The sequence below is a fragment of the Corynebacterium lehmanniae genome (assembly GCF_043161975.1).
In the GTDB taxonomy this organism is placed as follows: Bacteria; Actinomycetota; Actinomycetes; order Mycobacteriales; family Mycobacteriaceae; genus Corynebacterium; species Corynebacterium lehmanniae.
The window spans coordinates 2,147,790-2,203,230 of record NZ_CP170998.1 but is presented as its reverse complement, the minus strand read 5'-3'; the positions used below and the strand labels follow the sequence as shown (position 1 = coordinate 2,203,230).

The window sequence follows — 55,441 nt, the reverse complement described above, 5'->3', positions numbered from 1 at the left end:
CACAGCCCCTCACGTGCTCATTTCAGTGGACATCCGCCTATCGACGCACCAAAGGTTTCCCCCAGAAACAGTTGGTGCGCACCCAGTTGTCCGCAATGCGGAGTCCGCAAGGGGCGACGCTCAAAATCGCCCCAACTCGTCAGCTCTATGCACGACGGGTTCAAGGTCGTACCCGAGCACGGCAAGAACGTCGATCACCTTGCCAAGCTCGGCCGTCGGCTTACCGTACTCCAGCTCCCGAAGGAACCGGTCCGACACGTCGGCAAGCTCGGCGACCTCCAGTCGGGTCAGCCTCCGCTCCTTACGCTGGGCGCGCACAAAGCTGCCGAGTGCCTCTATGTCCACGTGTCACGTCTCCTCGCTGACCGTATGCTGTTACGGAACGTTCGCACCGAATCTGTTCCTATAGGCCGTGAGGCTAGCGCAAAACAGCGCATTTCGGTGCGTTCGATCCGACTTGGAGGCACGCTCCTTCAATTTCAGATCGACACGTTCGTTCCGCCGAGGGCAAGCTGGCAGGGTGGTCTCGGCCGCATACACGCAGCGATCTGCCTATCTTCGCACCGGCTTAGCCCAGCGGCGCGTAGCCAAAGTCACCGCGCTGCACCTGACTGCGGGCATTCGGGTCGAAGGTTGCGCACAGGGCTGCCGCCACGTAGCGCACACCGCCTGCCGGCGAAGAGGAGCCGACGCGCTCGGCGCAGTTCTCCAGGGCTGGCAGGCCGATACTCTCCCCGGGCGAAGTCATGGAGAAGAAGGACGCGGCCATCATGGTGTTGCCATCGGCGCGCACGTATTCCGAAGAGCCCTTAATAGCTTGCCAAGCAATCGCCCCGACGGGATCGGTGCGGAACTGGTCCCGCTCAGTTGGGGTCAGCTCGGCGTTAGCAGCAGGCGCGGACAGTGTTGTGATGAGTAGTGCTGCTGTTGCAGCAAGGAGAGGAAACTTTTTCATAGGAACACTCTATCTCCCACGCCACAGTTTTCCTCGGCATTGCCGACCCCGGCTTAACTGATGGCGCTGCGCAACTGTCGAATCTCGGCAGGCCCCACACGGCGCAATGCGGAGTCGGCACGGGATGACGCATCGACGACCTCCACCACCTCAAGCTGAGTCAGCCTGAGTTTCGGATTACGCTCAACCGTATGGGTTCCCCGAAAACGCTGCAGCTTTTCATGATGGGACGGCACTGCCGCCGGGCCGATCAAGGCCTCGATTAGAAATTGGGTCGGCCGAGTCTATTCAATCCCGCGCACCGAGCTCAATTCGGAGGAGTTGCGCCGCCGCCCTGAGCTCAACCACCCGGCGGTGTACTTTCTGGTGGGCACAAACCCGGAGACGGATAAGCCACGGATCTACATTGGGCAGACCGCACCACGGCAGAACGGGGTAGCGTTCGCCCGCGCCGCCGAGCACGCGCGCAGTGAAGACAAGGACTTCTTCAACCGCATCATCTACGTAGTTGTTGTGGATGACTCCTGGGGTGCCACCGAGATCACCTTCCTGGAAAACGCGTTCCACCAGCGCGCTATCAGAGCAGACCGATATGAGGTAGCGAACGGCAACACCCCGTCCGCCGGCAGTGTCAGCGAGGAGACGCAGGCAGAGCTCGACGAGTTCATCGAGAACACCAACCTGATCATCAGCGCATTGGGCATCTCCGCGTTTCAACCGAAGGCGACCGCGGGGAAGTCGTCGGCTGTGCACTCCTCAGGCACAACCCTGAATCAACAAGCAAAAGAGGAAGAACCGACGTTTGAACTCACCGTTCCACGGCATGGAGTACAGGGCCTGGGCCAACGCACCGCAGACGGCTTTTTAGTGCTGGCAGGTTCGACGCTCCGGAAAGAGCTTCTGCCCAGCGCCGCGCGAGGTGTCCACGCAACCCGGGACCGCTATGCGGACCAGATTCAAAACGGCACGTTGCTCTCAGATCTCGAATTCACAAGCCCATCGGCTGCTGCATCGTTTCTCGTCGGCGGTGCTGCGAATGGGCGAAGGCTTTGGCACCTCCAAGAGGAGCCAACCACCACGCTGGCGGATTGGGAGGACCGCGAAGGCGACGAGGCAGACCACCAGGCAGCGCAGCCCGAAACGCCCTAACCCTCCGGCAGCAGCTCCGACCGCTCGCCGACTGTGGTCACTACCAGCGCGTCGCGGGCGCGGGAGGCCGCCACGTACAGCGCGAGCGCTCACGTTGCAGGGCGGCGCGGGCGTCTTCCTCGGACAGGTTCTTCAGGCGGAAGCGCAGCGGCATGATCTCCTTGCCCACGCCCATGAGGATCACGTGGGTGAACTCCATGCCTTTGGCGCCGTGCATGGTCATCACGCTGACCTGCTCGTGGGAGGCCAGCTCCGCATTCTTGGTCTGCACGGCGTCGATGCCGTGGTCGGCAAGACCGGAAACCACGCGGGAGAGCTGCCCGCGGGTGCGGCACATCACCCCGACTCGCGCTTCCTTGTTCACCCCCTCCGCGGCCGAACGCTCGGCCTCCCCAAGCCAGCCGTTGATCAACGCAGCCGCAACGGCGAATTCCTCGTCCTCGGACGCCGCGGTCACGATCATCGGCGCCGGGCCGGTACGCGCGGAGCGGTAGTGCTCAACCGAGCCGGTCTTACCTTCGCCGTCCAAGAACTCCATGTCGCCGCCGACCAGAATGCGCAGCGCGTAGTCCAGGTTCTCTTTGGTGGTTCGGTAATTCAGCGTGAGCCGTCGAGAAGCGCGGCCGCGAGTAGAAATGCCAAAGTGCGACAGCGTCAGCGGGTTGCCGTAGATGCGCTGGTGAGAGTCCTCGGCGATGAAAATGTCGTTCGGACCCGACGCAACGCATGCCCGCAAGAACCGCCAGTGCCCAGCGTTGAAGTCCTGTGCCTCGTCCACCACAACGTGGTTGAACTCGCGCTGGCCATCGCGCTCCACACGCACGTTGAGCATCTCCGCGCCCACGGCGGACATGGTGGGCCAGAACAGCTGGCCGTCGATGGCCTGGGTCTGCATGATCGCGGCAGGTGCGCGCGCTGCCCGAACTCCAGCACCGCGTCCAGTTCCAGGCGCTGCAGCTCCGCACGGGTGGCTTCGCTCCGGGCGTTCTCGTCCGCGTCCTTGGACCAGAACGGCACGAACGTGGGCGCGTCCGCGATCTTCGGCGGCAGCAGCTCGAAACGCGCGCGCGGCGGTGTCCTCGGCGGCGTCCGCGCGCTCCAGGATCCGCAGCGGCATCTGGGCGACCGCAACATCCTCGTCCCCGACGACGCTGCGCATGAGCGTACGAATCCCGAACCCCCTCGACCGCGACTGCACGAACCCCGCCCGGTGCGCCGCGTTCTGCACCGAGTCCGCGAACACGAGCGTTTTCTTCTCCTCCTGAGCCAGCTGCGGCATGCCGAAGAGGTTGGACAGCCCCACCGAGAGCAGCGTGGCCACGCGCGAACCGATGTAGCGCACCGCGTCCGACTCCCCGCAGTTCGGGCACACCTGCTCACGCGCGTAGTCCGCCGCGTTCAGCCCCGCGTACTGAGCACGGGCACCGAGCGCCCCTCTGCGCGATCCTCATCGCTCGGCTCGGTGGTGCTCAGCGTGCGCGTGGACGTGTGGAACCACATCAGCGCGCGTTTGCCGTCCTCGCCATCGAACGCGCCCGGCTCCATGCCTTCGGCCACGGCGCGCCGGTACTCGTTCGTTGCATCGATGAGTGGCCGCGGGAGCTCAGGCTTATCGACGCTCGCCTTCCGGATCTCCCCACCATTGAGCACCACCGCATCGGTGCCCGGCTCATGCGCCGTCATCCACCCAGCGCGGCCGCACTCGCGGCAGTAAATGGCGGGCAGCCACACCGCGGAGTCCTCCGCGCCGATGTGTCCGTCGTCGGCAAACCGGAACACCTGGCCGTCCTCGGTCGGGGTGACGGCGCGCTCGATACGGGAGACCTCGCGCACCCACAGGTGCGTCTCCACACCGGGCAGGCGCTTGCCACAAAACCCGTACGCCTCGCCGGCGAGCGCGCGCAGGTGCGCCACCGCGGTGAGCAGGTGGGTGACGAACTCCCGCGCGGTGTCCTCGCCCAAGCTGCGTAGCACGATCGGGTCGAACATCTCCTCCGGCAGCGTCTTCGCGTCCTCGCCCTCGTGCTTGATCAGGGGGTTGGCGTTCCCGGCGCCGCCCAGCAGCGCCTGCGTAATCGGGTGCACCGAGTACACCGCGATCGTTGCGTCGAGGTCCGCGCCCGCATCCACACCCCACAGCTGCGTGCGGAAGATGTCCAGCACCACGTCCGCGTGACCGCGTCCGGAGGTGTCGTCCACGACCGCGTCCACGATCCCGCGCAGCTCATCAATATCCGGCGGCAGGGGAGTGGTGCTACGCCCATAGGTCTGCGCGATCTCCTCAGTCCACTCGGTGTATGTGAGTGTCTTCTCGCTCACCATCGCGTCCGGCGTGAACGCTTCGCCGAAGATGGTGCCCGCGAACTCGAGCACCTTCGAGCGGTCGTCGTCACCGCCGAGCGTTGCGAACGTTGCCACCGGAGTGACGCGACCCAGCGGGTTCGACGCGTACTCGCCCAGGAACCCCTCGGGCTGGTGCTCCTTCAGCTTCAACCCGAGGCGGCACAGCAGCTGCGCGACGTCGGTGCCCTGCGCGCCGTCGTACGTGTGGAACTCATCCTACACCAGGTACTGCAGCGATGTCGCAGACTTGCGCCAGATCTCCCGGTCCTCCGGGCGAAGGAGCAGCTGGTCCAGCATCTTGTAGTTGGTGAGCAGGATGTCCGGAGGGTTGAGGCGAATCTCTTCGCGATCATTGATCAGCGACTGCGCCGTCACCTTCTTCACACTGCCCCTGGCTTCACCGGTGTAGATGCCGGCCGTGGCACCTGCCAACGCCGGTTCATTGGCGATCAGCTTGGCCAGACGATCCGCCTGATCATTGGCGAGCGCGTTCATCAGGTACAGCAACAGCGCCTTCACACCGGTATGGCCCTCCGCACGGGCACTCGCCGCATGGTCCAGGACCGGGTAGAGGAAGGATTCCGTCTTACCTGAGCCGGTACCCGTGATCACCAGCGTGGGATCCGGGCGACGCTCCCCGTGCTCGTCCCGGCTGCGCAACCTGCGGAACGCCTCCGCCTGGTGGTGGTACGGCGTGAACCACGACGGCATCCAGTCCAGGATCCCGTCCCACCCAATCGCCCGCGCGTAGGGGAGGCGCACCCGCACATACGGCCCGTGGAACATGCCGCGCTCCGTGTCATCCAGGAACGCCTTCAAGGCGTTGGACGTCTCCGGGTTCCTCAGCGAGAACGCGGAAGCCAGGTACTCGGAGACACCGCCTAAGACGTGCTCGGATGCGTGGACGGGGATAAGGGACGACACAGGGGAGAGCTTATCGGTGACAACGTCATCTGGTTGTGAGTTGGGCGCCAGGGCATTGCGGGATTTATACCGACCAAGAATGTGCTGCCGAGTCCGATGAAACGGGCTAATCTAGGGGCTGCCTTGCTGTAATCGTATCGAAGGAATCAAATGGATGCTCAGTCTCTTTACCGGGTGGACCGACGTACCAATCTAAGCGAAGAGGACTACGTCGACGCCGTAGACGCACTTGATCTCGATCCCGATACTTGGTCGCAACGGTACATGGAGGATCAAAACTCCGACACCGATTTTCCGACATGGGCCGCGATCATCTATGAACGCATTCGTAACTACGGCCCACGCCTGTCCTGGGACTACATCGACGAATGGTGGGAGCGATTCGCGGTGGACCGAAACACGGAAGTGTCGTTCCCGGAATGGCTCCTCGACATCTACGAACGAATCCGCAACTACGGCCCACGCCTGTCCTGGGACTACATCGACGAATGGTGGGAGCGATTCGCGGTGGACCGAAACACGGAAGTGTCGTTCCCGGAATGGCTCCTCGACATCTACGAACGAATCCGCAACTACGGCCCACGCCTGTCCTGGGACTACATCGACGAATGGTGGAGCCGATACACCGAAGAAACCAAAACGGAACTTTCGTTCCCGGAATGGCTCCTCGACATCTACGAACGAATCCGCAACTACGGCCCACGCCTGTCCTGGGACTACATCGACGAATGGTGGAGCCGATACACCGAAGAAACCAAAACGGAACTTTCGTTCCCAGAATGGCTCCTCGACATCTACGAACGAATCCGCAACTACGGCCCACGCCTGTCCTGGGACTACATCGACGAATGGTGGAGCCGATACCAGAGGGATCGATTTACCGATGACCCGTTCAACGAATGGCTCCTCGACATCTACAACCGCATCCGCGATTACGGACCAAGACTATCTTGGGACCAGATTGATGAAGTGTGGGAGCAGTATGTCAGCAGCTTCTCTGAAAACTCTTTTGTTGATTTCGCGTTAGATAGATAGCTCTGCAAGGCTTCCCGAATCAGGTCCATTTAGACTGGTCAATCCTGCCTGAGTGAGCAAACGCCCGTAGATCTTATATGCTCCAGGAAGGCCGGCGCGTGGACGCGCGAAGAGTGGCGAGATAGTCCCGCTTGGCCGGGGATTTCTCGTTGTTGGTGTCTGTGATTTTGACTGCCAAGTAGATCAGCTCAACTCGCTAGTAGAGGTTTGATATTTTGCTCCGCACGATGTCTTACGACGCGTCCGGAGCCCCCGCTGGCTCAGGGACAATACCCTAGATCGCTCTCGTCGTCACAGGTCCCAGCACTTCCGAAACGGACTCGTTTATCTCAACATTCTGACGCTCTGCCGAGTCGTAACGGGGACGAATACCAAGTCCTTCAAGGCGGTTGACGACACGTTGGATCTGTTCCTCCGGGTCAGGTAGAAATCGGATTCGACGATGCGAATAATCACCCAGCCGAGGCGCACCAACTCTCGCTGTCTCGCTTGGTCTGCAATCGCGAATTCTTCACTCGGTGTCTTGGAAAGCGAGGCATAGCTACTGCACCCAGGTAGCGTTCCGCATCTCTTTCCGTGATCTGCCCATGGCTCCAGGCGCGGGTAACCGTGCCATAGAATCGGCCGCCGACGCGCGAGCGTACCAATACGTGAAACGGAGGAGCGCCACCGTTTTCGCGCGGTTCAGAGCGGCTTGCTTTGACCAGTTCGATCACGCCTGAAGCCTCTTCGCGTGAGGTGAAGCCCAGCTCAACTAGCCGCCAGAGCATCGCTTCCCGGCTCAGACCGAAACGTTGCGAAAGCCGGTTAACGGAATCCAGCGAGTCTGCGTCGGTGAAAAATCGCTCCACTGCCTCCGCCGGAGTGTTTAGACCACGTGTTTAGTAACGGTGTGGTGAGTATCGGGTAACGCCCGGGTGAGTATCGAGTAACACCCGGGCGTTTTGGGGTTTGGCGGGGTTATTGGGTCAGTCGCATGTTGGTGCCTTCGAGTGTGATGATTTCGGCGCCGGCGACGAGTCGGTTGAGGATGGATTCGGCGATGACGGCATCGGGGATGGATTTGTACCACTCGTCGGGTGTGAACTGGGATGTCACGATGGTGGATCCGCGGGGTTCGCGTTCTGCGAGGATATTGAGCAGTTGGTGTGCGGTAGCGGCATCGATTGGGGTGGTCAGGAAGTCGTCGAGGACTAACACGTCTGTGTTGTGTAGGTCTTCGAGGAATGTGATGCGGGCTGGGTCGTCGTGTTTGAGCACGGCGAGGTGGTTGGCAAGTGTGTCGGTGCGGAAAAAGCGCGCGGAGTAGTCGTTTCGGCACGCCGCGGTAAGCAGTGCTTGGGCGAGGTAGGTTTTGCCGACGGAGGATTTGCCCAGGATGACAATGTTTTGTGCGCTTTGGCACCATTGGCAGTGAGCGAGTCGGGTGATTTGCTCTTTGTTGATGGTGCGGCCGGGCGTGTAGGTGATGTCTTCGATACAAGCATCGGGATTTGGCGATCGGGATGCTTTGAGCAGTTTGTTGACTCGCCTCTCACGCTTGGCCGCTACCTCTTTGTCGAGTGCGTAGAGCACCTTGTCGGAAAAGCTCCAATCGTCGAAGGCGGGATCGGCGGCGATGTCGATGACGCTTTGTCCGAAGGCGGTCATGCGCAGGTCGGTAAAGATCGGCAGGACTGATTCGTCGAGGAAGCGGGCAGATGCTGATGCTGGTTGTGGGTGGGGCATGGGTTATGCAGATCCCTTCTTGGTGAGGTTTTCGAGGCTGAACTGGGCAGCACCACCGAGGTAGGCGCCGCGGGTGTCACGCGCTGTCGGGGCAGGCGCACCGCCAGCGGGTCTGCCAGTTGGTTGACCGATTGGTACATCGGTGCCTGTGGGTCGTGTGGAGGTGTCTTTGCGCACGGCGGCCATCATGTTTTTCACCGCGGTATACGACACAGCACGCCTGGCGCCGTCGGTGGACACCAAACGTCTGCAGGCTTCTTCGAGGATTGGCTTGTTGGTGTGTTTGCCCATGTTGAGCACGTTGCGGCACGCTTGGTACGCCTGGGCAGGGATCGCTTTGGCTTCGATGAGCTCGGCAATCACCTGGCGTGTGGCCGGCCCGATCTTGGCGGCTTCGCGCAGGAAGTACTCGCTTGTCCATAACCCACGGGTGTCACCTATGTTCGCCGGGATGTGGTCGGTGTCGGTGACATACACCCCGCGGGCACGCGCGAGTTGGTGTCTGGCCACACGCTGCCCGGCGTCGAAGACGGCGAGACTGTCACCGGTGATACGCACATCCACGGTGCGGCCCACCAGCTGGTTGGGCACCGAGTAATGCGCGTTGTGCACTCTGATGTGGAAATTGGGCGCGACTTTGGCGCGTTTCCATTCGGTACGCTGCCACGGTGTTTCAGGCAGCGCGGTGAGCACGTCGCGTTCGAACTGATCAAACAATGCGCGTCTGCTCGTCGCATTGCCGCGAAACGGCGTGGCAGCGTTAATCCCATCGACTAGGACGGTAATTTTTGCGTTGAGCTCGTCTATCCCAACGCACTGGTGGCCATCGAGTGCGTGGATGACGTTTTGGGTGACGATCTTGACTGCGGCTTCGACGCTGGCCTTGTCTTTGGGTCGTTTCGCCCGAGCCGGCAACGCGGCGGTGTTGTAGTGCTCCAAAAACTCCTCGTAGGTGGAGTTGACCCGACGATTTTTGTCCGCGGCACTAATCGCGTTCGAGGCTGTCGAGGCATTATCCGGCACGATGACCTCGGCAACCCCGCCGAAGTACTCAAACGCGCGGATATGAGCTGCAAGCCACGCGTCCTGGCGCTCATCCGCGCACGCGCAGGCGAACACCATCCCCGAATACGGCAGCGAGGCGACAAAGATACTGACCTTCGATCCTTGTCCGCCGGTGGGGTCAAACAACCGCATCTTTGTGCCTGCCCAGTCCACCTGCATCGTATGGCCCGGGGCATGGGTGATCCTGGCGGTCAGCCCAGCTGCATCAACGTGTTGGGCCACAAGCTGGCGAAACCGCTCGTAGCTGTAATACCGCTGGCCTGGGTCCGCAGGCTGTGCGGTGTAGCGACCCCACAACACCTGCAGGGTCACTTTGTTGCGCCCGGTGCGTGCCTTGGCGACAGCGTCGAAATCGATCGGGACGAAATCGCCCTGAGCATGGCTGCGCCCGTCGACGAACCAGTCCACCAGCTCATGATCCGCAACCCCACGAAGTTGCTCACGGGTTGTGATGTTGTGTTCCACCAGCGCATCGCGTGCTTTTTGCACGGTGGTGTGCGAGCACCGCAAACTCGAACAGATTTGGCGGACAGACCAGCCTTTGAGCACTTGATCCATTACCGCCCGGTAGTCAGTCACAGTCAGACTCCTCTGGTAACGCCGCGTGCCCTGAAGTCACGCGGTCACCAGAATCCTCCCCCGGACTGTTACTGGATGCTCACCAATGCGTTACTCGATACTCACCACGGTGTTACTAGATACGACCGCGCAACAGCCGGAGCGATAACCGCAGCCGCGAACCTGTTGCACCAACGCCCGACGCCCGCATGTTCAGAGTGATCAGAAATACCGGTGCGCCCAACAACAACGTGGCCCAATTCGTGGGCCAAGCTGAACAACTGGGCAGTTTTGGCATCCGCGGTGTTAACAAACACCAAGACGTAACCGCCGTCTTCGATTGTGAAGCCTCGGAACTCGCCGACGCTGAGCCTTCTCGAAGTTGTGTTCCCGGCAATCGAGTTTCTCGCCACCAGGATTCCGTCTTCCTCCATGGCCGCAGCGAGTTCGGCTACGTTGTCGCTTCCCGGGAGTGCCTCTCTCGATACCAAGAAGTTCCCTGGTTCGCTCTGCCGTTTCAGCCGGATCCTGCTCGATCGTGGCCGAGGCATACATCTTCGGTGGGGCGATACCCTCTTCAGCAGCGAAATCGGCGTACCAAGCGAGCCTGCTCTGACTCGAACGGATAGTCTCCCGCAAGTTGGCACTCACGGTGCCCACCGCCTTGTTTCCGACGGTCCAAAAATCCGTCACACCTACTCGTTCGCCCGACGGCTCGTCCAATAGCAATCGGCCAAATGGAATGTGGGCGAGCTTCGCGAGTTCCCTCGCCTGCTTCAGCGTTGGGCGAGTCTCACCCGAGTGCCACTGTGGAAGCTTGGGGAATCGCTTCTCCAATTCAGCTTCCGGCAGGCCAGTGCTATCCAGCGCCCACGCAAGCATGTGAGGCTGGATATTGACCCGGACAACGCTCATCCCGAAGTTCCCGTTTACGCGTTCGCGAGCTTCTGCGTCACCCAAGCGTTCAAGGACACGCCCTCCCGCGCGGCATCCATGGCAAGACGGCGGTGGAGGGAGCTGCTGACACGCACGTTGAACCGTCCGGAAAAATCGCGCTGACCGAATGGTTGGGGGATAGGTTCCCCGGTTTGCTGCATGTCTGCGATTACCTCAGCGACAAGCTTCCGAAGTCCAGCACTTGACCGCTGGGCATCCTCATCGAGCCAGCTCAAGGACGGGAACTCGGCAACGGTGGACACGTACTCACCGTCCTCCTCAGACCAGAAGGTTTGGTAAGTGTACTTATCCGACAAGCGTTCAGTCATCGTCTACTCCTGCTCTTCTAGCTTCTTCACCGCTGCCAGCACCTGTTTGACCTGGTACGGCTTCGCCTTTCCGCGGCGGTTCTGGATATTGACGCGCGGATCGCCAACCCAGGGTGTCTTGTATGTGTCGTGATCTCCGCCGCTGTTGGGCCGCTTCTCAAAGAAGTGGTCGCACACCTTGCGGAGATCGGCGTAACGAATGTTGTTGCCGGAACGCTGCATCGCGTCCAGGATCTTTTGGATATCGTCCCCCATGGGAACCATCAGTACCACACATAGTACTACTCCGCAGTGGGAGCACAAGGCCCCCACACCGCCGCAAACTCCGGTATCGCCAACGCCCACTCCAAGGACACGCGCTCCTGCTCCAATCGCTTCGCACCGGAGGCGACCAGGAACCGGCGGGCGCGGTCCTCGTCGTCGGTGAGGTGGGGGAGCACCCGAGTTGTGTCGCCGGGGTCGGCCACGGCGAGGTGCAGGAAGCGCTCCACCGTCTCCACATCCATGGCCACGCTGACGACGGGGACGGGGGCGCCGTCGGCAGCCAGGCGGGTGCGCAGCGCGTTCAGGATGGCGTAGCCGTCCGCATCCGCGTCGCCCCAGTACAGCACCCGGCGCGCCCCGCGCACCCACGGCAGCTCTGGAAGCGCGCCTGCGGTGTACCCGGATCCCCACACCAGCACCGCGCCCGAGCCTTCGGGAGCCTGGGGCAGCGCCAGGAACGTCTCCTTGTTCTCCACCACGATCACCAACAGACCCTCCGGCAAATCCAACGACCCGAACGGCACGGCCACGTCAACCAACCCTGGCGCGGGCGCAAGCGCGCCGTCCAAGAACCGCACGCGCACCATCCTGTCGCCCTCAGCCAAGCCCAGGTCAGACACCCCGAGCAGGCGTTGCAGCAGCCCCCGGTGGGCGGCGATCCACTTGGTGTCCAGCCCTTCGATCGGTACGGCGCGGGCGCGCAGACCCGAGGAAGGTTTCACGTGAAACCATCGCAGAGCGAGGCACAGGCGGGTGAAGTCGTCGTCCGACAACGCCAGCCACGCCGACCACGAGCGCGCCGCCCGCTCCCGGAACTCCGGCCAATCCGGGAACAGCTCAACCAACACCGCAAACCGCTCGCGGGCCAGCGCAACCTCCCCGGCGCGCCCCGCCACCTCCGCCACCCGGTCCCACCCGGTCAGCGTCACGCGCACGGGCACGTCCTGTTTGCCCAGGCCCGCCCAGGACCGGGTGGCCCATTCCACCTCCTCGGCGGGCTCCCAGGCCTGCCAGGCGCGGACGAACTCGCGGGCACCGGCCTCGTCGGCAAGCACCTGCGCGCGTGTTGGGGGATGCAAAGGAACGGAGACGGCCGAAGGTTCGTCTAGAAGCAAAAGCTCCATGTTGAACTTCACGGGCAGCTGGTCAGGCAGGCGCATGGGTATCAATGAACTCGAAGGTGGAACGCGCGACGGGGTCTTCGGTGTAGTGGACCACGATGGTGCCGTCGACGTAAGGGGAGAGGGTCTTGATTAGCTTCATCGGCGTGGCCAGCACCATGTGGAAGCCGAAGCTTTCAAACACGTCCATCGCGGTGCGGGTGAACACGGGGTCGGCGCGGTCGAAGGCCTCGTCGAGCACCACGGTGGCGTAGCGGGGCACGTCCGCGTCCACGCCCGCCAGGCGGTAACGCAGCGCCGCGGCGAGGCAGAAGAACACGAGCTTCTGCGCCTGGCCGCCGGACAAGGACGCGGAATCCACGTGCGTGTTGTGCACCGTGCCGTCGGCGTCCACCTCGTTGCCCACGAACTTCACATGCCTGCGGGTGTCCAGCACGACGGTGCGCCAACTGCGGTCCGCGCGCTCGGAGGAGCCGAGGCGGTCCATGATCTTGGCCAGGCGGTGGTAGCGCTCGATGGCGGTCTTCTCGTCCGCCTCGCTCAGGCTGCCGGCGGTCGCCTCGCGCAAGTCCTGCAGGAAGTCGCGCACGACGCGGTCGCGGTTGTCGCGGACCTCAATCTGCAGGTAGCGCCCCTCGGTGTAGGGGGAGCGACGCAGCGACGCGTTGATGGGGCCCAAGTTGGTCTCAATGTCGCCCTTCGCGCGCTGCAGCTCCTTGTAAATCGTGTTCAGGTGCATCACGGACTGGCCGTTGAGCAGGTCCAGGAAGCGGCCGCGGAACTCCGGCAGGCGGTCCGAGCGCAGCATCTCCAGCCGCGCGATGGCCTCGCCGGCGAAATCGGCCGTGGCCTGCAGCTCCGCGGACTCCGCCGACCACTGGGACTTGTAGTTGGACAGGAGGTTCACGACGGCGTTGCTGGACTCCGTGATCGTCTTCGCCGCCTGCTTCGCCTGCGCATCCAGCTGCGCGGTGACCTTGAAGGCGCTGTCGCTTAAATTCTCCGGGGTCAGGCGGCGCGTGGTGGCCGCAAGCATCGCCTCGAGCTGCTCCGCCAACGAAGGCTCAACGTCCACGTGCTCCGACTCGATCCGCTTCAGCCGCGCCTGGTCGTCCTGCAGCGCCCGCTTGGCCACGGCGAGCTCGTCGCGCACCTCGCGCAACTCCTGCTCGGTGGCCTTCAGCGTTTCAGCCGCCTCACGCCACGCCCGCTCCAGCTCCTTGGCCTCGGGGGAGGAGGTCAGCCGCTCAAGCTCCGCGCGCAGGCCAGCCAACTGCTCTTCGACGCTCGCGGTGTCCACGCTGGCCCACTCCATGCCGGCAATATCCCGAGCCTTAGCAACGTCGCTGGCCAGCGCCTCTTGCTTGCGCTGCACCTCCGCCAGGCGGTTGCCCGCCGCCGTGGTTGCGCGTTTCGCCTCCGCCAGCTCCGCGCGCAGCGCCTCCACCTTTGCGTGGTTGGATGAGCCGAGGCGGTAGTTGCGCCGCTCGCCCAGACGCAGCCGGTCGTTCTTCACGTACCGGGCGGAGCCGGTCTTATCGGCCGGGTTGCGCTCCAACCCGTCGATGGTGGCCGCGCGCTGGTCTTGCCGCTCCAGCTCGTCCACGGTGCGTACCAGGGCGTAGTCGAAGGTGCTGGCCAGCATGCGCATCAGCCACGGGCGCATCGGGTGCTCCACCACGCGCACCTTATGAAACAGGCTGAGCGGGTTCCTCGGCCCGCGCGGCACTTCCACGCCCTCGGGCACGGTGCGGTACTCGAGCCGCATCCCGAGGTGCCGCCCGTTGACCCAGCTGCTCACCTCGCGCTCGCGCTCCGCCGGCACCAAAAGGGTCGCGGCAAACCCGCCGAGCAGGCGCTGGATCACGGGTTCCCACTCGGCCTGCTCGGGCAGCACGTCGATAAGCTCGCCCACATACGGCAGCTCGCGCACCGTCAGCCCGGTATCCGCGCACAGCTGCGCGCGCACCTCCACGTAGCGCTGGTCAATGTTGGAGGAGCGGTTGCCTAACGACGCCAACTCCGCCCCCACCGACGCCTCCGCGCCAGCAAGCCTCTCGTGTTCGCTTCGGGCCTTGAACCACTCTTCGCGCAGGCGTTCTTCCTGCTCCGGCGCGGCCGCCAGCTCCGCCGATGCCTGGGCCTTCAGCTCCGCGAAGCGCTCGGTATCCAACGCCCCGTCCAGCTGCACCAGGGCCGCCAGTTCGCGCAGCTTCGCGCTCCGTACAGAAAGTTGGTGTTCCTCGCGGGCGATGTTGCGCTCGATCTCGCCCAGGCTCTGCCCGGCCACCTGCTCCCGCTGCACCGCGGCGCGCTGCACCGCCTCCTGCTGGACTTCCTTCCTCGCAGAAAGGGATTGCGCCTGCACTTCGAGGGCGGCGAGTTGGGCGGAGCTGACGTCGATACGCTCGCGCAGCTGCTTCGCCTCAATCGCGCGCCGCACGTTGGGCAGGGCGGCAGACAGCGCCGCGGTGTTCTCCTGTGTCGCCTGCGCATTCTTGAGTTTGGTGTTCAGCCCCGGCAGGGGAGCGAGCGTCTCAATCTGCTGGTGCACGTCCTCGAGCCGCTCGTACGCCTGGCGCAGGTCCTCATGCGTGGCCACGGCGTCCTCCGCAACCTGGAACGTGCCCGGTACGTCCAGCATGTAGTTGCGGAACAGCTCGTCCATGCTGGACAGGGACTTCGCGGACTGCGTGCGGTGCAGCAGCATCTGCGCTTCCTCGCTGCCGATGCCCAGCTTGGAACGGAAGCGGTTGGCAAACACGGAGTACTGCTCCGTGAACGTCACGCCGGCGGTCTTGTACTTCGCCTCCAGCTTGCGTTTGTCCAGGGAGTTCTGCAGCAGCGGCACAAACCCGTCCACGTCCACCTCGCTGGGGAAGATGCCGTAGAGCGTTTTCACCTGCGCTTCCTGCTGCTGGCCCGCGTTTAAGCGGTAGATCGCGGCGAGCGTGAGCACCTCGCTGCCGGCGCGGTAGGTCAGCGCGACGATGCTGGCGGTCGCCCCGGAGCGCAGGTACTGGCTGCGGATCTCGCCGGTGGCCGGGTCCTCGCTGCGCCGCCACGCGCCGCGGATGTAGGACACGCGGCTGCGCCCCTTGTCGCGTCCCGTTTCCTGCTGCGCCGCGGCGTTGAAACGCAGTTTCCCGGGAGGGACGAGCACGGCGGAAAAGGCGTCGATAAGCGTTGACTTGCCCGAGCCGGACGCGCCGGTGATCAAAAACCCGCGCTCGCCGACCGGGATGTCGTAGTAGCCGTCGAACGTGCCCCAGTTGACCAGCTGCACGCGCGCCAGACGGAATTGTGCTGTCACTGCTTATCCCCTTCCTGGGCCAGGCGCAGGTACTCCTCGCGCAGCGCGTGGACGGTGTCCGCGTCGAAGATGTGGCGCAGCACGGGGGAGACCTCCCAGCGGCCCTCGGTCTCCGTGTCGGTGAGCAGGCTGTACTTGCGGATGGTGTTCACCGCCGCGGTGAACCGCTTCTTAAACCCGGACTCGTCCCGGTTGTCCACCGCGCGGACGTAACTGATGGCGCCGTACAGCTCGTCTTCGCCCACCACGACGCGCTCGCCCGGGGTGGACATGCCCAGCTCGTGGCGCAGCTGCAGCAAAATCGCGGTTTGCAGGTGCGTCAGCGCCTCCGTGCGCAGCACCGGCGGCACCTTCACGTCCTCGTTGTCCGGGCGGACGTGGCGCGTGAAAGCGATGCCGGCGTCCTCGTCCACCACCAGCTCCAAGAACACGTCGTGCAGCCGCGAGCGCAGCGCCTCCGTGTCGGTGGTGATGGCGTGCCACGTCTCCTTCTTCCGGTCAGCGGTGATCAGCGGGCCTTTGAGCAGGTCCACCAGTGCGCGCCGGGTTTCCTCGGACAGGGTGCCTGTGTCGCCCGTCCACAGCGGTTCCGTCATTGCATCTCCTTTACTGCTGCCGGGTCGAAGTGCCACCGCGGGACCGTCGCTAAGCGAATGCTCCCATCCTCTTCCTCAAAGCGCACCTCTTCGCTGCCGTCCTGGCGCACCCCGTGCTTGAGGGCCAGGTACACAAGGCCCACCACCGACCCCAGGCCCTGGGTGGCGGGGTGGCGCTCGAGCACCTTGCCTATCGACGCTCCTCCGGCCCGCCCAACCGTCTCACCCACCGCCGCAATCAGCTCCTCCAAATCGATCTCGCTTTCACGTACCGCCTGGTAGAGCGCCTCCGCGTCGCCCTTTCCGGGCTCGAACGCCTCCACCTCGGTGGTGATGACCTCCGCGCCGGGGTCTGCGAGCTTGATCTGCGCCACCGAGGCGATCTGCATGCCGATGCGCTGCAAGGGGGTGTCCATCTTGTGCGTGGCCGAAAGTTCCTCGCGCTCCGCGGCGTCGGCGGCGAGCTTGCGGGTGTCGCGCAACAGCTCGATCATGCGGCGGTCCTCGGCGAACTGCTCGCTGGCCACGTAGTTGCGCAGGTTGCGGGCCAGTCGCGTCATCATGCGGTTGACCTCGTAGCCGGCGTCCTCCATGTCGCGGAACAGGGTACGGAATTGCGCGCGCTCTTCTGCCGTCATCGCCGCGTTGTCGGCGCGCTCGAGCACCTGCCCGATCCACGTGTCCAGCCACGCGCCGCGCTCCGGGTCCACCACCAGCGAGTAAAACGCGTTGAAGCTCCTGCCCGCGTCGGATTCGCCGATCAGGTCCACGCCGGCGAAGATCTCGTCCAGCACGTCGCCTCTCGAGCCCTCCGGATCCAGCAGCTGCCGGCGCAACTGCGAATTCAGCGCTTCCAGCTCGTGGCGCACGCGCGCGAAGTCGCCGGGGATCGCGCTCGCCTGGCCCAGGATGTCGCCCACCCGTTCGCGCACGGTGGCGGGGGAGGGCAGCTCGAACTCACCGCGCTCCACCTGCGCAATCTCCGCCTCGATGCGCTCACGTTCAGCCTCGAGGTGCTTCAGGCGCGAGTCAATGTCCGGGTCGGTGTCCCGCGCGAGCGCTTGGAGGGCATTGCTTATCGACGCCACCCGGCTCGCCGTCACCGCCGACCTCGGCGCACTGACCCTGTCCATCATGTGCAGGGCGGTGAGCGCTTGCTCGCTGGGCTCGAGCGTCTCGCCCGTTTCCTTGGTGCCGGACTTGCGCACCAGCCACCCGGCCTTCACCCAGTCGTTGCAGTACGCCTGGGGTGTTTTCGGCAGCTCGAAGGTGCCGCGCAGCACGGCAAAGTCGTCCGCCATGAGCTGGTAGAGCTGCTCCGCCGGCCTCGCCTCAGCGCCGCGCGGGAAGTGCTCCGCCACGACCGCCAGCAGCACCGGGGCGTTGTCCGCGTGCAACAGGCGGATCGCCGCCGACTGCTCCTTCTCACGCTTGTACGTCAGCGCCCGGGCCTGAATGGTCATGCCGGCTATCATCCCATAACCCCCTCCCACCTGCACCGAGAAACTTTTTCGCTCTACATGTAGACACACTGGGGGCGATAGTCTATATTCGCTTTTGGGCCCCTCCGCCCACGGTCCATCCCCCCGAGACCGGTTGAGCACTCACCCACCCCCCCATTTAGAGTGCGAGCAGGCGGAGGGGTTTCCGCTTGCCCAAAAACTTTCGCACCCACACAAATGGAGTGGCCCGCCACCTCGTGTTCTTAGGTGGCGGGCCGCGCTTCGAATTTCTCCGTGTCTAAGTATAAACACGGATTGATTAAAGGAAAGTTCAAATTCAAAAAGTGTGTTAAATCACACCTTTAGAAGCTGGAGCTGCCGCCCCCGGCGCTGAATCCCGAGGAAGACACGGAGCTGCTGCTCGAGGATGCCGCCTGATCCGCCTTCACGTTGGACTCGTGCCAGGCTTGCATGTGCACGTACGGGACGTACCCGCCGTACCAGAACCCGGATTCGTAGACCGCCGGCGCGGTGAGCTTCTCGCGCTGCTTGACGTCGCTGAACTGCTTCTTCCTCACCTGGTCCAGGATCACGCGGTAATCGCCGAGCACGCGCACGAAGTCGTCCACGTAGGTGGGGGAGGAGGGGTTGGCGTCCAGCGCCTCGATGCGCTGCATGAGCAGGTCCAGCTCCTGGCGCAGCCCGCTATCTTTCACCTCGCTGCGGGCGCGAAGCACGTCCTCGCGGATTGTGCTCAGGTCCGCCCGGCGCGTGGCCGGATCGCCGTGCTCGACACCGAATAGGCGGTCGATGTTGTCCTCGGCGTTGGAGACGTGGTCCACGGACTCGGCGGCGTCCGCAAGCTGTTTGCGGTGCTTGTACACGTCCTTGTCGTCGTCCATGTTGATCGTGCTCAGCCCCTGCGCGCCGTGCACCAGCTCGTTCATGCCCAGGAAGCGGTCGCGCACCTCGGCCCACTGGCGGCGCAGCGTCTCGTCCGCAAACGCCGAGGACAGCGAGTTCGCCCGCACGTCCACCTCGTCCAGGCGGCCTGCGAGGCGGGTGTACTCGTGGGTGACAAGCTCGTAGTCCTCGCGGGCTTTCGCAATTGCCTTACGACGATTGCTCCGCACCGCCACCACACCCGCACCAACCGCGGTAGCAGCGCCGAACCCGCCCATGCCAGCGCCGACGATCGCTCCGCCTCGGTCATTTTTCGCGTCGTTGAACTTCCGGTCCGAAAGCCCGTCCGCGTCCATGGCCAAGTTCGCCGTGCGGAACAGGCCGGATGGGATGTTGCCTTCCTTCACGCCGGGTTTCATGGCATCCAGCAGGGATTCGCGATACGAGTCGTCGTCAAGCATGAGCTCTTGCGTGACATCGTCGCCTCCGTAGATGAACGCCTAGCGCGGATCCAGGCCAACGCCCACAATGAGCACGCCGTCGGCGGGGCGGCCGTTTTCACCCTTGGACTGGTCGATCAGCTCGGGGTACTGCGAGCGCAGCAGCTCCTCAACGTCGTCGAGGATGTTCTCGTGGTTGGTTTTGAACACCATGTAGTGGAAATCCGTGACCACGTCGGCCGCGTTGATGTTGGCGGTGTCGCGCTGCAGGCGCTGCTCGTCCTCGGGGGTGAGGACGTCCTGCGGGTCGTCGATAGTCGCGCTCGGCGCACCGGCTGCCTGGACGGTGTAGTGGTCGCGCTCCGGGACGTCGATGGCGTTGTAGACGGCACCCGCGCCACCAAGGCCCACAAGTGTGGCGACGCCAAAGATAGCGGCAATCTCTTTCATCATTCCCATGTGTTCAGGGTAACCCCGTGTAACGCAATGTGACTGGTGGGCGATACGCTCTTTACACGTGTCAGATCACTGGCAGGTACCCGATTTACTTAAGGAGATTGCCATGAAGCGCATCGCCACCGCTGCCGTCGCAGCAACCCTGTCCCTGTCCGCACTGTCCGCCACGGCATTCGCAGCCGACGCTGACACCACCCCGGCCAAGGAGAACCAGGGCAGCTCCGCCCAGGCTGAGGGCGACCAGGCTGGCGAGAAGGTCGGCTCCTCCGAGGTGTACAAGAAGTGCAAGGAGGAGAAGAAGGCCGAGTCCGAGAAGGGCAAGGAAGCCACCGCTGGTAAGGCCGCCACCGGCAAGGACGGCGACAAGGCCGAGCCGGGCAAGGAGAAAGGCTCCACCAACGCCACCGGTGAGTGCATCCAGCAGCTCATCGACAACCCGGACACCAAGCCCGGCATCCTGGGCCTGCTGATCGGCGTCCCGGTTGCCCTCATCGCCCTGATCGGCGCAGCAGCAGCGTTCTCCGGCGCTATCCCGGGCTTCTCCCTCCCGGCCCTGCCGGGCCTGCCGATGTAATTCGGCTCGCCTGAGCTTCTTACGGTCCGCTCCCATCGTGGGGCGGGCCGTTTGTCATATCTCGGTTTGGACACATTCTGCTGAGTTGCCCTGCAGCACTTCATGGATACGTGTTCTTCTTGCTCAAGGTAACCCAACCAACACAAGGAGAACCCCATGAAGCGCATCGCCATCGCGACTCTCGCAGCAACCATGCCCCTGTCTGTCCTGGCCTCGCCGGCACATGCGGCGGAGGACGAGAAGACGTCGTCTGAGGTCTACCAGCACTGCCGTGGTCTGGTGGGCTCCGCTAATGAGAAGGAGAAGGAAGAACTGCGACAGAACGGCGGCTCCTCCAATCCGGACGCCGTGTGCATCAAGAGCATGCTCAACAGCCCGAACTACCGCGGCGGTGTCATCGCTGTCTTGGTCGGTGTCCCGCTCGCCCTTGTGGCGCTACTTGGCGCAGCATCCGCGGCTTCAGGCATGGTCCCGGGCGTTTCCCTCCCGAATATGCCGAAGCTGCCGGTATAGGGGCCCTTCTGTCTGTCCCGTCCCTGCTGGGGTGGTGCCCCTTTTTGTCTCATTTTGAAAACGATTCGCCGAATCGGTTGAAAGCGTCTTTTAGACATGTGTTAACTCTTTGACAGGTAACCAAACCTACACAAGGAGAACACTATGAAGCGCATCACGTCCGCTGCTCTCGCAGCAACCATGTCCGTGTCCGTCCTCGCTGCACCGGCGTTCGCCGCTGAAGGCGACGAGAAGATGGGTTCCTCCGAGTGGTACCAGAAGTGCCTTAAGGAGCAGAAAGAGATCCAGCAGGAGATCGACAAAGCCCGAACTCCAGAAGAGAAGGAGCGTCTCGAGAAGGCTGTTAACAAAGTCTACGAAGAAGCGGGCATCGGCAGCTCCACCGATTCCGGTGTCTGCATCAAGGGCCTGACCCACGAGGACAGCGAGTATCGCTCCTCTGCCCTGGGCGTCCTGATCGGCGTGCCGCTCGCCCTCGTTGCTCTGCTCGGCGCGGCAGCGGCGTTCTCCGGCTCCATCCCGGGCGTTTCCCTCCCGGCGATCCCGGGCCTGCCGATGTAAATCGCGCCCCCAAATAACCCGGTTCCTGCAGCGCAGGGACCGGGTTATTGTTCTGCTACGAAGCAGTACGTCAGTTCCCCCTCCGCTCACAAGCGTTTCGCAGACAGGCTCCGTAGAAAGTTTGTGATCCGGGCGAGACACCCCGGGATAAATCCGACACGAGAAGGAGAATTATGTCTGCAAACACTCGTATTGCCGCATCGGCTACCGCACTCGTGCTGGCTGCCGCCGGCCTCACCGCCTGCAACGACAGCGACGGTGACACCGACACCACCAAGGAGGTCAGCTCCTCTAGCGCCGCCACCTCCGGCGGTTCTTCCTCCGGCAGCTCCAAGTCTGGCTCCTCTGCAGGCGGTTCCTCCGCGGGTGGCTCGGTTTCTGACGGTTCCGCGGGCGGCTCCATGTCCGGCGGCTCTTCCGCGGGCGGTTCGTCCGTTGGCGGCTCCGGCGACACCGGCCTAGGCGGCGCCGAGATGACCGATTCGCCGCTCGGCGGCGCCGAGGTCTCCGACTCCCCGTTGGGCGGGGCAGAGGCTCCGGAGCAGGTTGATCCGCTGAGCCCGCAGATGACGCCGTAAGCGCGGCACCCTAAAAGGCACCGGCCCGGAGTTTCCCTTCCTCCGCGCCGGTGCTTTTTCGTATCTAGAACGGCTCCTGCACCGCGCGAGTGATCACCACGGCGTCGGCGTCGATGCGCTCGTGCAACTGCCTATCGACGTCCTCCGGTCCATCCGACGTCAACAACCACCCCGCCCACGCCTCCTTGCCGGGGGAGAAGTACCCGTCGCCCTTGCCGATGATGTTCAGCGTGGCATCGCGAAGCCACAGGGGACCGACCAGCCCCGCGTGCTCCGTACCCTCCAACGGGGCCACGTATGGCTGGTAGGCGACGGCGTTGAGGTCGGCCACGGTGTCGTCGAAAAGCTTCTGCGCAAGCAGCATGTGCTCGGGTGAGCCGAGGTAGACGATGGTGGTGAGCGACAAGGTGCCGTGCGGCTCGTCGCGGAGCGTGAGGTCGGTCAGGCCGCCGAGGCTGGCGGGGAGGTGCGTCGGCGCGTCGTGGTCCTCGAAGAAGAATTTCTCGAAGGCGTTGTCGCGGTTGGTGGTGGCGAAGTCCACGAGCGCGTTGAGCTCGTACAGCCGCATCTGGTCCGGGGCGGGCAAGTTGTCGTAGGCCGCCTGGCAGCGCAGGTCCCAGAGGGTGAACTCGTCCTCGATGGGGTGCGGGCGAGGGGAGACCGCCGAAATGACAGCGCCGCTCGTTTCGATGCGCTCGCGGTAGAGCTCGTACGCCTCCTCGAGGTCGCGCTCGTGGGCCACGAAGTGGGTGGTGACGATCTCGAAGGGCATGCGCAAGAGGGTAGTCGATTGCGCCGGGAGCGGGGTGGTGCGGGAGCCGACGATGTTTCACGTGAAACCTAGTCGGGAAGGCGGTACTTTCGGTTCCTGCTCGTCGGTGGCGCGGTAGGGACAATTTCCTCGGCGTCAACCAGGTTTCGGAGCCTGGGGCGCAAGGAATTTACACTCACTCCGAGATGGTCCGCGATATCGCGTGCTGCAGCTTCCCCAACTTCCGTGAGATAGGAAATCAGCTTTCGATCGGCTTCGTCGACTTCAGGTTCGCCAACCGCAAGGACGAAAGTGTCGCTGGAACTACCCGCCCTGAGCAGATTGCGATCGGCCAAGTCACCCAGCAGATCACGTGCATCATCACTGTCGAGCCCGATATGTTCCCGCAACTCCTTGACCGACACACCACCGAGCCCTTGAGCGATAGCCAGGGCGATCTGCTCCTGTCGCGTACTTCCTGGCGCCACGGAGGCCAGCCATTGCGAAACCTCCGGATTGAGAATTCCGAAGCGATACAAGGTGACGGTGAACTCACCAATCCTCGCATCGAATTGTGGCTGAGGCAGGCCGTAGCGTTCCATGCCCTTACGCATTCGTTGGATGCCGCTCCCTTGATTCTCCGCCACACGCATCGACCCTGAAGGAGTGGGCAGGTTGCTAAGAAGATTGGCGAGCGATGGGTTACGGCTGACCGAACGATTTTCATCGATGTTGTCCACCGTCCGGTCACTCCATAAACCACCCGGACTGTTTACCTCAACTCGATCGGGGTACACATCCACCTGGACTTGGCGACCTTGAACTTGGGGGCTGTAGTCCCTGTGCATCACCGCATTCACAATCGCCTCGCGTAACGCGATCTCGGGAATCTCGGGCTCGTCGACCATGGTCGATCCCACTTCCACTGAACGTGTTCGAAGGTTGCGCATTACCGCCTTAATTGCGTCCTCCACCGCGAGCGGCAGGGGACCGTCGCAATGGGCTCGATCCACAAACCTGGTTTCCGAGACGGACTTCTCTGGTGAAGGGTGCACAGCCACGTCGATAAACAGCTGCGGGAAAAATTGTTGAGGGTAGCGTCCGAGAGCTAAGGCGCCAGCCAGAGTTGGGAGGCCAGCCCCGTCAAGTACGTGGAGACGTTCCAAGACTTCAGCGTCACTGGTCGTCCCAAGACGGATACGAGAACCGCGTTTCTCCAGCGATTCAATTAGGCCCCTCCATGCCTGCCCATCTAAGTCGTCGAGGCCAGCCTCACTGATGGGTGAGAGTTCCGAGAGGTCTGGCGTGTACAGCGTCGTGAGCTGAAACACCTCGTAGCTAGACAGTCTCTGGTCCCCATCCAAAACCCTCTTGTACGCGCCATCCCGCAGGCCTTGAGCTGTGACATAGCAGGGCATCTGCTGGCCCAATTGTGCGTCACCCCGCATCGGATGGACCCAAACTAGGATCACCGGAGAACCATCGACCTCGTCAGTCTCAATGTCGAAACGGGGGATGGGTGTCACAGGAGGCTTCTCTTGCCCCTGGCGCAGCGCACTTATGAGTTGGTCGTTCATGCGGGCAGGATCAAACCCCGGCGCCGGACTGAAGCTACCGTCACGTTGATTTTCCTGGATACCGAGAAGAATTACTCCGCCTTTGGTGTTGGCAAAAGAGCTCACCGCTTTCCAAAACGCGGTATCGAGTTTCCCCGTTCCAGACTTCGCCTCGATACAGTGATCATCGTTCCGTTGCCGTCGCAACCGGGCCATGATGTCATCCATGCGCTGACTCATACCCTCACTTTAGCCCTACCCTTACAGTGAGGCCCCGGTTCTCCGTCTCTTTTTACAGTGAGGGCCCATTTTCCCCTCACTTTTTACAGTGACGCCGTCTCTTTTTACAGTGAGGACCCTCCCAATACAGTGACAGCCCATAGTTTCACGTGAAACACGGGCAGAAGAAAACCGCCCCGGAGGGCGGTTCAGCGCGGCAGCAGGGGACTGCTACACGGCGGTGGAGCCGGATGCGGGGGCGACCGAAGGCTCGTCGATAGGCGACTGCTTGTGCAGCTTGCCCGACGCGAACTTATTCACGATCAGCGCGACCGCGCCGTCGCCCGTGACGTTGGCGGCGGTGCCGAAGGAATCGACGACGATGTAGGACGCGATCATGAGCGAGAGCATCGAATCGTCGAAGCCGAGGTTGGACTGCAGCAGGCCCGCGGCCGCCATGATGGCGCCGCCCGGCACACCCGGGGCCGCGATCATCATGATGCCCAGCAGGAGGATGAAGCCGAAGATCTGACCGCCCGAGATGTCCAGGCTGGCCATGTAGACGATGGACAGGGCGTAGAGCATGATCTTCATCATCGAGCCGGACAGCTGGATCGTCGCGCACAGCGGGACCACGAAGCCGGCGACGTCCTCGTCCACGTTGTTCTTCAGCGTGGACTCGTAGGTGACCGGGATGGTCGCCGCCGACGATGAGGTGCCAAGCGCGGTGAAGTACGCCGGCAGCATGTTCTTCAGTGCCTTGAACGGGTTCACGCCCGCAACCACACCGGCCACGAGGTACTGCAGCAGCACGACGACCAGGGTCATAACCACGGACAGCAGCAGCACCACACCCATGGCGGCCATGGTGTCGCCGAAGTTCTCGTTCATGCCCAGGCCCAGGAAGGTGCCGAAGATGTACAGCGGAAGCAGCGGGATCACGAAGGTGACCACGACCTTGAGCACGACGTCGTTGAGCTCCTCCAGCACGTTGTAGAGGTTGTCGGACTTCACTGCGGTCATGGCCAGGCCCACCACGAACGCGAGCAGCAGCGAGGACATAATCGCCAGCGGCGGCGGCATCTCCACGGTGAAGTAGGGGGTCAGGCCGCCCTCGTCGGGGTCAGCCACGTTGGTGATCAGGTCCTTGCCCGACAACAGCTTCGGGTACAGCGCGCTACCGGTGCCCCAGGCGATCAGGCCGGAGATGACGGTGGAGCTGAACGCCACGCCCGCGGTGATGCCCAGCCACTTGCCGGCGCCGCGGCCCAGGCCCGCAATCGCGGGCGCGATGAGCGCGAAGATCAGCACCGGCACGAAGAAGCCGAGGAAGTTGGAGAACAGGCCGTTGAAGGTGATGAAGACACGGGCGAGCCAGTCCGGGAAGAACAGGCTGCACAGGAACCCGAGAATGATGGCGACAACTACCCAGAAGAGTAGCGACCCTAAGAGCTTACTTTTCATGTGTCCAGAGTAGCCGGTAATTATACAGCACAGTGCATTTTTGGGCGCTTTTCTTTCGCTTCTGCCACCGCCGTATGCTTGGAAGCCATGAGCCCGTTTGAAAATATGAGCACTCTCAACGTCGTTGTCGGCATCATCTTCATCCTGCTGACCCTGCTTCTGCTCATCCCCGGCGCGCTCGCCGCCGGAGGCAAGCTGCCGGGCAACAAGTGGTTCGGCCTCCACGTCCCGGCGGTGCGCAAAGACCGCGCGATCTGGGACCAGGCGCACAAGGTCGCTGGCCCGTTTTGGGTGCTGGCGGGCGTGGCGCTGGCGTTCGGCGCCGCGTTTTCCTTCATCGCGTCCGGCTGGATGTGGCTGCTGCCGGCGGTGGCGCTGGTGGCGGCCGTCGTCGCGGCGTCGCTCGGCGGCAACTTCGGCGCGCGTGCGGCCGCGGCCGTGGAGCAGGCGCGGGAGCAGCAGGCGGAGGAGCCCAAGCCCGCGGTGAGCATTGATGCTTTACGACGAGCCGCCGGCCACGCCGACGACCAGAAGTAGGTGCCCATGACTTGGCAAGAAGCGATCCTGGATGTGTTGCGCGAGGCGGGGGAGCCGATGGCGTACAAAGACATCGCCGCCGAGATCGTCCGCCGCGCCCTGGTGGACGCCCCGCACACGAACCCGGAGGTTGCCACCCACGCCGCCATTACCGGCCTGAAAGTGGACGGCCTAGTCGCCGCCGCCCCGCGCGGCCAATATCGCTTGCCTGAATAAATATCCCGGCGGAATTTCGGTTCCGCTATAGTTGTCCCTTGTGACGTACACGACTTCTTTCAACTGGTGGTGGCTCGCCTAACTGGCGCGCCACCTACGAAGTCACGGCCCGCCAGCTTGCACCCCAAGCGCCGCGGGCCTTTTTTCACCCTCGGTGCGACGAATACGACAGAACCGAGGACCACATGCACTACACCCACCGCGAGGTGCGCTACCACGAGGACGTGGCCAGCCTCTTCGCCCACATCGGCGGACTCGACGCGGACGATTCCGTGCTGCTCGAGTCCGCCGACATCACCACCCGCAACGGCCTGCAGTCCGTGGCGGTGCTGCGCGCGTCGGTGCGCGTGACCTGCACCGGCAACCGCGTTGAGGTTCAGCCACTCACCCCGTCGGGCAAGGTCATCGCCGCGGATCTGGGCCTGGAGGACTACCGGGTGGGGGAGGGCGTCTACGAGTTCCCCGCCTCCCACGCCGCGGACGAGCGCGAGCGCCTCACCGCCCCGTCCACCGCCGACGTGCTCCGCGCGCTGACCACCCGCGCAGGCTACGGCAACGAGGACTTCCCCTTCCTCGCCGGCGGCTTCGCCTACGACTACCTGGGCACGTTCGAGGAGCTGCCCGCCGTGGAGGCAGGCCCGAACACCTACCCGGACTTCCAGTTCGTCCTCGCCGAGGTGCTCCTGCGCGTCAACCACGAGACGTCCACGGCCTACCTCGCGGGTGTGGACGCCGCGGGTGAAGGCATCGACCTCGAGCCGCTCGCATCGCTTATCGACGGCCCCGTGCCCGCCTATCAGCCTTCCACTGGGGCGGCGGAGCGTGCCGTCGTCAAGGCGACTGTGTCCGACGCCGAGTTCCGCGCGCACGTGGAGGGGCTCAAAGAGCACATCGCGGACGGGGACATCTACCAGGTGGTGCCGGCGCGCGCGTTCACCGCGGAGTGCGCGGACGCGTTCGGGGCGTACCGCAGGCTGCGCGAGTCCAACCCTTCGCCGTACATGTTTTACCTGCGCGGACCCGGCTACGAGCTGTTCGGCGCCTCGCCGGAATCCAACCTGAAGTTCGACCACACCACCCGCCAGGTGGAGCTGTACCCGATCGCCGGCACCCGCCCGCGCGGGCTCAACCCGGACGGGACGGTCAACCACGAACTGGACACCCGCATGGAGCTTGAGCTGCGCACCGACGCCAAGGAGGTCGCCGAGCACACCATGCTGGTGGACCTGGCCCGCAACGACATGGCCCGCGTGGCCGAGCCGCGCACCCGGCGTGTGCGGGAGCTGCTGCAGGTGGACCGCTACTCCCGCGTGATGCACCTGGTCAGCCGTGTCACCGCGACGCTAGCTGAAGACCTGGACGCGCTGGACGCGTACCGCGCCTGCATGAACATGGGCACGCTCACCGGTGCCCCGAAGCTGCGCGCCACCGAGCTGCTGCGCGGGGTGGAGGGCACGCGCCGCGGCTCCTACGGCGGGGCGGTGGGCTACCTGCACGGAAGCGGCGACTTCGACACCTGCATTGTCATCCGCTCCGCGTTCGTGGCCGACGGCGTGGCCACGGTGCAGGCTGGCGCGGGCGTAGTGCGCGATTCCATCCCGCAGACGGAGGCGGACGAGACCCTGCACAAGGCCTACGCGGTGCTCCAGGCACTCGCCGCGGGCCGCGAACTGGAGGTGCACAAATGATCGTTTTGCTGGATAACCAGGACTCTTTCGTTTACAACCTCGTCGACGCGCTCGCCGGCTTCGACACCGTGGTCTACCGCAACACCGTTTCCGCCGACACGGTGCTGGGCGCGGACCCGGAGCTCATAGTGCTCTCGCCCGGCCCCGGCTACCCCGCGGACTCCGGCTGCATGATGGAGGTCATCGAGCGCGCGCAAGGCCGCATCCCCATCCTCGGCATTTGCCTGGGTTACCAGGCGCTCATCGAGCACTTCGGCGGCCGCGTCCAACCATGCGGCCCCGAGCACGGCACCTCGGTGCCCATGCGACTCACCGCTTCGCACTCGCTTTTCGACGGTCTCACGGTCGGCGGCGCCCCCGGCCAACCCGGCCTGGACGTGCCGGTTGCCCGCTACCACTCCCTGGGCGCCACAGACGCGCCTGCAGGGATCACGCCGCTGGCCTGGACGGACAACCAGATCGGCGAGGTGATCATGGCCGCCGAGACTGACGACGGCTACTCCATCGGCTTCCAGTTCCACCCCGAATCCATCCTCACCCCCGCGGGCCCGCAGCTGCTGGAGCGCTGCGTTGCCCAACTCGTACAGAAAGGACGCGACAATGGCTGAGCACGTAGAGATTTTCCGACGCTTCATCAACAACCCCGAGCCCACCCTGGAGGAGGCTGTTGAGGCGTTCACCCCGCTGACCGTCGGCGACTACGACGACGTCCACATCGCGGCGCTTCTGGCCACCATCCGTACCCGCGGCGAGACCTTCGCCGACATCGCGGGCGCGGCCAAGGCGTTCCTTGCCGCGGGCCGCCCGTTCCCGGTGACGGGGGAGGGGATCATGGACACCGCGGGCACCGGCGGCGACGGCGCGAACACCATCAACATCACCACCGCCGCCTCCCTCGTCGCGGCCGCCGGCGGGGTGAAGATGATCAAGTGCGGCAATCGCTCGGTGTCCTCCAAGTCCGGCTCGGCCGACGTGCTGGAGGCGCTGAACATCCCGCTGGATCTGGATCCTGATCGCGCGGTGCGCCAGTTCGAGTCCTCGAACTTCACCTTCCTGTTCGCCCCGGCGTACAATCCTGCTATCGCCTTCGTGCAGCCGGTGCGTAAAAAACTCGGCGTGAGCACGCTTTTTAACACGATGGGCCCATTATTGAGTCCCGCACGACCGGAGTTCCAAATTATGGGTATCGCAAACCCTGGGTTGGGACCAACTATTGCGGAGACCATGAAAACGCTCGGGCGATCCCGCGCGCTCGTCGTCCACGGCGCCGGCACCGACGAGATCGCGGTCCACGGCAACACCCTCGTCTGGGAGCTCAAGGACGGCGAGATCTCGCACTATACGGTGGCGCCGGCGGAGCTTGGCGTCGATAAGCATACGCTCGAGGACCTCCGCGGGGGCGACGGCGAGGAGAACGCCGCGGCCATGCGCGCGACGTTTGCGGGGGAGGGGCCGGCCGCGCACCGCGACGCCGTGGCCGTGAACGCCGGCGCGATGTTCTACCTCTACGGCATGGCGGACTCGCTCGCCGAGGGCACCGCGCATGCGAAGCAATTGCTTGCCGACGGCTCCGTGTCCCAGTGGCTGCGCACTCACGAGGAGGCGGACTACAGTGGCTAGAATTTTGACTGAAATTGTGGCGAACCGTAAACGTCACATTGACGGAATACGTGAGCGTGTGGGTCACGTTAGTTTCGACACGTTACGGTATTCCGAGCGGTCGCTATACGATGCCCTGGCCGCCCCCGGCACCTCCTACATCATGGAGTGCAAGTCCGCCTCGCCCTCGCTCGGCACCATCCGCGAGGACTACAAGCCGGGGGAGATCGCGAGCGTGTACTCGCGCTACGCCTCGGCGATCTCCGTGCTGTGCGAGCCCGACTACTTCGGCGGGGACTACGACCACCTCGCCACCGTCGCCGCCACCACGCACCTGCCGGTGCTGTGCAAGGACTTCATCGTCGACGAGGTGCAGATCTACGCCGCCCGCTACTTCGGAGCGGACGCGGTGCTGCTGATGCTGTCGGTGCTGTCCGACGAGGAGTACGCGCACCTCGCGTCCGTTGCGGAGTCTTTGCGCATGGACGTGCTCACTGAGGTCATCGACGAGGACGAGGCGGCACGGGCCTCGCGGTTGGGCGCGAAGATCTTCGGCGTGAACCACCGCAACCTGCACGACCTATCCATCGACCTCGACCGCTCCGCGCGCCTGGCCGCGCTCGCGCCGGACGGGGCAGTGGTGGTTGCCGAGTCCGGCATCCGCGACGCCGCGACCGTCCGTAGGCTCGGCGGGCACTCCGACGGATTCCTCGTCGGCTCGCAGCTGACCTCCCAGCCGGACATCGACCGCGCCTGCCGCGAACTGGTCTACGGGCCGAACAAGGTCTGCGGCCTGCGCTCGGCATCCGCGGCCCAGACAGCGAAGGCGGCGGGCGCGGTGTACGGCGGCCTAATCTTCGAGGAGGCCTCTCCGCGCAATGTTTCACGTGAAACGGCCGCAGAGATCATCGCCGCGGAGCCGGGCCTGGACTACGTTGCGGTGTCGCGCCGCACCGAAGGCTACGACGAACTGGTCCAGCCCGGCATCACCGCCGTACAGGTCCACGCCCCGTACCAGGGCTCGCTCGAGGCGGAGCGCGCGTTGATCGAGCGCGTCCGCGGCGAGCTCGACGTCCAGGTGTGGCGCGCTGTCGACATGACGGGGCCAAACGATGCGGCGGGGGTGGCGGAGCTCGTCGACAAGCTAGTGCTCGATTCCGGCGCCGGCGGGACGGGGGAGCGGTTCGACTGGTCCCGCATCCCCACCACCGGTGCGCTGCTCGCCGGTGGGCTGACGCCCGACAACCTCGCCGACGCGCTGCGCACCGGCTGCACCGGCCTCGACCTCAACTCCGGCTTCGAAGACCCCCGCGGACACAAGGACGCCGCCGCATTGCGACGCGGCTTCGCCACCATCCGCGACTTCCACAATTAAGGACTGACACAATGACCCTGCTCCCTGCCTACTACGGCGAGTTCGGCGGACAGTTCGTCCCCGAATCGCTCATCCCGGCGCTCGACCAGCTCGAGCAAGCCTTCGTCGACGCGTTCAACGACGACGCGTTCATGGACGAGTACCGTAGCCTGCTCCGCGATTACCTCGGCCGGCCCACCCCGCTGACCGAGTGCCGCAACCTGCCCCTCGAGGGCAACGCGCGCATCTTCCTCAAGCGCGAGGACCTCGTCCACGGCGGCGCGCACAAAACCAACCAGGTGATCGGCCAGGCGCTCCTTGCGAAACAGATGGGGAAGACCCGCATCATCGCGGAGACCGGCGCGGGCCAGCACGGCACCGCCACCGCGCTCGCCTGCGCGCTACTCGGCCTGAACTGCGTGATCTACATGGGCAAAACCGACATGGAACGCCAAGCGCCGAACGTGTACCGCATGCGCCTGATGGGCGCCGAGGTCGTCGGTGTGGAATCCGGCGCGGGCACTCTGAAGGACGCGGTGAACGAGGCGCTGCGCGACTGGACCGCCACCTTCCACGAGTCCCACTATCTCCTCGGCACCGCCGCCGGGCCGCACCCGTTCCCGAAGATTGTCAAGGAGTTCCACCGCGTCATCTCCACCGAGGCCCGCGCCCAGATCCTCGAGCGAACCGGGCGCCTGCCGGACGTGGTGGTCGCCTGCGTCGGCGGCGGCTCCAACGCGATCGGCACCTTCGCGGACTTCATCGACGACACCAGCGTCGAGCTCGTCGGCGCCGAGCCCGGGGGAAAGGGGTTCGGCCTCGGCGCCCACGGCGCGGCCATCGCCCAGGGCACGACCGGACTGCTCCACGGCACGTACTCGTACCTGATGTGCGACGGCGACGGCCAGGTGGAGGAGTCCTACTCCATCTCCGCCGGCCTGGACTACCCCGGCGTGGGCCCGGAGCACGCCCACCTGGCCAAGTCCGGCCGCGCTTCCTACGTGCCCGTCACCGACGACGAGGCCCTCGACGCCTTCCAGGCCCTGTCCCGCCACGAGGGCATCATCCCCGCGCTCGAGTCCTCCCACGCGCTCGCGTACGCGCTCAAGCGCGCCGCCGAGCACCCGTCCGACGCCGAGCCGCTGCACATCCTGGTCACCCTGTCCGGCCGCGGCGACAAAGACATCGCCCACGTGCGAGCAACGCTCGAAGATAGAGAGGAGAAGTAAATGAGCCGCTACGAGAAACTCTTCGCCACCGGCAAAGGCGCGTTCGTGCCCTTCATCATGCTCTCGGACCCGAACCCGGAGGACGCGGTGGAGATCGTTTCCGCCGTCGTCGACGCCGGCGCCGACGCCGTCGAGCTCGGCGTGCCGTTCTCCGACCCCGTCGCGGACGGCCCAGCTATTCAGGGAGCGCATGTGAGGGCGTTGGAGGGCGGAGCGACCGTCGATAAGGCGCTCGCGCAAATCCGCACCATCCGCGAGCGCTACCCGGACCTGCCCATCGGCATGCTGGTGTACGGCAACGTCGCGCACGCGCGCGGCCTCGAACGCTTCTACCGCGAGTTCAAGGAGGCGGGTGCAGACAGCGTTTTGCTTCCCGACGTCCCCGTGCGCGAGTCCGCCCCCTTCAGCGCAGCCGCCACCGCGGCCGGCATCGACCCGATCTACATCGCCCCGGCAAAGGCGTCGGAAGCCACGCTCGAGGCGGTGGCCGCGAACTCGCGCGGCTACATCTACGCCATCTCCCGCGACGGGGTGACCGGCGCGGACAAGGAGGCGACGGTGGAGGGCCTGCGCGAGGTCGTCGATAATGTGCGCAAGTTCGGCGGGCCGCCGGTGCTGCTGGGCTTCGGCATCTCGAAGACGGAGCACGTGCGCGACGCGATCGCCGCGGGGGCCGCGGGCGCAATCACCGGCTCGTCGATCACCAACATCATCTACAAGTACATCGACGGCAACCGCGTGACCGATATGGACGCGCTGAAAACCGAGCTGACCGAGTACGTCCGGGCCATGAAGGGCGCTACGATCACACCATGACCTGTTCACGACGCATGTTCCTGCTCGGCACCGCAACCACGTTTGCCGGTGCGTTCCTCGCCGCCTGCGGAGAAGCGGCCCCCGAAGAAGTTGCCAAGACCGACGTGCCCGTCGGCTCCGCGGTGATCCTGGACAAGTTCATCATCGCCCAGCCCACCGCCGGCACCTACGTCGCCTACTCCAGCGTGTGCCCGCACCAGCAGAAGAAGATCACCAAGGTTGAGGGCGACACCGTCAAGTGCACCGCCCACGGTTCGGTGTTCAGCATCGCCGACGGCGCCCGCGTCTCCGGCCCGGCCGTCACCGGCATGCGCGAAGTACCCGTGACCGACGCCGGCGACAAAGTCTCGGTTGCCGAGTAGATGAAGAAGCTCGACCCGCTTCTCATCGGCATCGTTCTCGCGGCGGCGCTCGCGTTCGTCCTGCCCGCCCAGGGCGCGTTCGCGGACGGGTTCGCCGTCGCGGTGAAGCTGGGGATCGCGCTGCTGTTCTTCCTCTACGGCGCGCGCCTGTCCACCCAGGAGGCGCTGAAGGGCCTGACCAACTGGCGCCTGCACGCGCTGATCCTGGCGTTCACGTTTGTCATCTATCCAGTGATCGGCCTCCTCGCCCGCCCGACGGTGGCGTTCATGTCCGAGGACCTGTACCAGGGCCTGCTGTTCATGTCGCTGGTGCCGTCCACCGTGCAGTCCTCGGTGGCGCTCACCGGCGTGGCACGGGGCAACGTCTCGGGCGCGGTGGTGGCGGCGTCGGTGTCCTCGCTCATCGGCGTGGTGGCCACGCCGCTTTTGGTGATGTGGCTAATGGGCGCCGGCGACGGGGTGTCCGTGGACGCGTCCGTGTTCGGCGACATCGCGCTGCAGCTGTTACTGCCGTTCATCCTGGGCCAGCTCGCGCACAACTTCGTCCCGCGGGTGGGGGAGCTGGCGAAGTCGAAGGCGACCAAGCTCGTGGACCACGGCTCCATCTGGATGGTGGTCTACTCCGCGTTCTCCCGCGGCGTCGTTTCCGGCGTCTGGTCGAACGTCTCCGCGTGGGAGATCGTGTTCCTCACCGTGTTTTCGTGCGTGCTGGTCGTCGCTATGCTGTGGCTTACCCGCGTCCTCCCGGAGGCGCTGCGCTTCCCGCGCGAAGACCGCGTCGCCATCCAAATGTGCGGCACCCAGAAATCACTCGCGACCGGCCTGCCCATGGCCACCGTCATCTTCGGCGGCGCTTCGCTCGGCGTGCTGATCATCCCGCTGATGATCTACCACATGTGCCAACTGGTCATCTGCTCCGCGTACGCCTCCCGAATTTCCTAGGAGTTTCACGTGAAACATTTCGTCCGCATCCACTACAACGTCCCCGAACTCGGCGGCGAGCTGCTCAACATCGCCGAGCTCGAGGAGATCTCAGCCCACGAGTGCACCATGGTCCGTATGATCGAACTCGACCCCGCCGAGACCATCACCGGCATCTACGTCGACGGCCGCGTCATCGGCCAGGCCAACCAGCCCATGGGCACCGTCCCACACCCGCGCACCTACGATTCCATGGAGGGCATCACGGCCACCCACCTCAGCGAGGAGGAGTTCGAGGGCCTCTGGTCCGAGGCGCAAGCAAAGTTGCAATAGCCTATCGACGTACCTCCGGCCCGCCCCGCCACCGGCGCGGGCCTTTTTCGTTGGTGGATCCCTATAGTTGGCGGGGCCGGGGTTGTCCGCAATGCGGAGTTGCACGTCAACGTCCGAGCCAACCAGCCCATGGGCACCGTGGCGCACCCGCACACCCTAGCTCGATCTGTCAGCGGCGCGGGCCCTTTTCGTTGGTGGGCCCCAATAGTTGGTGGTGTCGGAGTTGTACGCAATGCGGAGTTGCGGAGTGGCCTGAGGGGCGGGCATGGGCGGAGCTGACGTCGATAAGCAATAGCCAATAGTTGGTGAGCCCCCAGTTGTCCGCAATGCGGAGTTGCGGACAAGTTATAGCGGTCACTATAAAACGCATTTCCGCAGGTCAAAGGAGTGTCGGGAGCGAGTTTTATAATGTCCGCAATCGAACTCGTATTCGCCTCAAGGGGGCCCGAAATGACCGCCGCAGTTGCCACGGAATCCAACCCAATCGCCGTCGCATTAAGCCAGCAAATCGAAGACACGCACCGCGCAATGACGCAGAGCAAAGCGGAGCTGTTGTCCGCAATCCAAACGTTTGATGAACTCGCACTTGCTATCGAATGTGGCTCATCGACCACCGCGCACTTCCTCATGCGCCGCCTGGGCGTGTCATCCTCAACCGCCCACGAGTACGTCAGCGTCGCGCACCGCCTGCGGCCCTTTCAGTACCTGCACACACACTTCACCGAGGGTGCGCTGAGCTACTCAGTGGTGCGGCTGCTGCTGAAGTACATGACCCCGGAAAACGAGCGTGAGCTGGTCGATCTCGCCCTCGGGATGGGCTTCCACGAGCTCGAATGCGCGCTGGCGGGGAAGAAGCCGCAGGACGGGGAGGGCGAGGATAGCCCGCAGTACTACCTGAGCCTGCACAAGCGCGACAACGGCGACATCGCGTTCCACGGCAATATGAATGCAGCGGACGGCGCCGCGTTCGTCGCAGCGTTGAAGATCGGCGAAATCGCGTACTGCAACCTCGACGAGGTGCTCGAAGATCTGGACCCCGAGGTCAACGAGGAAATCAACATTGCCCTCGAGCGCGCCGAAGAGGCGGAGGAGAACCGACCCGCGCGGAAGACAGTTTCCGGCTACGGGTTGCCGATCGGGCGGATGCTGCTGCGGGCGCTCATGGGCATCGTCCACATGGCGCGCACGACGCCGCGCAACACACTGACCACGCCGGGCGCGCACGTGAACATTCTGGCGACACCGGACGGTCGCGGGTACATGCCCAACAACGTGGGCGCGCCGTCGAAAGCCATCGCAAGCTTGCTGGCTAATGCGGACATACGCCTATCGACGGTCAACTCCGACGGCCTAATTCTCAACACCGGACGTAAACAGCGCCTGGCAACGAATGGCCAGGTCAACGCGCTGCTGGCTATGTGGGGCGGGCAGTGCGCGGCACCGGGGTGCACGCACACGCGCTTCATCGAGATCCACCACATCGAGGATTGGGCCACCGGGGGCTTGACCGACCTGGAGAACCTCCTGCCGCTGTGCTCCGCCTGCCACTCCCTGGTTACGGAGGGGTATCTGCAGACGCTGAAGGAACACTCAGACATCCACTTCGTCTACCGCGACGGGACGCGTTTCGTCTCCACGAACTACTCCCTGCCGCGGCGCGACGACATCAGGCGAACCATGGAGGAGTGCAACTGGTCCTTCAACGACTAGTGAGGCTTAGAAGAACTGCTCAACGGCCGGCACACCCGGGACACCCGGGATCTTGCCCGCTGCGGCCGCGGCGGCGCCGACCAGTGCCAGGACGCCTGCGGCGATGCCGGTGCCAACGAGGATGTCGTAGGTGGTGCCGAGCTTGTAGCCACGTGCGACGTCGTTCTTCAGGGAGGAGGTGGCGCTCTTCGGCACCAGGTTCTTCTCGGAGGAGCTCTTGTACGGGCCGGAGTAGCCAGTACCAGGGTTCAGACGCTCACGGGCCTCGGCCTTCACCTTGGCGCCAGCGAGGTGCTTATCGGTGACGTCGGAGGGGCGATTCGGGCTCACGATTTCGGAAAGGTCCTTCTGGTTACCTTCCTCAGCCTGTGCCGGGACGGCCGCCAGGGACAATGCGGTGGTTGCGGCGAGGGCAGCTGCGGTGATGCGCTTCATTGGAAACTCCTTTGTGCGAATCTGACGTTAAATCACCCGGGATCGGGGTGGCGCAAGTAAAACACACGTTTCCGCAGGTATTCAAGCTCGTCTGGCGGTGTAACGCAGAGGCGTCCAGTGACGATATACAAGGCCCCGAGACGCAAAAACTCCCCTCCCTAGCAGGGGCTAGAAAACGACGTTGACCAACAGCATGTACAGCGCGGTGCCGGCGAAGATCGACAGGTCGGCGCGGCGCTTCCACCAGTGCAGAAGCAGGGTGGCCGCGAGGGCGATGAGCGCGGAGGCGAGGTTGGTGGGGGAGCCGGCGTAGCCGACGAGGGTGTAGGCGACCAGCACTGTCATCACGCCGATGGGCATGAGCACGGCGAGGAAGTCGATGAACGGGCTGCCTTTGAGCACACGCAGCATGGAGAAGGGGAGTGCGCGCAGCAGCACGGTGACGATGCCGACGGGGATAAGCACCGCGGCCACCATGCCGAGGGTGACGCCGTCGGGAAGTCCGTAGTTACTCATGGCAGCTGCCAGGTAAGCCGGTCGTCGACGCGCGGGGCCCAGAAGCGCAGCACGAGGACGAGGAAGTAGGACACGAGCGCCACGAGGATCACCTGGCCGGGCAGCACGACGGCCGCCGCCAAAGCGAGGCCGCCGGCGATCAGGGGCGCGGACAGGTCGCGGCTGGCCTGGAACGCCTCGAACGCCAGCACGGCGAACAGCGCGGTCAAGGCGAAGTCGAAGCCTTCCACGCCCGCGGGGATCACCGCGCCGGTCAAAGCACCCACGATGCCGGAGGCGATCCACGCGATCTGGCAGACCACGGAAATCGTCATCAGGCGAGTGCCCGAGGAGCGGTCGCGCAGGGTGGAGGTGATGGCGTAGACCTCGTCGGTGAGCGCGTAGGTGGCGTACGCGGATGGCACACCGCGGCGGATCTCCGAACGCGGGTACGTCAGCCCGTAGAACAGGTGGCGGAAGCTCACCATGAAGCCGGTGATCGCGCTGGTCACGGGGCCGACGCCGGTGAGGACCATGTCGATGGCCAGAAACTCCATGGACCCCGCGTAGATCACGGTGGAGAAGATCGGGGTCCACCACCACGCGAAGCCGGATTGAGTCATGAGCAGGCCGAACGCCAGCCCGAGCGGCACCAACCCGAGGGCGACCAGCCAGGTGTCGCGAAGCCCCAGCCGAATCTCCGTCGATGTTTCACGTGAAACGGCCACTAGTTGTCCTCGACGTTCGCGGGGAAGGTAGCGAACAGGGGCAAAGGCATTGCTTGCCGACGCATCACGTCACCCCACAGATCCGCACCCGCGGGAGCGACGACGTCGCTGGGCAGGGCGGGGGTGACAAACCAGTCGCCGCGCAGGATCTCGTCGTCGAGCTGGCCCGGCGCCCACTCGGCGTAGCCGGCGAAGATGCGGATGCCGTCGAGAAGCTCGCTCACCTCGGCGGGAGAGGCGTTCAGGTCCACGAGCACGAGGCGGTTGGCCAGGCGGTTGAGGTAGGGGTTCTCGGGCGCGCCGGCCGCGGTCACGCCCAGGCCCACCGCGGACTCGGGGCTGACCGGCCCGCCGATGTGCACGGCCTGCGGCTTGGCGGCCAGCTCGGCCCAGCCCGCGTCCATCACGTTGGCGACGGCAACTTCGCTGCGGCGGTTGAGCACCACGCCGAGGGTGTGGTCCGCGTCGTGCTCGAGCACCAGCACCACGGTGCGGGCGAACTCGGGGGAGAACATGCCGGGGGCGGAAACGAGCAGCATGCCCGGCTCAGGCTCCACGCGTTCGAGCGCGTTGAACAGGCGGTCTGCGTAGAAATACTCAGGCATTTTCCCTCTCCCACCAGGCTTTCAGCTCGGCGACGGCTTCGTCGTGGTCCAGCTCGCCGCGCTCGAGGCGCAGCTCCTTGAGATACTTCCACGCCTTGCCCACCTCCGGGCCGGGTTTGAGCCCGAGGATCTGCATGATCTCGTTGCCGTCCAGGTCCGGGCGCACGCGCGCGAGGTCCTCCTTGGCGGCGATGTCGGCGATGCGCTCCTCCAGGTGGTCGTAGGTGCGCTGCAGGCGCGCGGCTTTCTTGGCGTTGCGGGTGGTGGAGTCGGCGCGGACGAGTTTGTGCAGCTTGGGCAGCAGTTCGCCGGCGTCGGTGACGTAGCGGCGCACGGCGGAGTCTGTCCACTGGCCCTCGCCGAAGCCGTGGAAGCGCATGTGCAGGAACACCAGCTGGCCCACGTCCGAAATGACGTGCTTCGGGTACTTCAGGGCCTTCAGGCGCTTGCGGGTCATCTTCGCGCCGACCACCTCGTGGTGGTGGAAGGTCACGCCGCCGCCCTCCTTGGGCGCGCGGGTGGCGGGTTTGCCGATGTCGTGCATCAGCGCCGCCCAGCGCAGCTTCAGGTCCGGGCCCTCGTCCTCCAGTTCGGTGGCCTGGCGCAGCACGGTCAGGGAGTGGCGGTAGACGTCCTTGTGCTGCATGTGCTCGTCGGTCTCCAGCTGCAGCGCGGGAATCTCGGGCAAAATATACGAAGCCACGCCGGTGGACACCAGCAGGTCGATGCCCTCCCAGGGACGGGCGCCGAGCATGAGTTTGTCCAGCTCAGCCTGCACGCGCTCGGCGGTAATCCGCCCGATCTCGCCGGCCATGTCGCACATCGCGTCGAATACCCGGTCCGCCACGGTAAAGCCCAGCTGGGAGACGAAACGGGCGGCGCGAAGCATGCGCAAGGGATCGTCGCGGAACGACACCTCGGGTTCCTGCGGGGTGTCTAGGACCTGCTCCACAAGGTCGCTCAACCCGTCGACGGGGTCGTGGAAGGTGGGGGAGAGGCGGAGCTCGTCGTTAAGCGAAAGCTCAATGGCCATGGCGTTGCAGGCGAAGTCGCGGCGCACGAGGTCGCCCTCGAGTGTGTCGCCGAAGGTGACCTCGGGGTTGCGCGTCACGCCGTCGTAGAGGTCGGAGCGGAACGTGGTGATTTCGACGGTTTCGCCGTGGCGGATGGCGGAGACGGTGCCGAACTCGATGCCGGTGTCCCACACTTTTTCGCCCCACTCGTCCAGGATCTCCTGGATCACCTCGGGGCGCGCGGAGGTGGTGAAGTCGAGGTCGTGCACCCCGCGGCCGAGCATCGCGTCGCGCACCGAGCCGCCGACCATATATAAGGTCTCGCCGCGGCCGGAAAACAGTTGCGCGAGGGGCTCAAGCAGAGCAGCATGCTTGGCGACGACATCCTGCGCCCGCGCCATCAGCGCAGGGGCGGCCAAGGGGTCGGTCGGGTCTGGCATATCGAAGAGCTTCTGCGTCACCCGGGACACGATACCCGCCACCCCCGCGCGGGAAGTACCACAACCGGCCGAAAGACCGATAGCATGACACGAATGAGTGACAACCAGCGCCCGGTTCCGGGGCCCTCCAACGGCAAGGGGGGCTCCGGCGGCGGTAAGCGCCGGCCGCGGCGCCGGCGCGGGGGCAAACCCGCCGAGCAGCAACAGCAGCAGGGAGACAAGCCGAAGCGGAAGCGGAATAACCGCCGCGGGAAGAACTCCCGCGGCGGGCGCAAGCAGCACAATCGTCGCAGGTCGCAGTACCAGCAGCACGACTCGTCGATAGAGACGCGCGACGAGACCTCGGCCGGCGGCCTGGTGGTCTCCGGCATGGCGGAGGCCGTGAGCAAGGACGGCAAGGTGGACATGAGCCGCATCTACGTCGCGCTCATCGGCCGCCTGGACCGCCGCGGGCGGCTGCTGTGGTCCATGCCGAAAGGCCACGTGGAAAACGGCGAGCACCAGTGGGTCACCGCCGAGCGCGAGGTGTGGGAGGAAACCGGGATCACCGGCGAAGCCTTCGACACCCTGGGCACGATCGACTACTGGTTCGTCTCCGACGGCGTGCGCATCCACAAGACGGTGCACCACAACCTGCTGCGCTACGTCGACGGCGTGTTCAACGACGAGGACCCGGAGGTCACCGAGGTGGCGTGGGTACCCATGAGCGACCTGATGGAGCACCTCGCCTACGCCGATGAGCGCAAGCTCGCCCGCATCGCGTACGACCGGATGCCGGATCTGGCCAGGAAGGAAAAGAAGGCCGGAAGGGCAACTCCGAGATGAACCGGTACGCCGCGCTGGCTGCCGTCGTGCTCGCCGCCCCCGCCGTGCCGCTGGCGCCGGACAACCTGGAAGTGTCGGAGCAGTGGGCGAACCTGACCGTGCGCCCGTCCGAGGGCGAGCAGGCGAGCGTCGAGGTCGTCGAGGCCCCGCACGCCATCTCCGCCCACGATCCGTTTCACGTGAAACTTCGCGTGACCAACCGCTCCGACGACACGCTCGAGGGCCTCAGCCTGGTCCCGCGCCGCGCGTCCGCAGTGGCCACCGTGATGGAGCAGCGCTACGCCACCATCGCTGGCCCGCAGGAGTATCAGGTGGTGGGGGACGCGCGTGACGTCGATAGGCAATTGGCCCCCGGCGACTCGCTGGAAATCGAGATGGACTTGGGCCTCGACCTGCCGGATGTGGGCACGTACCCCATCATGCTGCAGCTTCTCGACGCCTCCGGTGCCCCCCTCGACACCGACCGCTTCCATCTGGGTGTCAGAGGCGTGCGCGATGACATCCGGGCCGCGGAGCTGACCGCGCTGTACCCGGTGACCGCCGACGTGGACATCCTGCCCGGCGAAACCGGCGAGGCGCCCGAGACGCAGCCGCTGGTGCTGGCGAACGACTCCCTGGCGGGCCAGCTCGCGCCCGAGGGGCGGCTGAGCCAGCTAGTGGACCAGTACATTGAGGCAGCGCAAACACCCGAGGTCGGCTACGCCACCTGCGTGGCGCTGGACCCCGCGCTGCTAGACACCGTGGACCGCATGCAGCACGGCTACACCGTCGACGACGAACGCCCCGCCGTGGTGGAAGAGCCGAAGCGCCTGCGCGACTCCTGGGGAGGTGAAGTCGCCCCCGACGGCGAACCCGGCGCCGGCGCGGACGACGCGAAGGTGTGGCTGGACAAGGTGCGCCACATCGCCGCCACCGGCTGCGTGGTGTCCCTGCCGTGGGCGAACGCGGACCTGAACGCCGTGGCGCGCACCGGCGATAAGTGGCTCATGCGCGAGGCCGTGGAGCGCGGGCCGTTCGTGCTGCAGCGCGTGCTGGGCACCGCCGGCACGCTCAACACCGTGGTCACCGGCACGGGCTACGTCGAGGACGGCACCGCGCCCGCGTTGGGTTGGGCGGACCACTCGCGCTCCACCGTCAGGGACGAAGGCATGCAGGCCGCATGGGAGCGCGCGGAGGCGGCGGGCGTGCAGGAGGAGCACGACGGGTCCGAAAGCGCCCTCGAGCGCGCCGACATGGCGGACCTCGCCGGGGCCGCCGCACCCGCCCCGCAGCAGCCCGTGCGCGTGCTCAGCGCCGCCCCGGGCAGAGACACCGGCTGGATCGCGCCGGGCGTGATGACGGTGGGCTACCAGTCCTCCCTGGCCACCGTGCTGGCCGCCACCGGCGTGGACCCCGAAACCACCGGCTTTTCAGAGGAGAACCTGCGCTACAACTACGCCGTGGACTCCAAGGCCGCCCGCGACACCAACGCCGCCGCCGCGGTGCGCCTGGCCGCCCAGTCCGCCTGGGTGGCGGGGGATGCCGAGGAGCACCCGGATCCGATCCTGGTCAACCCGCCGGCGAACTGGGACGCGGACACCGCCGCCGCCGTGCTGGGCACCGTGGCGGAGCTGGTCACCGGCGCGGGCGCGCACCCCATGGCGTTCGGTGCCTACCTGGACGCGCCGGTGGATGCCGCGCCGGCGGGCGAGCCGGCGGAGCACACGGACCCCACCGCGTTCACCGACGCGGAGGTGCTGCAGGTGACGCAGCAGGCCGGGTTCATCAACGACCTGACCGGGCTGATGGTGCCGGATTCCAGCATCGCGCTCACGCGCTACGGGTTTACCCTGCCGCTGCGCCGGGACCTGCTGCAGGCGCTGTCCATCGGCCAGCGCCGTGCAATGTCGCGCTACAGCGACGCGGTCCAGGCCACCAGCGAGCGCCTCGGCGCCTCGCGCGCCGCGTTGGGCGACCTTCGCTCGGCAGTGGACCTGATCCCGCCCGGCAACGTCTACACACGCACCTCAAACTCCAGCCCGCTTCTCATCGTGGCCCGCAACGGGCTGCCGCTGCCGGTGGAGACCTCCATCAACTTCTCCGGGCCAGCGGACGCCCGCCTGCACGTGCCAGACGTGCTGCGCATCCCGGCTCGCGGGTCGGTCACCGTGCAGATGACTGCGGATTTGCCCGAAACCTCCCGCAGCACCGACCTGAACCTGTACCTGGCCAGCACAAACGGGCAGCCGATCTCCCAGCCGGTGGACATCGCCGTGCGCACCACCCGGTTCACGGTGGGCCGCTGGCTCGCCGTGGCGGCGCTGATGCTGGCCGCGATGCTGGTGGTGATCGCGGTGCGCGGCGCGCGGGGCAGCCCGCCTTCCGGACGCGAACGGGAACGAGCCACACAACGTAAGAATCGGAGAACCAAGTGACGGAACAGGGACTGCGCCGGCGCATTGTCGCCCCAGCGCCGCCAGCGCCGGTGCCGGCACCGCGCGAAACCAAGCCGGCGCGCGAAGAGCTCGAGGACGGCGCGCCGGATAAGTCGCTGCTGACCACCAGCCCCAAGGGCGAGACCATCGCGCCGCCGGAGACCGCCGACACGGTAGCGGCTGGCGCGGCGGGCACGGCGGCGGTCGCTGTCGCCGAGCCCCAGGCAGCCGAGGAGGAGCAGCCCGCCGAGGGCGGGGAGAAGGTCGTGCGCGCCACCGGCTCCATGGCCGTGGCCACCCTGATCTCGCGCATCACCGGGTTCATCCGCACCGTGCTCATCGGCGCGGCCCTCGGCGAGGTTGTGGCGGCGTCCTTCAACACCGCCAACACCCTTCCCAACCTGATCACGGAGATCGTGCTCGGCTCCGTGCTCACCGCCCTGGTGGTGCCGGTGCTGGTGCGCGCGGAGAAGGAAGACGCCGACAACGGCGCGGCGTTCATCCGCCGCCTGTTCACGCTCACCCTGACGCTGATGACGGTGGTCACGGTCGTCGCCGTGGCGGCCGCGCCGCTGTTGACCAGGATGATGATGGACGAGGACTCGCAGGGCAACCTCGTCCAAACCACCTCGTTCGCGTTCTTGGTGCTGCCGCAGATCTTTTTCTACGGCATGTTCTCCCTGTTCATGGCCATCCTGAACACGAAGGAGCACTTCCGGCCCGGCGCCTGGGCCCCGGTGGCGAACAACATCGTCTCCATCGCCGTGCTCGTGGCGTATATGGCGCTGCCGGGGCAGCTGAACCCGGCCGCGCCGACGTCGATAAGCAATCCGCACGTGCTGCTGCTGGGCCTTGGCACCACGGCTGGTGTGGTGGTGCAGTGCCTGATCATGCTGCCCGCGCTGCGCAAGCTGGGCATTGACCTGCGGCCGCTGTGGGGCATCGACGAGCGCCTGAAGCAGTTCGGCGGCATGGCGCTGGCGATCATCACCTACGTGGCGATCAGCCAGTTCGGCTACGTCATTACCTCCCGCATCGCGTTCAACGCGGACGCGGCGGCGCAGTTTATCTACCAGCAGCACTGGATGCTGCTGCAGATGCCGTACGGCATCATCGGCGTCACCCTGCTCACCGCGATCATGCCGCGCATGTCCCGCAACGCCGCGGACGGCGACGACGCAGCCGTGGTGGCGGACCTGACCATGGGCACGAAGCTGACATTCATCGCGCTGATCCCCATCATCATCTTCATGACGGCGCTGGGCCCCGACATCGCCCACGCCCTGTTCGCCTACGGCTCGTTCAGCCCCGAGGCGGCGCACCTGCTCGGCCAAACCATCTCCGCGTCCTCGTTCACGCTGATTCCGTACGCGCTGGTGATGCTGCACCTGCGCGTGTTCTACGCCCGCGAGGAAGCGTGGACGCCCACGTTCATCATCGCCGGCATCACCGGCACGAAGATCCTGCTGTCCGCCCTCGCGCCGTACATCGCGCAGGACCCCAGCCACGTGGTGGTGCTGCTCGGCGCGGCCAACGGCTTCGGCTTCGTCGCCGGCGCGCTCATCGGCGCGCTGCTTCTGCGCCGCAAGCTGGGCACCCTGCGCGCCGGCGACGTGCTGCGCACCTCCATCTGGGCGGTGGCCGCGGCGCTTGTCGGCGTTGCGGTGATCTTCGGTGTGCGCTGGCTGCTTCGCGACGTCGCCGGCCTGCACCTGCCCGAGGCCCTCGGACGCTTAATCGGTGCCCCCAGCTTGGGCAACCTCATCGAGGTCGTCATGCTCGGCGTGCTGTTTTTGGTGGTCACCGGCCTGGTGTTGTCGCGCTCCAAGCTGCCCGAGGTGCAGAACCTGGGCCGCGCGCTGCAGCGCATCCCGGGCATGAGCCGCATCATCCGCCCGGACGAGGACCGCGCGCTCGAGGTGGGCGAGGCGGACCCGCGGGACGTGTCCAACCAGTTCCTCGCCGCCGACACCTTCAACGCCTCCCCGGTACCGCCACCGATGTCCGCCGGTGTGGTCCGCGGTCCGCGCCTGGTGCCGGGTGCGGGCGTGTCCGACGGGCGCTTCCGCCTGATCCGCGACCACGGCGCCAGCACCGGCGCGCGCTTCTGGCAGGCGCGCGAGGTGGCCACCGGCAGAGATGTGGCGCTGACGTTCGTGGACACCACGGGCGCCGCGCCGATGGCCCCGGCCACCCCGCGCGAGGCTGCGCTGAAGGCCGCCGGCGTGGCGCGGCGCACCCGCAAGATGGCCAAGCTGCACCTGCCCGCGGTGGCCGAGAATATTGAGATCCTGTCCTACCGCTCCGGCGCCCTGGTGGTGGCGGACTGGGTGGAGGGCTCCTCGGTCAAGGCCGTGGCGGAATCCGGCCAGACACTGCACACCGAAGCCGTGGCAAACGCGCTGGCACCGCTAGCCGGCGCGATGGCGGCGGCGCACGAGGCGGACGTGCCGCTGGGCCTGGACAACCGCCAGCAGCTGCGCATCGACCACGAGGGGCACGTCCGCCTGGCGTTCCCGGTGGTGCTGCCGGACGCCAGCCCGGCCACGGACGCGGAGTCCTTCGCCTCCGCGCTGACGCTTCTGACCAGCAACGTCAGCTCCGACGACCTGGACGACGTCACCGCCCGCACCCGCGCGCTCGTGGACGCGGACGCGGTGGACCAGGCCGCCTTCCGCGACATCGAGCGCGCGCTCTACGAGGCGGCGAACCTGCCGGTGCCCAACGAGGACGCGCCAACGGACGAGATCCCGGTGGTGGAAATCTACGAGCCGGTCGAGCCGGTGGCCGAGCACGTGGAGGACCCGGACGAGCTGCGCGGCGGCTTCGGCGGACGCACCATGGGCCCGGCGACGATTGGCCTGCTCACCTTCGCCGCCGTCATCGCGGCGGTGCTGGTGGGCGTGCTGACCACCTACCTGGTGGACTTCGTCTCCGGCGAAAACGTGGTGGACCGTCCATCCGCCGCGCCCACAACCACCACGCGCGACCCCGGCATGCCGGTGGTCATCGGCCCGCTGAACATGGAGGTCCTAGACGACAGCTCCGTGCAATTCACGCCCGAGGACGGCTCGGCGTTCACATTGGAGCAGGTGCTTATCGACGCCTCCGGTTCCGCCAACTACACCCTCTACGGCGTGCCAGCAGAGCAGGAGACCGCGCACCCGCCTGTGATCGCGGAGGGCAAGCTGCGCGGCGGCCAGATCAGCGCCGACGTGGAAACCAACGAACCGCTGTTGCGCGTGGTGCTGAAGGTGGACGGCGAGACGGATGTGAAGAACATCTCGTTGGTGGGCCACATGGTTGTCCACTGAAATGCGCACCCGGCTCTAGCCAGGGGGTCTTGGGCCGGGGCATAGTGGGGGCAACTGAATTTTTGAGGGGACAATGGACTACATCAACGACCGGCAGCTGGTGGCGAACTACCTGGGAGGGGACCGGCAGGCCTTCACACTCATCGTGCGGCGCCACCGCAAGCGCATGTACTTCGCCGCCCGCAACTTCGCCCGCAACGAGCAGGACGCCCAGGACATCGTCCAAGACGCCCTGTTCAAGGCGGCGCGCAGCATGCACACCTACCGCGGGGAGGCAAAGCTGTCCACGTGGCTGCACCGCATGACCATCAACGCGGCAATAGACCACCAGCGCAAGGACGGCCGCGCCGGCGCCCAGTACAGCCTGGACGACAACGACCACGTGGACATCGACGCGAACAAGTACCTCGCCTACAACCCCATGGAGAACATGGAGCGCACCATGGCCATGCGGCAGGCCCTGGCGGTGCTGCCGCAGGCGCAGCGCAAGGCCCTGTGGCTCATCGACGTCGCGGGCATGAGCGTCGGCGACGCCGCGGCCGAACTCGGGGTGCAACCCGGCACCGTGAAGTCGCGCCGCTACCGGGCGCGCGAGGCCGTCGCCGCGGCGATAGGGGAGGCGGCGCCGGCGCGCTAAGATCTGCAACCATGACTTCCCCCGGCTTCAACTTTGTTACCCCGCAAACCGATGCGGCCCCGGCGCCCAAAGCCGCCACCACCAGCACCGACGAGGTGCACGACCTGATCATCGTCGGCTCCGGCCCCTCCGGCTACACCGCCGCCCTTTACGCCGCACGCGCGGAGCTGAAGCCGCTCGTGTTCGAGGGCTACGAGTACGGCGGCGAGCTGATGAACACCACCGAGGTGGAGAACTTCCCCGGCTTCGAAGACGGCATCATGGGCCCGGACCTCATGGCCAACATGCGCGCCCAGGCGGAGAAGTTCGGCGCGGATCTGCGCCAGGAGCTGGTGGACTCCGTGGACTTCTCCGGCGACATCAAGAAGGTCGTGGTCGACGGCGAGGTCTTCCAAGCCCGCGCCGTCATCCTCGCCACCGGCGCCGCCCCGCGCCACCTGGGCATCCCGGGGGAAACGGAGCTGACCGGCCGCGGCGTGTCCACCTGCGCCACCTGCGACGGCTTCTTCTTCAAGGACCAGCACATCGCCGTCGTCGGCGGCGGCGACTCCGCCATGGAGGAGGCCACCTTCCTGACCAAGTTCGGCTCCAAGGTCACCCTGATCCACCGCTCGGAGAACTTCCGCGCCTCCAAGATCATGCTCGAGCGCGCCCGCGAGAACGACAAGATCGAGTTCCTCACCGACACCGTGGTGGACTCCGTGGTGGAGGCGGACGGCAAGGTCGGCGGGCTGAACATCCGCAACGTTGTCACCGGCGAGGAGAGCGTGCTGGACGCCACCGCGCTGTTCGTCGCCATCGGCCACGACCCGCGCTCCGCGTTCCTGGACGGCCAGGTCGCCGTTGACGAGGGGGGCTACGTTGAGGTGGCGGAGCCGTCGACAAGCACGAGCGTTCAAGGCGTGTTCGCATGCGGCGACCTGGTGGACAAGACCTACCGCCAAGCCATCACCGCCGCTGGCGCCGGCTGCCGCGCCGCGCTGGACGCACAGCACTACCTGGCGGCGCTGTAGACTGTCCGCATGAACGCACCAGTTGATGTGACCCAAGCAACCTTCAAAAACGAGGTCATCGAGGCGGACACCCCGGTGCTCGTGGACTTCTGGGCTGAGTGGTGCGGGCCGTGCCGCAAGCTCTCCCCGCTGCTCGACGAGATCGCCCAGGAAATGGACGGCCAAGTCAAGGTAGCCAAGGTCAACGTGGACAACGAGCGCGCGCTCGGCGCCATGTTCCAGGTCATGTCCATCCCCGCCGTCATGCTGTTCAAAGACGGCAAGAAGGTCGACGAGTTCGTGGGCGTGCGCCCGAAATCCGAGATCGTTTCCAAGATTCAGGCGCAGCTCTAGCGGCGCGTAGACTGACCCTGTCCATCCAACTAGAAAGGCCCGCATGCAAGACATTTTGCGCGTTGGCGACTCCAGCACACGGGTCGCCGAGGTCCGGATGTCCTTAGCCCGCCTGGGCCTGATAGACGGCTACGAGGGCGACATCGACTCCACCCGGCGCTTCTCCGAGAGCGAGATGCTTTACGACGACATCCTGTGCGAAGCCGTCAAAGCCTTCCAACAATCCCGCGGCATCGTGCCCACCGGGACCATCGACGCGGCGACGCTGCGCGAGCTGCGCGAGGCGTCCTACACCCTCGGCGCGCGCGTGCTGAGCTACCAGCCCGGCCAGGAAATGGTCGGCGACGACGTCGGGCAGCTGCAGTCCCAGCTGCACGAGCTGGGCTTTTACCCGCACCGGGTGGACGGCCGCTTCGGGCCGCGCACCTACGAGTCGCTGATGAACTACCAGCTCAACTCCGGGCTGGAGGACGACGGCGTGTGCGGCCCCGACACCCTCCACGCCCTGTCGCTTCTGGGCCGCCGCATCACCGGCGGGTCCGCGCAGGCCATCCGCGAGCGTGAGACCGTGCGCCAGGCCGGCCCGAACCTGACCGGCAAGCGCGTGGTCATCGACCCGGACCTCGGCGGCGCCGACCGCGGCCTGGTCGTCGACGGCCCGTACGGCCCCATCACGGAAGAAGAGATCCTCTGGGATTTGGCCCAGCGCATCGAGGGCCGCATGGTCGCCGCCGGCATGGAAACCATCCTGTCGCGACCCCGCGGCGACAACCCCTCCAACAAGCAGCGCGCCGACTTGGCCAACGGCTTCAAGGCGGACCTGCTCATTTCCCTGCGCCTGGACTCCTACCAGAACGAGAAGGCCAACGGCGTGGCCACCTTCTACTTCGGCTCCGAGAAGGGCAGCTCCTCGCTGACCGGGGAGACGCTATCCGGCTACATCCAGCGCGAGGTCGCCGCCCGCACCCAGCTGCAGAACTGCCGCAACCACGCCCGCACCTGGGAGATGCTGCGCATGACCCGGATGCCGTCGGTGGAGCTGGTGGCCGGCTACCTGACCAACCCGGGGGACCTAGCCGTGCTCACCGACCCCAACGAGCGCGACGCCATCGCCGAAGCGGTCGTGGTGGCCGTCAAGCGCCTCTACCTGCTCGACCACGACAACCGGCCCACCGGCACCTACTCCTTCAAGGAGCTGCTGCGGGAGGAAAAGCACGCCTAGCTAGTCGGTGCCCTGGATGAGCCCCATGATGCGCTCGAAGTCGTCCTTGTCGCCGAACTCGACCACGATCTTGCCCTTGCGCTTGCCCATGGTCACCGACACCTTGGTGTCCCAGATGTCCGCGAGCGAATCGGCGGCGCGGGTGAGGTACTCCGGCTGCGGGGCGGGCTGGCGCTTCGGCTTATCCGGCACCTTGCCGTTCGAATTGATCAAAGACACGGCCTCTTCCGTCGCGCGGACGGAAAGGCCCTCGGCGACAATGCGGTCGGCAAGCTGGGCCTGGGCGTCGGCGGTGCCGTCGCCAAGCTTGATGCCCAACAGCGCACGGGCGTGGCCCGCGGAAAGCACCCCGGCGGCGACGCGGCGCTGCACGCCCACGGGCAGGTTGAGCAGGCGGATCGCGTTGGTGATCACGGGGCGCGAGCGGCCCAGGCGGTCGGCGAGCTGCTCCTGGGTCACGCCGAACTCGTCGAGGAGCTGCTGGTAGGCGGCGGCCTCCTCGAGCGGGTTGAGCTGGACGCGGTGAATGTTCTCCAAAAGCGCGTCGCGCAGCATGTCCTCGTCGGACGTCTCGCGCACGATCGCCGGGATGTGCTTCAGGCCGGCCTTGGAGGACGCGCGCCAGCGGCGCTCGCCCATGATGAGCTCGAAGCCCTCGGGCGTGTCGCGCACGACGATGGGCTGCAGCAGGCCGAACTCGCGGATGGAGTGGACCAGCTCGGCCAGCTCGTCCTCGTCGAAGACCTGGCGCGGCTGCTTCGGGTTGGGGATGATCTGCCCGACCGGGATCTCCTGGTAGCGCGCGCCGACCGGCACGGGCTGGATCACCTTGTCGCGCTTGGCGGACACTGTCGGGGCACCCTGGACTTTCTTGGGGGCACCCTTTGGTGCGTCGTCAGGCTTGGGTGCTTGCTTGCCAAAAATCACGTCGGAGGCACCCCCGCCGATGCCCGGGGTCTTGCCGTTTTTGTCGATGTCCGACGGCGCCGACGGGATGAGCGCCGCCAGTCCGCGGCCGAGGCCGCCCTTGCGTTCTGCCATTGATTACTCCTCCTCGAGCTGGTTGTAGACCTCGGGGCTCACGCCGATCGGGCCGGTGGTGGGGTGCGGCTGGTAGTCGCCGCGGGTGGCCAGCTCCTTCGCCGCGTCAAAGTAGGCCAGGGCGCCGCGGGATCCGGGGTCGTAGTCGATGACGGTCTGGCCGTAGCCGGGCGCCTCGGAGACCTTCACGGAACGGGGGATGACGTTGTTCAGCACCACTTGGCCGAACTGGCCGCGCACCTCGTCCGCAACGTCGGCGGCCAGGCGGGTGCGGGCGTCGTACATGGTCAGCACGATCGCGGAGATGTGCAGGTTGTTGTTCAGGTGCTCGCGGATCATGCCGATGTTGCCCAGCAGCTGGCCCACGCCCTCGAGCGCGTAGTACTCGCACTGGATCGGGATGAGCACCTCGTCCACCGCGGTCATCGCGTTGATGGTCAAAAGCCCGAGCGACGGCGGGCAGTCGATGAACACGTAGTCGAAGGCGTGCTCGTCCAAAAAGCCGCGGCGGATCTGGTCGTGCAGGCGGTACTCGCGCCGCACCATGGACACCAGCTCGATCTCCGCGCCGGCCAGGTCGATGGTGGCGGGGATGCAGAACAGGTTCGGGTTGTCCGGGTGCGGCTGCACGGCGTCGGAGGCCTCGGCCTCGCCGATGAGCAGCTCGTAGCTCGACGTGGTGCCGGAGGTGTGCTCCGCACCCAGCGCGGTCGACGCGTTGCCCTGCGGGTCCAGGTCGATCACCAACACTTTCAGGCCCTGCTTGCTCAGCCCGGCCGCCAGATTCACGCTGGTGGTGGTCTTGCCCACGCCGCCCTTCTGGTTGGCCACGGTGATCACGCGCGGCTGGTCCGGCTTCGGCAGCGCTTCGCTTCTCGACGTCACCCGCGCCGCGCGCATCGCCGCCTCCATCACAGGAGTCTCGTCGTAGTTTTCCATCTACGCCCCCTTCTTTCTGCGCTGGATACGGATCAACGTGGTGGGCTGCTCCAGCACGGACTCGCCCACAGTGAAGATCTCCGCCTCAACGCCGCCGGCCTTCGCAATGGCCTTCGCGTCGCGCTCGAGTTCCTCCGCCACGGATTCGCCCTTCATCGCAATCATGTGCCCGCCGCCCTGCAGCAGCGGAATGGACCACCCGGCGAGCTTACCCAGCGGGGCGACGGCGCGGGAGGTGACGGCGTCGAAAGCCGCCTTGGGCTGCTCCTCGGCGCGCCCGCGCACCACGGTCACGTTGTCCAGGCCCAGTTCGGAAACGACCTCGCCCAGGTATGTGGAGCGCTTCAGCAACGGCTCAATCAACGTGATGGAAAGGTCCGGCCGCGCGATCGCCAGCGGGATACCGGGAAGGCCGGCGCCTGAGCCGATGTCCGCCACCTTCAGACCAGGCTCGAACGCCTCCGCGATCACTGCGCAGTTGAGGATGTGGCGCTCCCACAAACGCTCCACCTCTTTGGGCCCGATGAAGCCGCGCTCGGCGGCCGTGGTGGCCAAAGAGCGGTGGTAGGCCTCGGCCAATCCGAGGCGTTCTCCGAAAACTTGGGCTGCGGCTGCAGGGGAGGTATCCGACATGCACAACACTGTAGTCGGCCCGCCGACATGAAAAAGTCCCGGCCGAAAACGGGCCGGGACTTGTTCGTCGATAAGCAGAAAGTTACTTACCTTGCTTCCGCTGCTTCTTGGTGCGGCGGTCCTTGGTGCGCGCGCCCGGGGCGGGGGCGGTGGTGCGCTTGAGCTCCACCTTGCGCGCCTCCTCGGCGGCCTCTTCTTTGTCCATCTTGTTGTTCAGCCACATGGTCTGGAAGAACGTCCACAGGTTGTTGGTGAGCATGTAGAACAGCAGGCCGATGTGCCAGATCACGCCGGTGGCAAGAATCATGACGGGGAAGAACCACATCATCATCTTGTTCATCAGACCCATCTGGGACTGCATCATCTCGGCCATCTCGCCCTGCGGCTTCGGGCCCTTGCCGGCGGCCTTGCGGGCCTCCTGGCGCTTGACCATGAGGCGGGCGTTGAGGTGCGTGAACGCCGCACACAGCAGAACCAGCGGCAGGCACACGGCGATGATCTGCGCGCGGGTCAGATCCGCGTTGCCGAACGCGGCGAAGGCCTCCTGCGGCATGGACATGTACGCGGACAGCGGCACGCCGAAGAAGTCCGCGTCCAGGAAGGACTGCACGTCTTCCACCGGGAAGGCGTAGTTCGCGGTGGAGCGGTTCTCCTCCACGGACATGCCCAGCTCACTGGTGCGGTTGAAGGAGCGCAGCACGTGCAACAGGCCGATGAAGATGGGCAGCTGCACGATCGGCACGATGCAGGACGACAGCGGGTTCGTACCGTTTTCGCGGTAAAGCTTCTGCGTCTCTTCGGCGATCTTCTGCTGGTCGCCCTTGTACTTCTCGCGGATTTCCTGCATCCGCGGCTGCATCTCCTGCATTTTGCGCGTGGAGCGCATCTGGTTGACCATCGGCTTGAGCAGCAGCAGGCGCACCGTGCAGGTGAGCAGGACGATGGCCAAGATCCAGGAGATGCCCGAATCCTTGGGGATGACAAAGCCGAGAACCTCGTGCCAGAACCTCAGCACCCAGGAAATCGGCCAATAGATGAAATTCAGCACGTTTCGGTGTTACTCCTCACTCATTTCAATGCTGCCCGGCACTGGGTCGTAGCCGCCGGGGTGCCAGGGCCCGCATTTGCACAGCCTGGCCGCGGCCATTGCGCCGCCGCGCACCGCTCCGTGGCGTGACACGGCTTCGAGCGCATACGCACTGCATACTGGCATAAAACGGCACGTCCCGCCCATCTTAAGGGGTGAGATGTACTTTTGGTAACCGCGAATCAGCCCCACCAGCAGTTTCGCCGCAGGCCCCTTCGCGGCGGGAATTTCGCCGCCGGCGAAGTTGAAGTAGGCCATTATCGCTTCTTTTGCGCTTTGTCCAGGGCTTTTTCCAGATCGCGCGCGAGCTCGTCGGTCGTTGCGGCTGCGGCGGGCGGGAGGGCGCGGATCACCACATCGACAGAGCGCTCAAGCTTATCGACGAGCTCCCGCTCCACCACCACATGCCGCAACTTCCTCGACACGGCATGGCGCGTCACGGCGTTGCCCACCTGCTTGGACACCACCAGCCCGAAGCGCGGCCCGCCCTGGATGACGGGGTCTTTCCGGTGGTGCACATGCACCATTAACGTGCGAGACCCCGCGCGCACACCCTTCCTCATCGCAACTTTGAAGTCTGCGGAGGAAGAAAGTTTGTGCGGGCGGGGTAACACGCTCGGGTTGAAACTATGCCGTCAGCTTTGCGCGGCCCTTCTTGCGGCGCGCGGAAACGATGGCGCGGCCAGCGCGGGTCTGCATGCGGGCACGGAAGCCGTGCTTGCGTGCGCGGCGACGGTTGTTCGGCTGGAAAGTCCGCTTAGACACGGTGGACTCCTTGTGCAGTCGTGAACAGCCGGCGGCTCGTCAAAGCCTCCCGGGGAAGTGGCCGTTCCAGAGTTGAAACGTTGCGTTGAGATTGCGGCTCGGCTCCAGAGGTGGAGCGCAGTTCGCGTGCAGCGCCTTCGCCAGCTCGCCTTGATTCAAGCGGCCCGGTGCCCGGCGGGGGCGGTGCTCTCAGATGTACGCCGGTGCAACCGACGTAAAGACGGGGTTAAGACTACGCGAATTTGTGCTCCCCGGCCAAATCAACACGCGCACTTTTTTCCAGGGGCAATCGGGTACCCCCGTAATTACAACAATGTGTTTTTTCGCAGGTGGGGCGGGAAATCCTCCCCGCACCCTGCGAGAGGGCTGGCAGTATGTGGACAGCTGTTCGACGCGGCGGTTTATCCACAAAAACCGGCCCTGGCGAAGTTTCGACAGCCCAAGGTCGGAGCGGGTAACAATAAAGCAATCACCACAATCGCACAGCCCGGGGATGCACAGGGCTGTGGATAACTGTGAAGTACCGGTTGAGACTTTCGCCAAAAACGCGTTGTTTGCGCAGGTCACGGCGGTGTAAATCTTCACACACAGTTATCCACAGGCCGCGCGGACCTTGTGGACAACCCTCGCTGCTAAAGTATCCACACCTGTGGATAACACTGTGGAACAGCAGGTGGCAGCGCGCCGAGCGGGCGAGCGAAGTTGTGGATTGCACAGTGAAATCCGGTGAATTACACCGAATGTAGACAGGAACAGACTGGAGACGACGTTGGCGGACCAACACCTCGAGGACCTGTGGCGCGGCGTCGTCGACGAGCTGCTGCGCCTCTCGGAGCAGGCCACCTCGTCCGTACCCACGCTGACCCCCCAGCAGCGCGCATACCTGCGGCTGATGAAGCCGGTCGTGCTTGTCGACGGCTACGCCCTACTCTCCGCACCCCACCAAGCCGCCAAAAATGTCATT

Annotated in this window: 58 protein-coding genes (1 of these 58 running past the window's edge); 26 read left to right on the top strand and 32 right to left on the bottom strand. The window is 65.4% G+C overall.

The window, feature by feature from the left end; all coding sequences use genetic code 11:
* Nucleotides 1–120: 120 nt before the first annotated feature.
* The 3 genes from ACF3NP_RS10545 to ACF3NP_RS10535 all read right to left on the bottom strand — a co-directional run bounded on the left by ACF3NP_RS10545 (nucleotide 121) and on the right by ACF3NP_RS10535 (nucleotide 1,209).
* Nucleotides 121–345: a helix-turn-helix domain-containing protein gene (locus tag ACF3NP_RS10545; protein ID WP_269952705.1), complete on the bottom strand. Its 225-nt coding sequence runs from the start codon at nucleotides 343–345 to the stop codon at nucleotides 121–123.
* Between the two features lie 223 nt (nucleotides 346–568).
* The gene (locus ACF3NP_RS10540) at nucleotides 569–955 is read right to left on the bottom strand and encodes a hypothetical protein (protein ID WP_034996604.1); all 387 of its coding nucleotides are present in this window, start codon (nucleotides 953–955) and stop codon (nucleotides 569–571) included.
* A 53-nt stretch (nucleotides 956–1,008) separates the two neighbouring features.
* Nucleotides 1,009–1,209, bottom strand: a complete 201-nt coding sequence (locus ACF3NP_RS10535; protein ID WP_181889361.1) for a hypothetical protein — start codon at nucleotides 1,207–1,209, stop codon at nucleotides 1,009–1,011.
* 67 nt (nucleotides 1,210–1,276) lie between these two features.
* Between ACF3NP_RS10535 and ACF3NP_RS10530 the strand changes: the two genes are divergently transcribed.
* Complete coding sequence (locus ACF3NP_RS10530; protein ID WP_181889362.1) at nucleotides 1,277–2,104, top strand: GIY-YIG nuclease family protein; 828 nt, start codon at nucleotides 1,277–1,279, stop codon at nucleotides 2,102–2,104.
* A gap of 40 nt (nucleotides 2,105–2,144) precedes the next feature.
* On the opposite strand, the gene ACF3NP_RS10525 is transcribed toward ACF3NP_RS10530, so the two are convergent.
* From ACF3NP_RS10525 to ACF3NP_RS10515, 3 genes are all read right to left on the bottom strand, one after another.
* The gene (locus tag ACF3NP_RS10525) at nucleotides 2,145–3,446 is read right to left on the bottom strand and encodes a 3'-5' exonuclease (protein ID WP_269952704.1); all 1,302 of its coding nucleotides are present in this window, start codon (nucleotides 3,444–3,446) and stop codon (nucleotides 2,145–2,147) included.
* Between the two features lie 56 nt (nucleotides 3,447–3,502).
* Nucleotides 3,503–4,597 carry a hypothetical protein gene (locus ACF3NP_RS10520; protein WP_181889363.1) on the bottom strand — a complete coding sequence of 365 codons (1,095 nt, stop codon included), beginning with the start codon at nucleotides 4,595–4,597 and terminating at the stop codon, nucleotides 3,503–3,505.
* A gap of 66 nt (nucleotides 4,598–4,663) precedes the next feature.
* A complete protein-coding gene (locus ACF3NP_RS10515) occupies nucleotides 4,664–5,371 on the bottom strand; it encodes a DEAD/DEAH box helicase (protein WP_181889364.1) in 708 nt (235 codons plus the stop codon).
* A 150-nt stretch (nucleotides 5,372–5,521) separates the two neighbouring features.
* Between ACF3NP_RS10515 and ACF3NP_RS10510 the strand changes: the two genes are divergently transcribed.
* Nucleotides 5,522–6,406, top strand: a complete 885-nt coding sequence (locus ACF3NP_RS10510) for a hypothetical protein (RefSeq protein WP_181889365.1) — start codon at nucleotides 5,522–5,524, stop codon at nucleotides 6,404–6,406.
* 960 nt (nucleotides 6,407–7,366) lie between these two features.
* On the opposite strand, the gene ACF3NP_RS10505 is transcribed toward ACF3NP_RS10510, so the two are convergent.
* From ACF3NP_RS10505 to ACF3NP_RS10455, 11 genes are all read right to left on the bottom strand, one after another.
* Complete coding sequence (locus ACF3NP_RS10505; protein ID WP_070816764.1) at nucleotides 7,367–8,134, bottom strand: ATP-binding protein; 768 nt, start codon at nucleotides 8,132–8,134, stop codon at nucleotides 7,367–7,369.
* A 3-nt stretch (nucleotides 8,135–8,137) separates the two neighbouring features.
* A complete protein-coding gene (gene istA, locus ACF3NP_RS10500) occupies nucleotides 8,138–9,778 on the bottom strand; it encodes an IS21 family transposase (protein WP_392398673.1) in 1,641 nt (546 codons plus the stop codon).
* A 101-nt stretch (nucleotides 9,779–9,879) separates the two neighbouring features.
* Nucleotides 9,880–10,191: an ImmA/IrrE family metallo-endopeptidase gene (locus ACF3NP_RS10495; protein ID WP_181889367.1), complete on the bottom strand. Its 312-nt coding sequence runs from the start codon at nucleotides 10,189–10,191 to the stop codon at nucleotides 9,880–9,882.
* Nucleotides 10,192–10,686: 495 nt separating this feature from the next.
* Nucleotides 10,687–11,022 carry a type II toxin-antitoxin system HicB family antitoxin gene (locus ACF3NP_RS10490; RefSeq protein ID WP_181889368.1) on the bottom strand — a complete coding sequence of 112 codons (336 nt, stop codon included), beginning with the start codon at nucleotides 11,020–11,022 and terminating at the stop codon, nucleotides 10,687–10,689.
* 3 nt (nucleotides 11,023–11,025) lie between these two features.
* A complete protein-coding gene (locus ACF3NP_RS10485; RefSeq protein ID WP_181889369.1) occupies nucleotides 11,026–11,277 on the bottom strand; it encodes a toxin HicA in 252 nt (83 codons plus the stop codon).
* Between the two features lie 26 nt (nucleotides 11,278–11,303).
* Nucleotides 11,304–12,446, bottom strand: coding sequence for a DUF3322 domain-containing protein (locus tag ACF3NP_RS10480; RefSeq protein WP_181889370.1), 1,143 nt, complete (start codon nucleotides 12,444–12,446; stop codon nucleotides 11,304–11,306).
* A complete protein-coding gene (locus tag ACF3NP_RS10475; protein WP_181889371.1) occupies nucleotides 12,433–15,720 on the bottom strand; it encodes an ATP-binding protein in 3,288 nt (1,095 codons plus the stop codon). The genes ACF3NP_RS10480 and ACF3NP_RS10475 overlap by 14 nt, the downstream gene beginning before the upstream one ends.
* Nucleotides 15,717–16,316 carry a DUF4194 domain-containing protein gene (locus tag ACF3NP_RS10470; RefSeq protein ID WP_070843844.1) on the bottom strand — a complete coding sequence of 200 codons (600 nt, stop codon included), beginning with the start codon at nucleotides 16,314–16,316 and terminating at the stop codon, nucleotides 15,717–15,719. The genes ACF3NP_RS10475 and ACF3NP_RS10470 overlap by 4 nt, the downstream gene beginning before the upstream one ends.
* The gene (locus tag ACF3NP_RS10465; protein ID WP_181889372.1) at nucleotides 16,313–17,779 is read right to left on the bottom strand and encodes a DUF3375 domain-containing protein; all 1,467 of its coding nucleotides are present in this window, start codon (nucleotides 17,777–17,779) and stop codon (nucleotides 16,313–16,315) included. Before ACF3NP_RS10465 ends, ACF3NP_RS10470 begins: the two co-directional genes overlap by 4 nt.
* A 341-nt stretch (nucleotides 17,780–18,120) precedes the next feature.
* Nucleotides 18,121–19,122 (bottom strand): PIN domain-containing protein, encoded by a 1,002-nt coding sequence (locus ACF3NP_RS10460; protein ID WP_392398672.1) that lies wholly within the window; start codon nucleotides 19,120–19,122, stop codon nucleotides 18,121–18,123.
* Nucleotides 19,123–19,161: 39 nt separating this feature from the next.
* Nucleotides 19,162–19,560: a hypothetical protein gene (locus tag ACF3NP_RS10455; RefSeq protein ID WP_392398671.1), complete on the bottom strand. Its 399-nt coding sequence runs from the start codon at nucleotides 19,558–19,560 to the stop codon at nucleotides 19,162–19,164.
* 103 nt (nucleotides 19,561–19,663) lie between these two features.
* On the opposite strand from ACF3NP_RS10455, the gene ACF3NP_RS10450 reads away from it, so the two are divergent.
* The 4 genes from ACF3NP_RS10450 to ACF3NP_RS10435 all read left to right on the top strand — a co-directional run bounded on the left by ACF3NP_RS10450 (nucleotide 19,664) and on the right by ACF3NP_RS10435 (nucleotide 21,783).
* Nucleotides 19,664–20,131 (top strand): hypothetical protein, encoded by a 468-nt coding sequence (locus ACF3NP_RS10450; RefSeq protein ID WP_181889374.1) that lies wholly within the window; start codon nucleotides 19,664–19,666, stop codon nucleotides 20,129–20,131.
* A 156-nt stretch (nucleotides 20,132–20,287) separates the two neighbouring features.
* A complete protein-coding gene (locus tag ACF3NP_RS10445) occupies nucleotides 20,288–20,644 on the top strand; it encodes a hypothetical protein (protein ID WP_181889375.1) in 357 nt (118 codons plus the stop codon).
* A gap of 144 nt (nucleotides 20,645–20,788) precedes the next feature.
* Complete coding sequence (locus ACF3NP_RS10440; protein WP_181889376.1) at nucleotides 20,789–21,205, top strand: membrane protein insertase YidC; 417 nt, start codon at nucleotides 20,789–20,791, stop codon at nucleotides 21,203–21,205.
* 173 nt (nucleotides 21,206–21,378) lie between these two features.
* Nucleotides 21,379–21,783, top strand: a complete 405-nt coding sequence (locus tag ACF3NP_RS10435) for a hypothetical protein (protein ID WP_181889377.1) — start codon at nucleotides 21,379–21,381, stop codon at nucleotides 21,781–21,783.
* Nucleotides 21,784–21,847: 64 nt separating this feature from the next.
* Here the strand turns inward: ACF3NP_RS10435 and ACF3NP_RS10430 are convergent, their stop codons facing one another.
* The 3 genes from ACF3NP_RS10430 to ACF3NP_RS10420 form a co-directional block, all read right to left on the bottom strand.
* Entirely contained in the window at nucleotides 21,848–22,555 is a 708-nt protein-coding gene (locus ACF3NP_RS10430) for a hypothetical protein (protein WP_181889378.1), read from the bottom strand.
* Nucleotides 22,556–22,623: 68 nt separating this feature from the next.
* A complete protein-coding gene (locus ACF3NP_RS10425; protein WP_181889379.1) occupies nucleotides 22,624–24,318 on the bottom strand; it encodes an ATP-binding protein in 1,695 nt (564 codons plus the stop codon).
* A 222-nt stretch (nucleotides 24,319–24,540) separates the two neighbouring features.
* Nucleotides 24,541–25,773, bottom strand: a complete 1,233-nt coding sequence (locus tag ACF3NP_RS10420; protein WP_181889380.1) for a dicarboxylate/amino acid:cation symporter — start codon at nucleotides 25,771–25,773, stop codon at nucleotides 24,541–24,543.
* 87 nt (nucleotides 25,774–25,860) lie between these two features.
* Here ACF3NP_RS10420 and ACF3NP_RS10415 point away from each other — a divergent pair, with 87 nt between their 5' ends.
* The 12 genes from ACF3NP_RS10415 to ACF3NP_RS10360 all read left to right on the top strand — a co-directional run bounded on the left by ACF3NP_RS10415 (nucleotide 25,861) and on the right by ACF3NP_RS10360 (nucleotide 36,538).
* Nucleotides 25,861–26,310 carry an SdpI family protein gene (locus ACF3NP_RS10415; protein ID WP_236883438.1) on the top strand — a complete coding sequence of 150 codons (450 nt, stop codon included), beginning with the start codon at nucleotides 25,861–25,863 and terminating at the stop codon, nucleotides 26,308–26,310.
* A gap of 6 nt (nucleotides 26,311–26,316) precedes the next feature.
* Nucleotides 26,317–26,526, top strand: coding sequence for a winged helix-turn-helix domain-containing protein (locus ACF3NP_RS10410; protein WP_181889381.1), 210 nt, complete (start codon nucleotides 26,317–26,319; stop codon nucleotides 26,524–26,526).
* A gap of 185 nt (nucleotides 26,527–26,711) precedes the next feature.
* Complete coding sequence (locus ACF3NP_RS10405) at nucleotides 26,712–28,214, top strand: anthranilate synthase component 1 (protein WP_181889382.1); 1,503 nt, start codon at nucleotides 26,712–26,714, stop codon at nucleotides 28,212–28,214.
* Nucleotides 28,211–28,822 (top strand): glutamine amidotransferase-related protein, encoded by a 612-nt coding sequence (locus ACF3NP_RS10400; protein ID WP_181889383.1) that lies wholly within the window; start codon nucleotides 28,211–28,213, stop codon nucleotides 28,820–28,822. Before ACF3NP_RS10405 ends, ACF3NP_RS10400 begins: the two co-directional genes overlap by 4 nt.
* The gene (trpD, locus tag ACF3NP_RS10395) at nucleotides 28,815–29,834 is read left to right on the top strand and encodes an anthranilate phosphoribosyltransferase (protein WP_181889384.1); all 1,020 of its coding nucleotides are present in this window, start codon (nucleotides 28,815–28,817) and stop codon (nucleotides 29,832–29,834) included. The genes ACF3NP_RS10400 and trpD overlap by 8 nt, the downstream gene beginning before the upstream one ends.
* Complete coding sequence (gene trpCF, locus ACF3NP_RS10390) at nucleotides 29,758–31,188, top strand: bifunctional indole-3-glycerol-phosphate synthase TrpC/phosphoribosylanthranilate isomerase TrpF (RefSeq protein ID WP_181889385.1); 1,431 nt, start codon at nucleotides 29,758–29,760, stop codon at nucleotides 31,186–31,188. The genes trpD and trpCF overlap by 77 nt, the downstream gene beginning before the upstream one ends.
* Before the next feature lie 11 nt (nucleotides 31,189–31,199).
* Nucleotides 31,200–32,396 carry a tryptophan synthase subunit beta gene (gene trpB, locus ACF3NP_RS10385; protein WP_181889386.1) on the top strand — a complete coding sequence of 399 codons (1,197 nt, stop codon included), beginning with the start codon at nucleotides 31,200–31,202 and terminating at the stop codon, nucleotides 32,394–32,396.
* Nucleotides 32,397–33,212 (top strand): tryptophan synthase subunit alpha, encoded by an 816-nt coding sequence (gene trpA, locus ACF3NP_RS10380; protein WP_181889387.1) that lies wholly within the window; start codon nucleotides 32,397–32,399, stop codon nucleotides 33,210–33,212.
* On the top strand, nucleotides 33,209–33,574 hold the full coding sequence (locus ACF3NP_RS10375; RefSeq protein WP_181889388.1) for a Rieske (2Fe-2S) protein: 366 nt from the start codon (nucleotides 33,209–33,211) through the stop codon (nucleotides 33,572–33,574). The genes trpA and ACF3NP_RS10375 overlap by 4 nt, the downstream gene beginning before the upstream one ends.
* Nucleotides 33,575–34,516 carry a bile acid:sodium symporter family protein gene (locus ACF3NP_RS10370; RefSeq protein WP_392398670.1) on the top strand — a complete coding sequence of 314 codons (942 nt, stop codon included), beginning with the start codon at nucleotides 33,575–33,577 and terminating at the stop codon, nucleotides 34,514–34,516.
* A 9-nt stretch (nucleotides 34,517–34,525) separates the two neighbouring features.
* Nucleotides 34,526–34,828 carry a hypothetical protein gene (locus tag ACF3NP_RS10365; RefSeq protein WP_063937066.1) on the top strand — a complete coding sequence of 101 codons (303 nt, stop codon included), beginning with the start codon at nucleotides 34,526–34,528 and terminating at the stop codon, nucleotides 34,826–34,828.
* A gap of 450 nt (nucleotides 34,829–35,278) precedes the next feature.
* Entirely contained in the window at nucleotides 35,279–36,538 is a 1,260-nt protein-coding gene (locus ACF3NP_RS10360) for an HNH endonuclease signature motif containing protein (protein ID WP_392398669.1), read from the top strand.
* Nucleotides 36,539–36,544: 6 nt separating this feature from the next.
* Here ACF3NP_RS10360 and ACF3NP_RS10355 read toward each other — a convergent pair whose 3' ends face one another.
* The 5 genes from ACF3NP_RS10355 to ACF3NP_RS10335 form a co-directional block, all read right to left on the bottom strand.
* Entirely contained in the window at nucleotides 36,545–36,973 is a 429-nt protein-coding gene (locus ACF3NP_RS10355; RefSeq protein ID WP_269952743.1) for a hypothetical protein, read from the bottom strand.
* 168 nt (nucleotides 36,974–37,141) lie between these two features.
* Nucleotides 37,142–37,489 carry a branched-chain amino acid transporter permease gene (locus tag ACF3NP_RS10350; protein WP_269952742.1) on the bottom strand — a complete coding sequence of 116 codons (348 nt, stop codon included), beginning with the start codon at nucleotides 37,487–37,489 and terminating at the stop codon, nucleotides 37,142–37,144.
* Complete coding sequence (locus ACF3NP_RS10345) at nucleotides 37,486–38,196, bottom strand: AzlC family ABC transporter permease (RefSeq protein WP_392398668.1); 711 nt, start codon at nucleotides 38,194–38,196, stop codon at nucleotides 37,486–37,488. Before ACF3NP_RS10345 ends, ACF3NP_RS10350 begins: the two co-directional genes overlap by 4 nt.
* Nucleotides 38,196–38,801: a YqgE/AlgH family protein gene (locus ACF3NP_RS10340; RefSeq protein WP_392398667.1), complete on the bottom strand. Its 606-nt coding sequence runs from the start codon at nucleotides 38,799–38,801 to the stop codon at nucleotides 38,196–38,198. Before ACF3NP_RS10340 ends, ACF3NP_RS10345 begins: the two co-directional genes overlap by 1 nt.
* On the bottom strand, nucleotides 38,794–40,215 hold the full coding sequence (locus ACF3NP_RS10335) for a CCA tRNA nucleotidyltransferase (RefSeq protein WP_392399147.1): 1,422 nt from the start codon (nucleotides 40,213–40,215) through the stop codon (nucleotides 38,794–38,796). Before ACF3NP_RS10335 ends, ACF3NP_RS10340 begins: the two co-directional genes overlap by 8 nt.
* Before the next feature lie 132 nt (nucleotides 40,216–40,347).
* Here ACF3NP_RS10335 and ACF3NP_RS10330 point away from each other — a divergent pair, with 132 nt between their 5' ends.
* The 7 genes from ACF3NP_RS10330 (at nucleotide 40,348) to ACF3NP_RS10300 (ending at nucleotide 50,012) form a co-directional block, all read left to right on the top strand.
* Nucleotides 40,348–41,079 carry an NUDIX hydrolase gene (locus ACF3NP_RS10330; RefSeq protein ID WP_392398666.1) on the top strand — a complete coding sequence of 244 codons (732 nt, stop codon included), beginning with the start codon at nucleotides 40,348–40,350 and terminating at the stop codon, nucleotides 41,077–41,079.
* Nucleotides 41,076–43,493, top strand: a complete 2,418-nt coding sequence (locus ACF3NP_RS10325) for a DUF6049 family protein (protein ID WP_392398665.1) — start codon at nucleotides 41,076–41,078, stop codon at nucleotides 43,491–43,493. Before ACF3NP_RS10330 ends, ACF3NP_RS10325 begins: the two co-directional genes overlap by 4 nt.
* Entirely contained in the window at nucleotides 43,490–46,807 is a 3,318-nt protein-coding gene (murJ, locus tag ACF3NP_RS10320; protein WP_392398664.1) for a murein biosynthesis integral membrane protein MurJ, read from the top strand. Before ACF3NP_RS10325 ends, murJ begins: the two co-directional genes overlap by 4 nt.
* Nucleotides 46,808–46,880: 73 nt before the next feature.
* Nucleotides 46,881–47,444 (top strand): sigma-70 family RNA polymerase sigma factor, encoded by a 564-nt coding sequence (locus ACF3NP_RS10315; protein WP_392398663.1) that lies wholly within the window; start codon nucleotides 46,881–46,883, stop codon nucleotides 47,442–47,444.
* An 11-nt stretch (nucleotides 47,445–47,455) separates the two neighbouring features.
* Nucleotides 47,456–48,457, top strand: coding sequence for a thioredoxin-disulfide reductase (gene trxB, locus ACF3NP_RS10310; protein WP_392398662.1), 1,002 nt, complete (start codon nucleotides 47,456–47,458; stop codon nucleotides 48,455–48,457).
* Between the two features lie 9 nt (nucleotides 48,458–48,466).
* Nucleotides 48,467–48,790, top strand: a complete 324-nt coding sequence (trxA, locus tag ACF3NP_RS10305) for a thioredoxin (RefSeq protein ID WP_239356571.1) — start codon at nucleotides 48,467–48,469, stop codon at nucleotides 48,788–48,790.
* Between the two features lie 43 nt (nucleotides 48,791–48,833).
* Nucleotides 48,834–50,012, top strand: a complete 1,179-nt coding sequence (locus tag ACF3NP_RS10300; protein WP_392398661.1) for an N-acetylmuramoyl-L-alanine amidase — start codon at nucleotides 48,834–48,836, stop codon at nucleotides 50,010–50,012.
* Here the strand turns inward: ACF3NP_RS10300 and ACF3NP_RS10295 are convergent, their stop codons facing one another.
* From ACF3NP_RS10295 to rpmH, 7 genes are all read right to left on the bottom strand, one after another.
* A complete protein-coding gene (locus ACF3NP_RS10295) occupies nucleotides 50,013–51,053 on the bottom strand; it encodes a ParB/RepB/Spo0J family partition protein (protein ID WP_239307369.1) in 1,041 nt (346 codons plus the stop codon).
* Between the two features lie 3 nt (nucleotides 51,054–51,056).
* A complete protein-coding gene (locus ACF3NP_RS10290; protein ID WP_181889400.1) occupies nucleotides 51,057–51,992 on the bottom strand; it encodes a ParA family protein in 936 nt (311 codons plus the stop codon).
* Entirely contained in the window at nucleotides 51,993–52,625 is a 633-nt protein-coding gene (gene rsmG, locus ACF3NP_RS10285) for a 16S rRNA (guanine(527)-N(7))-methyltransferase RsmG (RefSeq protein ID WP_181889401.1), read from the bottom strand.
* 82 nt (nucleotides 52,626–52,707) lie between these two features.
* On the bottom strand, nucleotides 52,708–53,673 hold the full coding sequence (yidC, locus tag ACF3NP_RS10280; RefSeq protein ID WP_181889402.1) for a membrane protein insertase YidC: 966 nt from the start codon (nucleotides 53,671–53,673) through the stop codon (nucleotides 52,708–52,710).
* A 9-nt stretch (nucleotides 53,674–53,682) separates the two neighbouring features.
* On the bottom strand, nucleotides 53,683–53,970 hold the full coding sequence (yidD, locus tag ACF3NP_RS10275; protein ID WP_181889403.1) for a membrane protein insertion efficiency factor YidD: 288 nt from the start codon (nucleotides 53,968–53,970) through the stop codon (nucleotides 53,683–53,685).
* Nucleotides 53,970–54,326 carry a ribonuclease P protein component gene (gene rnpA, locus ACF3NP_RS10270; protein WP_181889404.1) on the bottom strand — a complete coding sequence of 119 codons (357 nt, stop codon included), beginning with the start codon at nucleotides 54,324–54,326 and terminating at the stop codon, nucleotides 53,970–53,972. The genes yidD and rnpA overlap by 1 nt, the downstream gene beginning before the upstream one ends.
* Before the next feature lie 13 nt (nucleotides 54,327–54,339).
* Nucleotides 54,340–54,477 carry a 50S ribosomal protein L34 gene (gene rpmH / locus ACF3NP_RS10265; RefSeq protein ID WP_034996682.1) on the bottom strand — a complete coding sequence of 46 codons (138 nt, stop codon included), beginning with the start codon at nucleotides 54,475–54,477 and terminating at the stop codon, nucleotides 54,340–54,342.
* A 769-nt stretch (nucleotides 54,478–55,246) separates the two neighbouring features.
* Here rpmH and dnaA point away from each other — a divergent pair.
* Nucleotides 55,247–55,441: the 5' portion of a chromosomal replication initiator protein DnaA gene (gene dnaA, locus ACF3NP_RS10260; protein ID WP_392398660.1), read on the top strand. The gene runs 1,368 nt beyond the window's last position; only the first 195 of its 1,563 coding nucleotides appear in the window; the start codon lies at nucleotides 55,247–55,249; the stop codon falls past the right edge of the window.

Coding starts and splice junctions, on each gene's coding strand:
- ACF3NP_RS10540 (WP_034996604.1), bottom strand. CDS start 955: ATGAAAAAGTTTCCTCTCCTTGCTGCAACAGCAGCACTACTCATCACA.
- ACF3NP_RS10510 (WP_181889365.1), top strand. CDS start 5,522: ATGGATGCTCAGTCTCTTTACCGGGTGGACCGACGTACCAATCTAAGC.
- ACF3NP_RS10505 (WP_070816764.1), bottom strand. CDS start 8,134: ATGCCCCACCCACAACCAGCATCAGCATCTGCCCGCTTCCTCGACGAA.
- ACF3NP_RS10495 (WP_181889367.1), bottom strand. CDS start 10,191: ATGGAGGAAGACGGAATCCTGGTGGCGAGAAACTCGATTGCCGGGAAC.
- ACF3NP_RS10490 (WP_181889368.1), bottom strand. CDS start 11,022: ATGACTGAACGCTTGTCGGATAAGTACACTTACCAAACCTTCTGGTCT.
- ACF3NP_RS10485 (WP_181889369.1), bottom strand. CDS start 11,277: ATGGGGGACGATATCCAAAAGATCCTGGACGCGATGCAGCGTTCCGGC.
- ACF3NP_RS10480 (WP_181889370.1), bottom strand. CDS start 12,446: ATGCGCCTGCCTGACCAGCTGCCCGTGAAGTTCAACATGGAGCTTTTG.
- ACF3NP_RS10470 (WP_070843844.1), bottom strand. CDS start 16,316: ATGACGGAACCGCTGTGGACGGGCGACACAGGCACCCTGTCCGAGGAA.
- ACF3NP_RS10465 (WP_181889372.1), bottom strand. CDS start 17,779: ATGACCATTCAGGCCCGGGCGCTGACGTACAAGCGTGAGAAGGAGCAG.
- ACF3NP_RS10460 (WP_392398672.1), bottom strand. CDS start 19,122: ATGCTTGACGACGACTCGTATCGCGAATCCCTGCTGGATGCCATGAAA.
- ACF3NP_RS10455 (WP_392398671.1), bottom strand. CDS start 19,560: ATGGGAATGATGAAAGAGATTGCCGCTATCTTTGGCGTCGCCACACTT.
- ACF3NP_RS10450 (WP_181889374.1), top strand. CDS start 19,664: ATGAAGCGCATCGCCACCGCTGCCGTCGCAGCAACCCTGTCCCTGTCC.
- ACF3NP_RS10445 (WP_181889375.1), top strand. CDS start 20,288: ATGAAGCGCATCGCCATCGCGACTCTCGCAGCAACCATGCCCCTGTCT.
- ACF3NP_RS10440 (WP_181889376.1), top strand. CDS start 20,789: ATGAAGCGCATCACGTCCGCTGCTCTCGCAGCAACCATGTCCGTGTCC.
- ACF3NP_RS10435 (WP_181889377.1), top strand. CDS start 21,379: ATGTCTGCAAACACTCGTATTGCCGCATCGGCTACCGCACTCGTGCTG.
- ACF3NP_RS10430 (WP_181889378.1), bottom strand. CDS start 22,555: ATGCCCTTCGAGATCGTCACCACCCACTTCGTGGCCCACGAGCGCGAC.
- ACF3NP_RS10425 (WP_181889379.1), bottom strand. CDS start 24,318: ATGGATGACATCATGGCCCGGTTGCGACGGCAACGGAACGATGATCAC.
- ACF3NP_RS10420 (WP_181889380.1), bottom strand. CDS start 25,773: ATGAAAAGTAAGCTCTTAGGGTCGCTACTCTTCTGGGTAGTTGTCGCC.
- ACF3NP_RS10415 (WP_236883438.1), top strand. CDS start 25,861: ATGAGCCCGTTTGAAAATATGAGCACTCTCAACGTCGTTGTCGGCATC.
- ACF3NP_RS10410 (WP_181889381.1), top strand. CDS start 26,317: ATGACTTGGCAAGAAGCGATCCTGGATGTGTTGCGCGAGGCGGGGGAG.
- ACF3NP_RS10405 (WP_181889382.1), top strand. CDS start 26,712: ATGCACTACACCCACCGCGAGGTGCGCTACCACGAGGACGTGGCCAGC.
- ACF3NP_RS10400 (WP_181889383.1), top strand. CDS start 28,211: ATGATCGTTTTGCTGGATAACCAGGACTCTTTCGTTTACAACCTCGTC.
- trpD (WP_181889384.1), top strand. CDS start 28,815: ATGGCTGAGCACGTAGAGATTTTCCGACGCTTCATCAACAACCCCGAG.
- trpCF (WP_181889385.1), top strand. CDS start 29,758: ATGCGAAGCAATTGCTTGCCGACGGCTCCGTGTCCCAGTGGCTGCGCA.
- trpB (WP_181889386.1), top strand. CDS start 31,200: ATGACCCTGCTCCCTGCCTACTACGGCGAGTTCGGCGGACAGTTCGTC.
- trpA (WP_181889387.1), top strand. CDS start 32,397: ATGAGCCGCTACGAGAAACTCTTCGCCACCGGCAAAGGCGCGTTCGTG.
- ACF3NP_RS10375 (WP_181889388.1), top strand. CDS start 33,209: ATGACCTGTTCACGACGCATGTTCCTGCTCGGCACCGCAACCACGTTT.
- ACF3NP_RS10370 (WP_392398670.1), top strand. CDS start 33,575: ATGAAGAAGCTCGACCCGCTTCTCATCGGCATCGTTCTCGCGGCGGCG.
- ACF3NP_RS10360 (WP_392398669.1), top strand. CDS start 35,279: ATGACCGCCGCAGTTGCCACGGAATCCAACCCAATCGCCGTCGCATTA.
- ACF3NP_RS10355 (WP_269952743.1), bottom strand. CDS start 36,973: ATGAAGCGCATCACCGCAGCTGCCCTCGCCGCAACCACCGCATTGTCC.
- ACF3NP_RS10350 (WP_269952742.1), bottom strand. CDS start 37,489: ATGAGTAACTACGGACTTCCCGACGGCGTCACCCTCGGCATGGTGGCC.
- ACF3NP_RS10340 (WP_392398667.1), bottom strand. CDS start 38,801: ATGCCTGAGTATTTCTACGCAGACCGCCTGTTCAACGCGCTCGAACGC.
- ACF3NP_RS10335 (WP_392399147.1), bottom strand. CDS start 40,215: ATGGCGCGGGCGCAGGATGTCGTCGCCAAGCATGCTGCTCTGCTTGAG.
- ACF3NP_RS10330 (WP_392398666.1), top strand. CDS start 40,348: ATGAGTGACAACCAGCGCCCGGTTCCGGGGCCCTCCAACGGCAAGGGG.
- ACF3NP_RS10325 (WP_392398665.1), top strand. CDS start 41,076: ATGAACCGGTACGCCGCGCTGGCTGCCGTCGTGCTCGCCGCCCCCGCC.
- ACF3NP_RS10315 (WP_392398663.1), top strand. CDS start 46,881: ATGGACTACATCAACGACCGGCAGCTGGTGGCGAACTACCTGGGAGGG.
- trxB (WP_392398662.1), top strand. CDS start 47,456: ATGACTTCCCCCGGCTTCAACTTTGTTACCCCGCAAACCGATGCGGCC.
- trxA (WP_239356571.1), top strand. CDS start 48,467: ATGAACGCACCAGTTGATGTGACCCAAGCAACCTTCAAAAACGAGGTC.
- ACF3NP_RS10300 (WP_392398661.1), top strand. CDS start 48,834: ATGCAAGACATTTTGCGCGTTGGCGACTCCAGCACACGGGTCGCCGAG.
- ACF3NP_RS10295 (WP_239307369.1), bottom strand. CDS start 51,053: ATGGCAGAACGCAAGGGCGGCCTCGGCCGCGGACTGGCGGCGCTCATC.
- ACF3NP_RS10290 (WP_181889400.1), bottom strand. CDS start 51,992: ATGGAAAACTACGACGAGACTCCTGTGATGGAGGCGGCGATGCGCGCG.
- rsmG (WP_181889401.1), bottom strand. CDS start 52,625: ATGTCGGATACCTCCCCTGCAGCCGCAGCCCAAGTTTTCGGAGAACGC.
- yidD (WP_181889403.1), bottom strand. CDS start 53,970: ATGGCCTACTTCAACTTCGCCGGCGGCGAAATTCCCGCCGCGAAGGGG.